This window comes from Winogradskyella sp. ABM4_392 (assembly GCF_056160445.1).
This window is the reverse complement of the sequence record NZ_JBSWXE010000001.1, coordinates 576,713-634,383: the sequence shown is the minus strand read 5'-3', so window position 1 is coordinate 634,383 and position 57,671 is coordinate 576,713. Positions and strand designations below refer to the sequence as shown.

Genomic DNA, 57,671 nt, shown 5'->3' with positions numbered 1-57,671 from the left:
ATGATAATCCAGAAAATATTACACGAGAAAATCCAGAACCAAAGGTTGAAACTACGGATTTTGCAATTATTATTCATGGTGGTGCAGGCACAATTCTTAAAAAGAATATGACACCTGAAAAAGAAGCTGCTTACAAAGCAAAACTCGAAGAAGCCATTAGAGTTGGCTATAACATTTTGAAAGATGGTGGAAGCAGTCTTGATGCCGTTGAAAAAACTATTAACGTGTTAGAAGATTCACCATTGTTTAATGCTGGAAAAGGTGCTGTCTTTACCAATGCCGAAACCAACGAACTCGATGCTTCTATAATGGACGGAGAAACCCTAAACGCTGGTGCATCTGCAGGTACTACCACAGTTAGGAATCCAATTAATTTAGCAAGAGCTGTAATGGAAAAGTCAAAACACGTAATGCTCTCAGGAAAAGGTGCCGAAATCTTTGCCGAAGAACAAGGTCTAAAACTAGTTGACCCATCTTATTTTTATACCGAAAACCGATTAGAATCCTTGAGACGTGTAAAAGAGCGTGAAGCACTAAAAGAAGTAAAAATAGATTCCGAATCTGCCTACTTAGACTTCTACGATGCGGATATTAAAAATTCAAAATTCGGAACTGTTGGTTGTGCAGCACTCGATAAAAACGGAAATCTCGCTGCTGGTACTTCAACAGGTGGAATGACCAACAAACGTTATGGTAGAATTGGCGACGCACCTATTATTGGTTCTGGTACGTATGCCAATAACGCAACCTGTGCCGTATCGAGCACTGGTTGGGGAGAATATTTCATAAGAGCACAAGTTGCTCACGATATTTCAGCGTTGATGGAATACAAAGGCCTAAGCCTAAAAGACGCTGCTAAAATTGTTCTCGATAAAGTAAAAACACTTGGTGGAGATGGTGGGATTGTGGCTGTTGATAAAAACGGTAATATGGTGGCTGATTTTAATACGGCTGGTATGTACAGAGCCACAATGAATGACAAGGGAGAATTAACGATTGGGATATATGAGCAATAGTTTGTAACAAATTACTATCTTCATACACAAATAGTTAACCAACCTCAACTACACCATCAACCTCATCTGCTTTCAATCTAAAGAAAGTAAATGATTAAATTTTTTAGGCGAATACGCCAAAGACTTCTTTCTGAAAACAAATTCAGTAAATATCTAATCTATGCCTTTGGTGAAATAATTCTTGTGGTAATTGGAATTTTGATAGCATTGCAAATTAACACCTGGAACCAAAATAGAATTGATTTAAAAATTGAAAAACAGTTATTATCTGAACTCTTAGAAAATTTAGAAGTTAATGAGTTAAGGCTTAAAAAAAGTATTGAAGAAGAATATCGAACTGGTAAATCCATACAATTTGTAGTTGAAGTTTTAGAAAACAAAAGTGTTTACAATGATAGTATGAACTACCATTTTGGTAGAGCAGATTTCACTTCAGATATTGTAATCGCTAAAACTGCTTTTGAGGCTATTAAATCAAGAGGGTTCCAAATCATTTCCTCAGATGCACTAAGAAAAGAAATAATCGATCTTTTCGATTCAGAATATACCGTTTTATTGGCACAAACTGTTCGTTTAGAAGATCAGTTTTGGCCAAATGCAGCCTTACCACTTTTTCATAAACACTTTAGACTTATAGAAATGAAGGCTAGAACCTTTGACAAAACACTTTATGATGCCAAACCTATAGATTATGATGCGTTATTACAAGATGAGGTTTACATTAATATGATAAAACATAGAGGATCTTTTCGATATGCTGGAGCGGATTTAAAAAAGAAGGCCTTAGAAAAAACCAAAGCACTTAAAGAACAAATAAATAGTAACCTAAAAACCTTGTAGCGCTATTATGATTAAATTCTTCAGACATATTCGTCGTTCTCTCTTAAACGAAAACAAAATGGGTAAATACTTTAAATATGCCATAGGCGAAATTATCCTTGTGGTTATTGGGATTTTAATAGCTCTACAAATAAACAACTGGAATGAACAGTCGAAAGCAAAAAAATCTGCTGAAGTACAATTGAGTCTATTATATCAAAATGTATCCGACGACCTCACTTTATTAAATTCCTTAAACACTAATATTGCTCGTAATTTGGAATCGTGTCAAAAGCTTTCAGATCAATTTCAACAAATAAAACCGTTCGATTCACTGACCACAAGTTATATAATAGACAATTTGTTCGAATGGAATTATTATGGTAACACTTCTGCTTATGAAAAATTAAATCAAAGTGGAGAGTTTTCAATTTTACCCAAATCCCTACAGAGCGATATTACATATTACTACAATCTATTAAATAGGGTAAAAGAGCGAGAAGAAATCTCTAATACATTTATAAAAAAAGATTTAGAGCCACATTACTTTGATAATTACAGTATTTATCACAGAAAAGGCAGTAATCTTCATCCAATTATGAGCGAGTACTATGAGGATGATAAAAGGAATCCAATAGCTCTTAACCTAGAAAAAATATCAAATGATAATAAAATGTCAACATTAATATTTGCAAGGTATTATCAAATAAGAAATCAACAAGAGTTATACAAAGAGGCCATTAAAAAGGCCAAAGACATTCAAAGTTCTATTAATGATTATCTAAAAATAAATAATGATAAAATTCTTTAAACATATTCGTCGCTCACTAATTAACCAAAACAAAATGGGTAAATATTTTAAATACGCCATAGGTGAAATTCTACTTGTAGTTATTGGAATCCTAATTGCACTTCAAATTAATAATTGGAATGAAAGCCAAAAATCAGCAAAGCAAGAAAAAACCTATTACTGCAAGATTGCCGAAGATTTACAAGTAGATATTAAAAATATCGATAGTTCATTGGTCACTATAGATAAGCGTGTAGAAAGCGTAGAACGGTTTTTGAAAAACCTTTTAAGAATCCAAAAAGATAAACAAGTTGTTTTAAAAGACTTTATAACAACAATTAGATACTATAAATTCATTCCAACCAAACCAGCCATTACAGATATCACTTCATCTGGAAAACTAGAAACGCTTAGAAATCAAACTTTAAAAAACAGAATTTTAAGCCATTATACAGAACAAGATAATGCATTACGAATTAATGATATAAATTCTAATGCGCTTATTGAAGAACTTTTTTCCATAGAAAAATATGCAGACTTTGGGATTCAAGAAGTACCAGAATATCAAATTATGTTTGATGAAGAATTGCAAGACTTACTATCCAGCAAACAATGGCAACAAAACCCAAATGACGAATTGTTTATTAAGATAAAGGATATGATGATTTTAAATTTGATTCACAGTGGACGTGAAAAACAGCTCCTTAAAGGAATTAAAGCAAATGCCGAAGAATTGAATACTCTGTTAGTTGAAAACTGCAATTGAGATGATTAAATTCTTTAGACATATTCGTCGCTCACTAATTAACCAAAACAAAATGGGTAAATATTTTAAGTACGCTATCGGTGAAATTATATTAGTCGTTATTGGAATTCTAATTGCACTACAAATTAACAATTGGAATGAAAATAGAAAGTTAAAATCTAAAGCAGATATTTATGTAAATAAAATAATAAATGATCTTAAAGTGGATACTCTAAATATTAATGCACTAATTAATAAAGCCGGTAAACACAAAAAAGTCATTGCCAATTATTTCGAATATTTTGATTCTGTAGGTTCTTCAAATATAAATGTAGAGCAATTAATTGATAGCATTAATGACTTAGAAGTATTTTATCTAAAATATTTCCCTGTAAACAAAACGTTTAAAGACATGGAATCTTCAGGTAATAGTGACTTATTATTAGATTCACATAGAGATTTTCTTATAAACCTTGTATCATTTCAAAGTGAATTAGAAATTATTAATCAATCTTATGTAGACATAGCTATCGAGGAAAATCAGAAAAGTCTTCAACAATTAGGAAATAACACAAATTTTTACAAAAACCTAAACAGGAAAAACTCTAAAGAGCGCCAAATTCAGGGTTTATTGCATAAACATCTTTTTTTAAATGCTTTAGACGACCTCTATCTTTATATAGATTTAAGAGGTAAAAAAATAATTGAAACGTCTATTGAAGCTATAGATTTATTAACAGAAAAAAACGATGATTAAATTTTTCCGTCATATACGTCGCTCACTAATTAACCAAAACAAAATGAGTAAATACTTTAAATACGCCATTGGAGAAATCATACTCGTTATGATTGGTATCCTTTTAGCATTGCAAGTCAACAACTGGAACAACAATCGTGTAGAAGTCAAAGAAGAAAAAGAGGTAATTGCAAAATTGCATACTGATTTTAAGGAAAATAAAATATTACTGAATGATTTTTTAACTGACCTTAACAATCAAACAAATACTCAAAAAATATTAATGAATTTGGTCGGGAGTTCTAAAGAGATCCTTAATACGCATAATTTAGATAGCCTGTTTTATGTATCCTTTGGTGCTAGCGAATTAGCTTTTGCAGATAACACTATTAAAAACCTAATGCAAAGCGGAAAATTAAACCTTTTAAAAAATGAAAAAATAACAACCTTACTTTATAAATGGAATACACTGACCGAAATTAGAAATACAAGACTGAAAAAATTTGACGAGTGGGCAAATGATAAAGTTATCCCTTATCTATTAGACAAAATATCATTTAAGCAAATGGATATGAATAGCAATTATTCTTGGGCTGGACCATCTAAAGTAAAACCAGATTATTATCCATTGTTTCAAGACATCTCTTTCGAAAATTACATGGACAACCATCTTTGGTATGCACAACAACTCATTGAGCGCTGCAAAGAAACCGACATACTCATCGACGACATTATAGAAGCAACAAAAACAGCAGAACTATGATAAAGTTCTTCCGTAAAATCAGATATGACCTCATGAAACAAAATAAGATGTCAAAATACTTTAAATATGCCATTGGCGAGATATTACTTGTGGTCATAGGAATCCTAATTGCGCTACAGATTAATAATTGGAATGAAAAAAGGAAAGCGGATTCCCAAGAAACTGTTTTATTAGAGCAACTACTATCAGATTTCGAAAGTAATTTGGAACAGTTGAACCAAAAAATATCAATGCGAGAAGATTTTAAAAATTCCTCTAAAATACTCTTGAGTTATATAGATAATCCAAAGCTTGCCAGTACAGATAGTGTAAATGATCATATTGGTAAAACCATGCCATATGCTTCATTTGATCCTATAATTATAGATTTAGCTGGTTCTGGTGAATTAAAACTTATATCCAATAACAAAATTAAGCAAGTTGTAACGCGCTGGACATCTGATATTAAAGACGTTATTGAAGACGAAATTATTTGGAAAGATTACCGAAACAATATTTACATTCCGTTTTTAGTAGAACACTATCAGCTCAGAACCATCAGAAATAAAGCCTATGAGACAAATCTACTAGGTACTTATTCTATTGATAGAAAAAATAATGTAACAAATTACGATAATCACGAAATTGGCAACTCTAACTTTGAAACAGATTATAATACATTATTGGGCAACCCAAATTTTGAAGATCACCTCACCAGATGTTATGCGATTAATAGTTGGACAAATGTGCAATCTGAAATTTTAAGATTACGAATTGTTGAAATTATAGATTTAATTAAATCTGAGCTGCAAAATGATTAAATTCTTCCGTCATATTCGACGTTCACTAATCCAAGAAAACAAAATGGGTAAATACTTTAAATACGCCATTGGCGAAATAATCTTGGTGGTAATAGGGATTTTAATTGCATTACAGATTAATAACTGGAATCAGAATCGTCTTAATGAAGACTTAGAATCTTTATACTATAAACGACTTTTAGATGATGTCAGAGAGGAAAAACAAATTCTTGAGGCTACTATTAATTATTCTAAAAAAGTTAGTTTTCATGCAAAAAGGGCAATAGCAGTTTTCGAAAATTCTACAAAGGCTTCCGATAATCCCGTTGAAAATATAATAGACCTGTATCAGGCAAGTCAATTTTCAGATTCATATTCTGCAGAATCAACTTTTAAAGAGTTAATTGCTTCTGGTCAAATTAACCTCCTTCAAAATGACAGTATAAAAACTGCTTTAATTAGGTATTATGATACAGAATGGTCTGAATCTGGAACCTTTACATTTGAAAACAAATATAGAGAGAATTTGAGAGGTAAAATGCCAGATGATATTCAAACACAGGTAAGATTGAATTGTGGAGATATCTATTTAAAAAAAGGGCACAGTTATCTCATAAGCTTACCTGACAAATGCAATATTGATCTCAATTTTAATATTGCAAAATCTGTTATAGATGAGTTACGTATGGACGAGAGTTTAAAAAAAGATCTAAGGTATCTAATTGGAAATGAGGAAGCAAAAATAAATGATTTAAAACCAGTACAAAAGCAACTCAATAATCTCATTTCACTTTTAGAGGAAATTAATAATAATTAACTATGATTAAGTTCTTCCGAAATATACGTCGCTCACTAATTAACCAAAACAAAATGGGAAAATACTTTAAATACGCCATTGGCGAAATAGTTCTTGTAGTTATTGGAATTTTGATAGCGCTACAGATTAACAATTGGAATGAACAACGAAAAGATAGCATTAAAGAACAAGCTATGTTAAAAAGGCTTGAAAAGGAATTTAGATCTAATAGAAAACAACTTCTTGATAAAATAGAACTCAGAAATACTATAATTAAAAGTTCTAGGCAATTATTAGAATATTTTGATACACCAGAAAATGTTAAACGCGACAGTATTTTTGCTTATTTAAGCACTATTCAGCCACCAACCTTTGATCCCATTCAAAACGACTTAGTAAGTTCTGGAAATATCGAAATTTTGAAAGATGAAGTGTTAAAACAACTACTCGTTAATTGGAGTACAGATGTTATTCAACTTCAAGAAGTAGAACAAATATTTCTCAGATTTTGTGAACAAAGACTCTTCCCGTATCTAAATGAAGTAGATATACAACGTGATATGATGTACACCTATTGGAAATATGCACCTAAAAACTTACTAGAATCTAAGAAAGTTGAAAACCTCATACCTGGAAAATCAAAACTCATTACAAAAACTGCAGATGAACTTTTAAGTGACTCGAAACTAGAAGGGAAAATTGTTTGGGCATTAACCCTAAATATGTTTAATAATCAAGAATCCCAAACCCTAATGAAACGGATTAATCGTATTCTTAAAGTATTAGATAACCAAATAGAAAAATAACGAAACCTCAACACTAGCCAATGATAAAATTCTTTAGAAAGATTAGACAAAAAATGCTGACTGAAAACAAGTTTGGAAAATATATGACTTATGCAGTCGGAGAAATTGTGCTTGTAGTAATCGGTATTCTAATAGCATTACAAATAAACAACTGGAATGAAAACCGAAAAAACAGGATAACAGAAGCAGACTATTACTGTAGAATTTTAGATGATTTTGAACGCAATGAAAAATTAATTGATGAAACCTCTGAACAGATAAGCAATAAAATAAAGCTTGCTAAAGAGTTGCTATTAGATTTAAACAATATACCAAATGATAGAAGTGACATACTTGATAAATTTGTATTAGCATTAAGACAGGACGTTTTTGTACCCAGCAATATTGCCTTTGAAGAGATTACATCCTCTGGCCAATTAAAGCTGTTAACAGATTTAGAACTAAAAAACAGACTGATTCAGCACAGTACTTTTTTGAACAACATTTTAAATCTACTTCAAGAAAATCGGAATGTCATTATTAATGGTATGAGTGATTTTGAGTTAAAGACTGAATTTGGATTTCAAGATCTTGATTATCTAAAGCGAGAGCTTGATGAAAAACATATTGCCCTTTTACCAAAAAATGACTGGACAAATGACCCTAATAATCCCATATTTATAAAGTTTCAGGACAATCTTGTTTTGTTCATAGGTATGCTGATTAGACAGAAACACCATTTGTCTAATTTAAAAACCGAAATGCAAGAACCTCTAAAACTATTAAAAGCCAAAAAGTGTCAATAGCAAAAGTAAAACCAACCCATGATAAAATTCTTTAGACATATTCGCAAATCCTTAATCCAAAAAAATCAAATGGGCAAATACTTTAAATATGCCATTGGTGAAATTCTACTTGTAGTCATTGGGATTTTGATTGCGCTACAGGTCAACAACCAAAATCAAATCAGAAATGAAAAACAAGCACTAAAAAATTACTTGGATAAAATCGCAATAAATGTAAAAAGTGATATTAAGGTTGCAGAATTCATGATTGAAAAAAGAACGCAACAATCATTATTGTGTGCTGAAGCTACAGAATTGATTTCTAAAAAAGACTGGAGTGACCAACAGAAAATTACCAATGCTGTATTTGCAATGATCATAGAACAACCTTTAAATTTTAATCGTAGTGGATTTGAATCTTTAAAAAACTCTGGCTATTTACAACACCTTGACGACTCTAAAATAGAAGAATTTATATATAAGTATTACAATTCAGTAGACAATGTACTCTTTGAAGAAACAAGTTTACAAGTATGGGCTAATGACTTGGATTTAGAATTGCATAAAAGCGGTTTCTTTTCAAATTGGTTAGAACTCGAAAAAAGACCAAATCAGAAACTGCGAGAGGCCTTGGGTAACTATACAGATACATTAACCGAACATAAAGGAAATGATATCGTACTATCTATTTTATATAGAGGTTTTTTGTTTACGGCAGAACTGACAGGCTTTTATGAAGAACAAGTAAACTTTGGAAATGAATTATTAAGAGCGATAGAAAACTATAATTATAAATTATAAATCACAACAAACTGTGCTTCAATTTAAATAGCCATTAACCATGATAAAATTCTTCCGCAAGATCCGCCAAAACTTAATTATGGAAAATCAAATGGGTAAATACTTTAAATATGCCATTGGCGAAATCATCCTTGTAGTCATTGGAATTCTAATTGCACTACAAATCAACAACTGGAACGAAAAACAAAAAGATATAGAAAAGGAACAGCAAATCCTTTTGAGTTTAAGGGAAGAATTCAAACAAAATATAAAGGAACTCGAGTTTGACCATGCTTTAAATGAAGGATGTTTAAATGCCATTGTTGCGTTAATGAATTTTGACCATACAAACCCATTTAAAACCAAAACCATTGATAGCTTACTAGGGCAAATGTATAATTACGCCACCTTTGATGCACGATTAGGTGTTATGAACGACATTACATCTTCTGGTAATCTAGAACTCATAAGAGATTCTAAATTAAAATATGCGCTCAACCAATGGACTGGAGAACTTGACGATTACAAAGAAGACATTATTGTTAGAAGAGAATATTGGGTAAACAATGTACCCAGAATAATTTACAAGTTCGTTCCACTGCGAAATGTAGATGCTTCCATGAATAGATCAGATTACAGACGCAACATTAGTATTCAACCTATGGACGTTCCAAAAGAAAATTACGTGGCTTTTCTGTCAAACCTAGAAGTAGATAGTATGTTGTTTGATTACTACATGAATCAATCCTATGTTACCGTAAACGAAAACGCTATCATGCGTTTTTTAAAAGAAACCTTAAGTCTAATAGAAGCCAATATTAAAGATGATTAAATTCTTCCGTCATATACGTCGCTCACTCATAAACCAAAATAAAATGGGTAAATACTTTAAATATGCCATTGGAGAAATTTTACTAGTAGTTATTGGGATTCTCATTGCACTTCAAATAAATAATTGGAATGAGAATCGCAAAAGTGAAAAACAAGAGTTGATACTTATGAAACAACTACAAACCGATATAATTTCTAACAAAAATGAAGTTAAAGAATTAAGCAAACGCCTCCACATTAATAAGATTGGAATAGATAGCCTTATATCTAAACTAACTAATCAGAACAATGATTTAACTGTACCAATTTATCTTGCACAAACGATGCGAAAAGTTGATTTTAACAGTGCACAATCTGGTTACAACATCATGCAAAATGGTAAGGCTTCTCTTATTTCAGATGAACAAGTTTTAAAAACAGTCCTCAACCTCTATGAGAACGACTTAGCCGACATTATGGATAGGCAAACTGATATGAATAATAGTATTGATTACATTCAAAAACATTTTGTCAATAAGTTATTTGTTCAAGCACAAAATAATCTAAATATAAAATTTAAAGAACTCGATGTTATAGCAACAGAGACTTTTGAGCCAATAACTTTTATGCTTTAGCAAAGAATATAGAATTTAAAAATACGCTTTTTCAACTAGGAAAGTTAGTTGAAACCCGATTAGCTTTTCTCAGCAATACAGAAAAAGAGCTTGACAGAACTTTAGATGTTTTAGAATCCAAAATAGAACAATAATTAAACCCTATTCTTTATAATCATTATGCACATATAAGTCTAAACAGTATGACTTGTTATTCTTGAACAAGCAGGAATCTATAATTAAAATAGAAGTATCAGTTCAAAACTTCTCTATAAAGTTTCAATAATTACTACCCTCTCAATATTACATTCCCTAACTTTAAGAACATTTTAACAAATACCCAAAATCTAAACATTAAAAAACTGGCGTAATTATTTAACAAGAATGCACCTACCCTTCTTTTTACTGAAGTTTTATTTAATACCATCATCAACTATGCGCATCAAAAAACACCTCGCCGTCCTAGCTCTAATCCTAATCGTTTTTTCTTGTAAAAAGAAGCCTGTCGAAACCGATAACATTTTCAAATTTCGTGATTATATAAGCTACACAACTTCTGGTCGTGTATCTATCGCTGACCCAATAAAAATTAATTTAGCTGAGGAAGTTAGTGACTGGGAAACAGAGCAAAGTATTGATGCCAAAATCGTAAAAACACATCCTTATGTTCAAGGTTCTTTAAAAGCATTAAACAAGCATACGCTTTTATTTACACCAGACGAAAACCTAGAGCCAGATACCGAATATACGGTAACGGTAAACTTAGCGGACATCTACAAAAACATTCCTAAAGACTTTGAATATTACACCTTTCAGTTTAAAACCATAAGACCAAGTTTCAACCTTATTACCAACAATCTTCAATCATATAGCAAGGAATGGCAATATGTTTTAGGAACGCTACAATCGGCTGATGTTATTTCTCTAGAGGATGTTAAAAAATTGGTGGAAGCCTCTCAAAACAACAAAGACCTCAACATTGTATGGCTAGAAAGCAACGACACATCTCGTTATTTCGAATTTAAAATCGATAGCATTAAGCGCGAAATTGAAGACAGCAAAGTGCTTGTCTCTTGGGATGGTAAAGCCATTAACGCAGATAATAAAGGGGAAAACTACCTCAACATTCCTGGCAAAAACAACTTTACCATTATAGAAACTAATGTGATTCAAAATCCTGAGCAACATCTTACGATTAACTTTTCAGACCCATTACAAAAGCAACAGAATTTTGCTGGATTAGTAACACTTCAAAATGTAAAAAATCCAAAATATATCGTTGATGGTAATGTGCTAAAAGTGTATCCAGACACTAAATTGGTTGGTAACATTAAAGTTGATGTGTTCACAGGAATTAAAAACACAGATGGTTTCAAACTCAAAAATCAATATACCCAAACCTTAACGTTTGAAGAATTAAAACCTCAAGTACGCTTAGTGAGTAGTGGCTCTATTCTTCCGAATTCAAAAGACTTAAAATTCAATTTTGAAGCCGTTAATTTGAGCAAAGTGGATGTGAGAATCATCAAACTTTTTGAAGATAATGTGCTTCAGTTTTTACAAGACAATAACCTCAACAGTGATAACAGTTATGCTATTAGAAATGTTGGTCGTCGCATTGCAAAAGAAACCATAACACTTATTCAAAATCCATCTCAAAACACAGGAAAATGGAAAGCTTACAGCATCGATTTATCTAAATATTTACAAGCAGATGCTGGTGCTATTTATCGCGTAGAAATCGACTTCAAAAAAGACTATTCTTTGTACGATTGTTCGTCAAATGTTGAAACTTCAGATGTTGATGAAGACGATTACTACGATGATTATTACGACGACTATTATGAGGATGATGTTTATGCTTCCGAAGACATTTCTGAAGAAGAGCAAGACTTAAGAGAAGAGCGCTATTGGGACAATCTTACTTATAGCTATAAGAACAGAAATTACAACTATCGCGAAAGAAATAATCCGTGTACAGAATCGTATTTCAATTATGGCAACAAAGGCATTGCTGCCAACCTAATTGGCTCTAACCTTGGTGTTATTGCCAAGCAAGGCAACGACAATACCTACTTTTTTGCGGTGACTAATATTTTGGACACCAATCCAGAACGTGGCACAAAAATCACTTTATACAACTACCAACAACAGCCTTTAGCCGATGGCATAACAAATCAAGATGGTATTGTGGAAATTGAAGCCAAAAAACGTGCAGCCTTTGCGGTTGCTGAAAAAGGCAACAACGTGAGCTATGTAAAATTGTTTGATGGCAACTCGCTGTCGCTAAGTAAATTCGATGTGTCTGGAAGTAGATTGCAACGTGGACTAAAAGGTTACATTTATGGCGAACGTGGTGTTTGGCGACCTGGCGACAGTCTGTTTTTAACCTTTATGCTTAATGACAAAGCGAACAAATTACCAAAGCGTCATCCTGTAAAATTAGAAATCACGGATCCAGTTGGCAAGTTGGTATACCGGAAAGTTTCGGTAGATAACATCAATAATTTCTACGATTTTAAAGTACCTACATCAGCAGATTACAAAACCGGAAATTACAATGCTAAAGTTTCGGTTGGTGGTGCCAATTTTACCAAAAATTTGAAGATTGAAACGGTAAAACCGAACCGTTTAAAAATTAAAATAGATTTTGAAGACAAGGTATTGACCAACAACAAACCACTTCAAGGCGATTTGAATGTGGCCTGGCTTCACGGTGCACCTGCAAAAAACTTAAAAGCTGAAATTAAAGCTAAATTCACAACAAAATATACCAGTTTTGAAGGTTATAAGAATTATGAATTCAACGACCCAACACGTAATTTCAGCACCGAAGAAACTAACGTTTTTGAAGGTAATCTTGATGCTGAAGGCAATGCAAAAGTCAATACAACATTAAACATTGGGAAAAATGCACCTGGAATGTTAAACGCACAATTCCTAGTTCGTGCTTTTGAAAATGGTGGCGATTTTTCTCTCGATGCGTTTACAGTGCCTTACGCACCTTATGAGAGTTTTGTTGGTTTGCGTTCGCCTGAAGGTAATCGTTATGGCTCTTTCTTTACAGATGAAAATCACACCTTTGATATTGCTACGGTTGATGCCAACGGGAAACCTGTTCAACGTAAAAAATTAGAAGTTAAAATCTATAAAATTGAATGGCGTTGGTGGTGGAATTCTTCTTATGACAACCTATCGAGCTACGTGTCTAGCAATTACCACAGACCAATGCAGCAGTATGAAATTGATACAGATGTTTCAGGTAAAGCAAGCTTCAAAATCAATATTCCTGAAAAAGACCGTGGACGTTATTTAATTAGAATTGTGGACCCAGTGAGTGGTCACGCTACTGGTCGTACGGCTTATTTCTATAAAAACTGGTGGTCTAACTCGCCATCTGGCGACAAGGATGCTGCTAAAATGTTAGTCTTTTCAACCGACAAGGACAACTATAATGTTGGCGAAACTGCAAAACTAACCTTTCCATCTGGTAGTGAAGGTAGAGCGTTAATCAGCATAGAAAATGGTACTGAAGTTTTAAAACACCAATGGGTAAAAACGCAACCTGGCGAGACTACAGTTGATATTCCTGTAACGCCAGAAATGGCACCAAACGTGTTTATCAATATTTCGTTGTTACAACCTCACGCTATAACGTCTAACGATTTACCGATACGTTTATATGGTGTTATTCCTATGATGGTAGAAAATCCTGCCACCAAATTAGAACCACAAATTAAGATGCCAGATGTTATAAGACCTGAGCAATCTTACGAGATAAAAGTGTCTGAAAAGAATAACAAACCAATGACTTACACCATTGCGGTTGTTGAGGAAGGTTTACTCGATTTAACCCGATTTAAAACACCAAATGCTTGGGATAGTTTCTACGCTCGCGAAGCATTGGGTGTAAAAACTTGGGATGTTTTTGACGATGTTATTGGCGCGTATTCTGGTAGTATAGACCAAGTGTTTGCTATTGGTGGCGATGGTTCTGCAGCTAAAGGCAAGAACAAAAAAGCCAATCGTTTTAAACCTGTAGTGACGTATTTAGGTCCTTTCCTTTTAGATGCAGGACAAACGCAAACGCATCAACTAAAAATGCCAAATTATATTGGTGCCGTGCGCACAATGGTTGTGGCAGGAAATAATAATAAAGAAGCCTACGGAAGTGCTGAAAAATCAGTTCAAGTTAAAAAGCCATTGATGGTTTTGGCAACCTTACCGCGTAAGTTAAGTCCTGGCGAAAAAGTAACGCTTCCGGTTACCGTTTTTGCAATGGAAAACAAAGTGAAAAACGTCAACCTATCCTTAAAATTAAGTGATGGCATTACGGTAAAAGGGCAACAAACACAGTCACTTCAATTTGATAGACCAGATGAAAAAATGGTATATTTTGAATTGGATGTTTCCAAAGCAAAAGGCATCAACACGATTGAAGTTATCGCTTCAGGAAATGGCGAAAAGTCCAACTACAAAGTAGAGATTGATGTTGAAAATCCTAACCCAATGACCTCTCGTGTTATTGATAAGGAATTGGCTGCCAATGGCAACCAAACCATTGATTTTTCAACCTTTGGTGAACCAGGTACCAACTATGCAACGGTAGAATTTTCAACCTTGCCACCAATGGATTTCTCTAAGCGTATGGAATATCTCATTCGTTATCCTTACGGTTGTGTTGAGCAGACTACATCTAGTGTATTTCCGCAGTTGTACTTAACGGATATTTTCGACCTAACGGACAAAAAGAAAAAAGAAGTGCAGCGAAATATTGAAAATGGTATTCGTCGTTTGGGCACATTCCAAAATCCTGATGGTGGATTAGGGTATTGGCGAGGCGAGCGAACCGCAAGTGATTGGGGAACGAGTTATGCAGGACATTTTATGATTGAAGCTGAAAAGAAAGGCTTTGTTTTACCATTGAGTTTTAAGAGCAATTGGATTGCTTATCAACGCCAAGCAGCTCGCAACTGGCGACCAAGTTACAGACATTACAATAGTGACTTAACGCAAGCCTACAGACTGTACACCTTGGCATTGGCAGGAAGTCCAGATTTAGCAAGTATGAACCGATTACGTGAGTTTGAAGAAATATCTAATGATGCCAAATGGCGATTGGCTGCGGCTTATGCTCTGGCCGGACAAAAAGAAGCGAGCCAAGCGATAGCGAAAACGGCCAATATCGATTTTCAACCTATCAATTCTGATAATTACACCTATGGTTCGTTACACAGAAACAGAGCAATGGCTTTAGAATCTATGCTACTTACCAACGATTCTAAAAAAGTAGAATTGGCAAAAAGCATTGCAAAATCGTTGTCTAGTGATAGATGGATGAGTACGCAAACCACAGCTTACAGCTTATTGGCAATGGGTAAACTTATTGTTGAAAATGGTGGAAAAGATTTAAAACTAAGTTATTCCATAAACGGAAAATCGGAAACCATTGATACTAAAAATGGTATTGCACAACGTAACATTCCTGTGAATGATGGTGCGAATCAAATTACAGTCAATAACAGCAGAGATAATGTAGTCTATGTTAGAATTTTAAACTCTGGTAAACTAAAATTAGGCGAAGAACTGCCTGTGCAACGTGGTTTTTCAATTTCAACAGTCTATAAAGATTTACAAGGCAACAGCATTGATGTGACCAAATTACAACAAGGTCAAGATTTTGTAGCAACAGTTAGTATTTCTAACCTCACGAGTGATTATGTAAATGATGTAGCGCTAACACAGATTTTCCCATCAGGTTGGGATATCGTCAACACGCGTTTTACCGATTTTGGCGACACAACGGTGAGCCAGGCCAGATATACAGACATTAGAGACGACCGTGTCAACTTCTTTTTTGATATGAATAGAAAAGGAAAATACGGCACAAAAACCTTTACAGTAATGCTCAATGCTTCGTATTTAGGCACCTACTATTTACCAGGTGCACAAGCCGAAGCTATGTACGATAATGATGATTATTTAGTACGCAACAAAGGGCAATGGGTTACTGTTGAGAAGTAAAATTCCTGCAAAAGCAGGAATCTCATAAAAGTAACGTCAGTTCGAGTGATTCTGACCAAAAATCAGAATTATATCGAGAACAAATAGAAGTGAAAAAAAGTTTCTTTTTCTCGATACTAATTTCAACCTATAAATAGCTTGAAATTCACTCGAAATGACAAAACTTGAAAAGACAAAGTAAATTTTAAATATATTCTGAATCAACACTTCGACAAGCTCAGTGTGACAGTTCAGAATGACATAAACAAAGCTAAACTACTTGTCGTCCGGAAGACAAGAATCCAAAGAGAACAAACCGCTAAAATGTTCAATTTAAAACTTAGAAAAAATGAAAAATTTAAAAATGATTTTAGCGATTGGATTTGTATTCAACATCCTAGTAGTAACAGCGCAACAAAGCGCTTATGTATCGGCAGAAAGCGGTTTGTCATTGAGAGACCAACCAGATGTTAGCGGCAAAATGCTAACGAAATTAGCCTATGGCGAAGCCATTGGTGTGTTAGAAAAAACCAACAAACAATTAGTTGTACTCGATGCTGGCGAAAAAGTAAGTGGCGAATGGGTTAAGGTGGAAACCAGAAACCATATTGGCTATGTATTTGATGGCTATTTATCATCAGAAAAGATTGCTAAAACCATTCGTTTGAAATTAAAAGATTTAAACGTTGAAATTAAAAACCTGGCGACGAGTGACTACAAGCGTTCGCACGATTTAAATAATAGCGAAACGGCAACCATCAATGTTGACACAGACGCAACACCAGAAGGCAAAAACATTGTATTAGTAGATAGCGATTATAAGCACGTAAGTTTGTTTCAACGCTATGAAAATAGTTTCTCATTTATGAGTGCAGATTCTAAATGTAACACTAACGAGTGGACACAATTTGACACCGAATGGAAGCCATTAAAGCAATTGAATTCTAATACTTATGAGACTTTGACATACACTGAAAAGGATTGGATTACTTTTATTGAAACAGCAACGAAAGATTTAAAAGATGATGTGGTAGATAAATGTGGTGAAGATTGGTTGAATTATGTAAAAACCATTGATAACGTTAAAGATTTTCCTGTGAGTGTATCGACAAATCGTGTGTATATCAAAATGATTTTAACCGATTTTGAAGATAATGTAACAGAAAAAATCATTGAGTTTGAGATGTCAAAAGGTTCTTGAAATATAAATTTGTCAATTTGAGTGCAGTCTGAAAATCTTGAAATTATATGAGGTTTCGACTGCGCTCAACCTGACAAAAAATTAAATACTAATGATGGACAAAATTCCCTACTACGCAGTCATATTCACATCAACTCAAACCGATGACACTGAAGGCTACTCGGAAATGGCTGAGAAAATGGAAACTTTAGCCAGACAACAAGAAGGTTTTATTGGAATTGAAAGTGCTCGTAATACAATTGGCATCACTGTAAGTTATTGGGAAAGTTTAGACGCCATAAAAAACTGGAAAGCCAACACTGAACATTTATTTGCACAACAAAAAGGTCGTGAGCAGTGGTACAATTGGTACAATGTGAAAATTTGTAAAGTTGAACGTGAGTACCAATTCCTGCGAAAGTAGGAATCTCAAGAATAAAATAACAAACTGTCATTACGAGGAATGAGGCACGAATGACGTGGTAATCTCAAACACAAGAAACAGATTGCTTCACTGGGTTCGCAATGACGATTCAATTAACGCCTTACAGCAAAGTGTCCTTTAACTTCTTGTCCGTCCAAAACAATTCTATACCAATAATCAGATGCTGGAAGAGGACTGCCATTATATGTTCCATCCCAAAAGATATTAGAGTTTTTAGCACTGTATAATTGTTTTCCGTATCGATCAAAAATATAGACTTCTGAAGACGTAAAAAACGGTGCTACATTAAAAATAAAGAAGTCGTTATCGCCATCTCCATTTGGTGTTATAAACTTCTGAATGTAAAAGTGTAAGTGATCTTGAAATATCTCAAAATCACAATCAGAAGACTTTACATAGATAGTATATAAACCACTTAATTGATTATTGAATGTATTGCTACTTTGATAGTTTACACCATCAAGAGAATATTGATAATCACCATTGTTCAATAAATTTACAATTATCGATCTACCGTCAGTAGTTATACTTTCTATTTCAGGAATTTCTATTTCTGTTACTGTAAAAGTTATAATGTCAGTTAAGCATCCATCCGTTACCTCAACAATATAACTACCTGCCATATCTACTATTATAGAGCTAGTCGTCTCGCCAGAATCCCATAGATATTGTGGATTAACAATGTCTGAAGTGGCAAAGAGTGCAACTTCTCCTTCCTCACAAAACGATACAAACTCTTCTCTAGACTCTATTGGCTGTGTGCCTTCTATTTCCCAATCGCAAATATCATCATTAAATACAGCCGATTGCCAACAAAGCAAATCTTGAGGTGGCTCAGGCTGTGTTCCTGAAACTTCCCATGAACAAGTCTCATTATTAAAATTTGGTGTTTCCCAGCACTCAATATCTGTTGGCACTTCAGGTTGTGTTCCTGTAATATCCCATTCACAAGTATCATTATTAAATGTGGCTGTTTCCCAACATTCCAGTTCTGGTATTTCCGGTTGCGAACCCGTAATCTCCCACAAACATAATGTGTTGTTAAAGGTTGCTACTTCCCAACATTCTAAATCTATAGGTGGATTTGGTTGCGTACCAGTAACTATCCAATCACAAAGCGTATCATCAAAAGTAATAGTTTCCCAACACTCAATATTTGGTGGTGGCGGAACTTCATTAACAATTATTGTATAAACATCCGAAAAAGTAATACAATCAGCATCATTTAAATTTGCAGCAAACTCAGCAACCTTTGCTCTGAAGTACGTTGTGGTTGTTATGGCGTTTATATTCAATGTCTCATTAGTTTCACCTGTAATATCAGACCAATTAGTACCATCTGTACTCATCTGCCATTGATAAAAATGCTCGCTAAAAACCACATTATCTGGAGTTGCCGTTATAGTATCAGAAAAAGGCACTTGACTTGCACACAATTCTGTTGAATTAGTGTTTACAGAATCCTCAACTATAATAGAATCGCCACAACTCTTAAAGACTATATCATCAAGGGCTAAATCATTACCACAACCACCAGATCCATTATTAAGCATTTTCAGTATCACTGAAGTCTGACCAGGATTAGATTGAAAAACAAGTGCATATTGATTCCATTCTGGTGTTATTGTACTTGAAATATCACCTGTATCACCAGAAGCTAAAAGATTGGTGTCTGAACTATCCCATATTTCAAATCTAACATTAATAGGAATAGTATTTGGACTGCAAAAACCATTTGAAGGAGATAGGTTAATCATCCAAGACGAAAACTCATAAGTTGTATTCTCACACAAGCCGGAAATGGTCGCTCTGTAAAACTCACCTGAGGTGAAATCTGAATTAATAATCAACATTCTCCCATTAGTATCATTTGGAGTATGATCGTCTACATCAAACCAATCAAAATAATTTGAATTACTTGAGACTGTGTATAAACCATCATCTGGTGGCTGTCCATTTGCATAAGTGTAAGTTGTTGTACCAGCTGGTAATGAAGTATCTTGGATACCTACACCAAAATCCTCAACAAAAATTGGATCACCAGAATTTCCTTGGCAAAACCCTAACTGGGCAATTACTTTCCCTGATGTTAGAGAAAAACATAAAAAAAATAGGACTTTAAGATCTAATAGGGATTTTTGCACGTTTAAATATATAGATAAGTTTATGTCTTAATTTTAAATTTTCGATAAAAAGACCAAAAAAACACTTTTGTATAGTTCATGTATAGGTTAATTAGATATTTTAAGCGAAATAAGATAAAATCCTTTGTGATTTTGATTCTTTTCGTAATTTATTATTTCTGTTTACCTAAAAAATTATTCAAAGACCCAACAGCTACAGTAATTACGAGTAACAATAACGAATTGTTGGGTGCTAAAATTGCAGACGATGGTCAATGGCGGTTTCCTGAAACCGATAGTGTACCTGAGAAATTTAAAACTTGTCTTTTACTTTTTGAAGACGAATATTTCTATAAGCATCCTGGTTTTAATCCAATTTCAATATTTAAAGCTTTAAAGGAAAATATAAGTTCTGGTTCGGTAAAACGAGGCGGAAGTACACTCACGCAGCAAGTGATTCGCTTATCTAGGAAAGGACAATCTAGAACCTATCTCGAAAAGCTGAAAGAGCTTATTCTAGCAACACGATTAGAATTCAGACATTCTAAAGACGACATTTTAAAACTATATGCGAGTCACGCACCATTTGGTGGTAACGTGGTTGGCATCGATGCTGCAGCTTGGCGCTACTTTAATAGAGAAGCCTCTAATTTATCTTGGGCAGAAAGCGCGACCCTTGCGGTTTTACCCAATGCACCAAGTCTTATTTATCCAGGAAAAAATCAACAACGACTACTCGATAAACGCAATCGCCTATTAAAAAAGTTGTTAGATAATGGCACTATAGATGAGCTCACTTACGAGTTGTCCATCGCTGAAACTTTACCACAAAAACCGTATCCATTGCCTCAAATCGCACCGCATTTATTACAAAAAGTAGCCAAACATAATAAAGGTAAGCGACTAAAAACAACGGTTGACATTGCATTGCAAACCCAAGCCAACCATATTGTAAAGCAACATTACAATAGCTTAAAACAAAATGAGATTTATAACATTTCGGTATTGGTTTTAGACGTTAAAACCAGAAAAGTCTTGACTTATGTTGGCAATTCGCCAACAGATAATGCACATCAAAAAAGTGTGGATATTATTGACAAACCCAGAAGTACAGGCAGTATTTTAAAACCGTTTTTGTATGCTGCTATGCTCGATGCTGGCGATTTATTACCACATACTTTGGTCGCTGATATACCCACACAATTTGGTAGTTACCAACCCGAAAATTACGACAAGTCTTACGATGGTGCAGTACACGCTAACGAAGCCTTATCACGCTCATTGAATGTACCTGCTGTGCGAATGCTTCAGGATTTTGGTTTGGACCGTTTTTACCATTATTTGAAGCAATTAAAATTGAAGGATTTAAGATACAACGCCAATCATTACGGTTTGTCTTTGGCGCTTGGTGGTGCTGAAAGTAACCTTTGGGATTTGTGTAAAAGCTATGCGGCAATGGCTTCGACCTTAAATCATTTTAATGACAATTCTAGTGAATATTTTACCAACGAATTTGTTGAACCTGTTTATAATTTTGAATCCGAAATCGACTTCGGAAAACTGGTTTCTGAAAAGTCGGTTTTTGATGCTGCCTCTATCTATCTCACGTTTGAAGGTATGAAACAAGTGAACAGACCTGAAAGTGATGAGAGTTGGGAATTTTACGATTCGTCTCAAGAGATTGCCTGGAAGACTGGCACCAGTTTTGGGTTTAGAGATGCTTGGGCTATTGGCACCACCAAAGATTATGTGGTTGGCGTTTGGGTTGGTAATGCTGATGGCGAAGGCCGTCCTGGTTTGGTTGGTGTGCAAACGGCTGCACCAATTTTGTTTGATATTTTTGATATTCTACCAAAAAGCGAATGGTTTTCAAGGCCTTATGACGAAATGATTGAAGTAAGCATTTGCAAGAAAAGTGGTTACAGAGCTTCAACTGTTTGTGATGATGTGGAATCTAGATTTATTCAAAATGCTGGACAAAAAACAGCACCTTGTCCGTTTCATAAATTGGTGCATTTGGATGCTTCTGAGCAGTTTCAAGTGAATTCTTCTTGTGAGGGTGTTTCAAACTTAAAAACAACATCTTGGTTTGTTTTGCCACCACTTCAGGAATATTATTTCAAAACTAAAAACCCGTTTTATAAACCGTTGCCGCCTTTTAGAAATGATTGTGTTGAAACTTCAGCAATTCACATGGAATTTATTTATCCTAATCAGCAAAACACTATTTTCTTACCCAAAGATTTTGATGGTAACACCAACGATTTAATCTTGAAAGTAGCACATTCTAAACCAGAATTGACGCTATATTGGTATGTTGATAACAAATACCTCGGAACAACAAAAGACATGCACGACATCGCCATTTTACCTCAGCAAGGTGAACACATAATAACTGTAGTCGATGAATTAGGCAATGAAATAAAGCATAAGATTACTGTAGCAAATTAAAATGGTTTCTAATTAGCAAATCCTTATTTTTGCATCAAAACATATAAAATGGAAACACTACAATTTATACATTCTGGTTGGGCATATATTGTTTTGCTGGTCTTAGTCATTGCAACGTTTAATGCTTTAATTAAGTTTTTTAGCGGAAAAGAATATAGTCCTGTAGACTTTAGATTTTCGTTATTTGCTTTAATTACAATGCATATTCAGCTATTAATTGGTATCATTTTGTTTTTCTCAAAAGATTACTTTTCTACAATAAAAGAAGTTGGTGGAATGGGAGAAGTGATGAAAAATTCAGCATTAAGAAATTTAATTGTAGAGCATCCTTTAACAATGATTATTGCTGTGGCATTAGTAACTATTGGTTACTCAAAACATAAAAAGAAATTAGTTTCTAAACCTAAGTTTAAGCTTCTGGCTATTTTTTACACACTAGCTTTAGTGTTAGTCCTAGCTAAGATTCCTTGGAACTTATGGTTTAATTAATAAAAAAGGCGCAAATTAAAATTTGCGCCTTTTTTATTTTTATATAATGAATTAACCTTTGTTGGTTTCTTCTTCAGTATCTTCTTTAACTTCCTTAATAAGGTACACATATACAGGGAAGTGATCGCTAAATCCATTTGTAAAACCACCATCTGCAAAACTTCTTAGAGGATAACCTTTGTAACGTCCTCTTTTATTGAACATATAAGAAGGATTATAAATACCTGCTTTCCAAAATCTAAATGAAGAGTAATCATCTTCTAATAATGGCTTTGTCATCATAATTTGATCGAATAAACTCAAAGCGTCTCTATAGGCAGTAGTTCCCCATCCTTTATCAGTAAACATTCTTTCGTATGGATTATAAATACCTTTGAGTGGTACTTTCTTTTTATCCTTCTTTGCTTTAAGTACTTTTTTCACACTTTCGTTAGTTGGGTCATCATTTAAATCACCCATTGTAAATATCTTAGCATAAGGATCTATAGACTGTAAAGAATCTATCATGCGCTTATTTAATTGTGCTGCGGCAACACGTTTTGGTCTACTTCTAGCCTCACCACCACGTCTCGATGGCCAGTGATTTACAATTACATGAATTAAATCGCCATCTAACTTTCCGCTAACCAATAATTGATCTCTAGTTCTAATCCTATCTCTACTTACATCATCATAAATTACAAGTTCATGAGTGCTAGTGTCTATTGGTTTAAATAATTCCTTTTGGTATAACAAAGCAACGTCAATACCTCTACCGTCTGGACTATCGTAGTGGATAATTCCGTAATCCTTAGCCAATAATAAAGGATCGTTTACCACATCCTCTAGCACATCTCTGTTTTCAATTTCGCAAACACCAATAATAGCAGGAGAATTATTTGCTTTGTCTGCTCCAATATTGGCAATTACTCTTGCCATATTTTTTACCTTTTTTCTGTACACCTCAGCACGATTTCCTTTCATTTCCATTATTGGACTTGCCTCATCATTTTTTAATGGATCGTTGATAGTGTCAAATAGATTTTCTAAATTGTAGAACGCTACTGTGTGAATTTTGAAGCGCTTTTCTTCTTGTGCTTGAACATTAAAAACACTGATTATTACAAGCAGAGTTAGAAGAGATTTTAAAATTTTCATAGTTGATATATTATCTAATTGTTATATCCTAAGCAAATTGCTTGCCAAAAGTATGTAATTATTATAAATAACGTACATTTGCACGCCTTAAATAACTATTATTTAATCTACATTACAATCAATTTAAAATTAGGTATGAAAAAAAGTTTTTTATTATTTCTGTTCTCAATCGCTTTTTCTTTAGCAAGTTTTGCACAGCAAACAGTTGTTAAAGGAAGTGTTTTAGACGGAACAACAGGAGAACCAATTCCTGATGTAACTATTACTATTGAAGAAACTGGACAGACCTTGAAAACCGATGCTAAAGGAGAGTTTAGTTTTACTCAGAACGTTCCTTTAGGAGAGCAAGTTCTGAAAATTGAAAAAGTAGGATATGTTACCAAACGTTACCCAATCATTGTTAATGAAGGACAAACCGTTGATATTAGCGGTATGACTCTAGACTTTGATACAAGTGACAAAAAAGACCTCTTTATTATTTCTATCTCAGATGATAATTTAAATAGTGAAGATGACGGTTTAACAGACAACATTTCTGGTCTTTTACAAGCCTCAAGAGACGTGTTTTTAAGCGCTGCAGCATTTGACTTTAGTGCTACATTCTTCAGACCAAGAGGTTTAGACAATGCTAATGGTAAAGTACTTATTAATGGTATTGAGATGAACAAGCAGTTTAACGGAAGACCACAATGGGCAAATTGGGGAGGTTTAAACGATGTTCAACGAAACCAAGAATTCTCAATGGGAATGTCTGCTAACGACTACAACTTTGGAGATTTAGCAGGTACTAACAATATTGTAATGCGTGCCTCAAAATACAGAAGAGGAGGGCGTATCTCTTATGCTTCTGCAAATAGAAGTTATACTGGTAGAGTTATGGCAAGCTATAGTTCTGGTTTATTAGAAGGTGGCTGGTCTTATTCTGTTTTAGGGTCTAGACGTTTTGGTGAAGAAGGTTATATAGACGGAACTTTATACGATGCTAATTCTTTATTTGTTGCTGTAGAAAAGCAATTGAACGAAAATCATAGCTTAAACTTTACAGGTATCTACGCTCAAAACAGACGTGGACGTTCTACTGCAATTACACAAGAGGTATATGATTTAAAAGGAAGACGATATAATCCATTTTGGGGAGACTTAAATGGTGAGCAACGTAATTCTAGAATGCGTGAAACCAATGAGCCTATTTTAATGCTTAATCATTATTGGAAAATATCTGATAAAGTAAGATTAAATAATAATGTGGCTTATCAATTTGGTGAAATTGCCAATTCTAGAATAGATAATGGTGGTACACGTTTAGTTACAATAGACGGTGAAAATGCTTACTTAGGTGGAGCAAGAAACCCAACACCAGAGTATTATCAAAATTTACCTAGCTTCTTTTTACAAGATGCTAACCCAACAGCTTACGACTACCAACAAGCATACTTGGCACAACAAGACTTTATTAATGATGGTCAATTAGACTGGAATAGTATGTATGGAGCTAATGCTTTATTAAGAAATCAAGGTGGGAATTCTTTATATGCTGTACAATCTGATGTTGTAAAAGATCAGCAATTAACATTTAACTCTATATTAGATGCAGACTTAGCTGATAATATTAGATTAAATGCTGCTGTAAGCTATAGAAACCTTAAAAGTGAAAACTTTGCAAGATTAGAAGATTTACTAGGTGGTACAGGCTACTTAGACGTAGACTTCTTTGCAGAAGAAGATGACAACTCTACAATTAGTGATGAAGTTGCAGCAAACTTAGCTCAGAGTGATGTAAGAAACCCTAATCGTATTGTTGGTGAAGGTGATCGTTACAAGTACAACTACGAAATGAATGCTAACGTTATAAGTGGTTTTGCACAAGCGCAATTTAAATATAACAAAGTAGATTTCTATGTTGGTGCTAACTTATCGCAAACAACTTACCAAAGAACAGGTTTATATGAAAATGGCTTCTTCCAAGGAGGTGGTAATGATGGTTCTTTTGGCGACAGTGATAAATTAGATTTTTCTAATTATGGAATTAAAGGTGGTTTTACTTATAAAGTAACTGGTAAACACTTAGTAGATGTAAATGCAAGCTACTTTACAAAGGCACCTTCTATCAGAAACTCGTTTAGCAATGCAAGACAATCTAATGCAACTGTAATAGGGTTAGAGAGTGAAAAAATTCAATCTGTAGATGTTAGTTATATTTTTAGATCTCCTATTGTAAAAGCTAGATTAACTGGTTTTTACTCTGGGTTTAAAGATGGCTCTGATATAGGTTTTTATTTTACAGAGGACTTAGCTGGTTTAGGTGTAGATACAGGAGATGCTTTTGTTCAAGAAATATTAACCAATATTGAAAGAAGACATGTTGGTGTAGAATTTGGTATTGAAGCACAAGTAACACCAACAATAAAGTTAAAAGGAGCTGCATCTGTTGGTCAGTATACTTTTCAAAACAATCCTAATTTGTACTTAACTAGTGTAGATTTCTTAAACAGAAGTGATATAGATCCTCAAATTACGTTTGGAGATGGCACAACCAACTTAGATGGTTACCACGTAGCTGGTGGACCAGAACGTGCTTTCCAAATTGGTTTTGAATATAGAGATCCTAGCTATTGGAATATTGGAGTTACTAGTAACTTCTTCTCTAATGCTTATTTAGATGTAAGTAACTTAGCAAGGTCTGCAAACTTCTCTTCAGATTTTGATGGTAACACATTTAATGATTATGATGAAGCAATTGCAAAAGATCTTTTAAGACAAGAACAATTTGATGACTACATGTTAGTTAATATTATTGGTGGTAAATCTTGGAAAATCAATGATTATTTTGTTGGTTTCTTTGCAACCATTAATAATGTATTTAATGAAGAATATAAAACAGGAGGTTTTGAGCAATCACGTTTAGCTAACTTCCGTCGTATGCAAGAAGACCAGTCTAGAGACAATGGTCCGATATTTGGCCCTAGATATTTCTTCGGAAATGGAACTACATATTACTTAAACGTATATGTAAGATTTTAAAAAAAGCTATGTTAGAACAAAATAAAACACGAAAAATGAAAACTTTAAAAATTAACAAATTAATACTATTACTAATTGGATTAGTAGTATTTAACAGTTGTGTTGAAGATGATGATTTTGACACACCAAACACCTCTATTGTAGAACCTAATATACCAGCAGACCAAATAAAGTTAATGACTGCTTTAGCTGGTGATTTAGCACAAGAGCAAAGTGCTAATGATGGTATTTTTGATCCTCAACCGCTAGACTACTCTAACGAAGATGATATTGTTGACTATGTATTTGATGAAGAAGATGTCTACGTAACAGGTTATGTAGTTTCTTCTGATGAAGCAGGTAACTTCTTTGAAGAAATTATCATACAAGACAAGCCAGAAAATCCTACAATAGGTGTAAAATTTCTTATAGATGTAAATCCATTATTTGTACGCTACGAAGTTGGTAGAAAAGTATACATTAAATTAAATGGACTATCTGTTGGTATTACAAATGGTGTTTTAACACTTGGTACAAATGCTAATGGTGAAGTTGATAAAGTTGCTCCATCATTAGAAAATGATGTTGTTTTAAGATCAAATGAAGTAGCTACTATTACACCTCTATCTGTAAACGTTTCAGATTTTGAAGATGATTTAACAAATTTATGTGTAGAATTAGTAGATGTTCAGTTTGCAAGCAATCAAGTTCTTGGTGATAACCCATTAACTTACGCTTCTGAGCAACAAGATCAATTTGATGGTGAGCGTACTTTAGAAAGCTGTGCAGAATCAGGTTCTTCTGTAACATTTAGCACTAGTACCTTCGCAGATTTTAAAGGTTTATCATTACCAACTGGTCGTGGTTCATTAAAAGGTATTTTAACTAAAAATTTCGAAGGTGAAGCATTTAACATCGTTGTTAATTCTCCTGAAGATGTAAATTTTGATAATGCTACACGTTGCGATCCGCTTTTCCAAGATTCATTTGCAGCTGGTAACTTAGATTTATGGACACCATACAGTGTTACAGGACCACAAGAATGGTATTATAATACTTTTGGAAATCCTAGCGACAGTGCAACTATGTCTGGTTTTTCTGGTGGTGCAGTTGAGAACGAAGATTGGTTAATCTCTCTTCCAATAGACTTATCTGCTGTTTCTACAGCATTCTTTAGCTTTGATAACGTTAAAAGATATAGTGGTAACGATATAGAAGTATATTACACTACAGCTTATAATGGTGGAGATCCAAATACAGATGGAGCATGGACACAATTATTCCCTGCATTAGATTCTGACACAGGTAGCTGGTCTTCTTGGGTAAATTCTGGTGCTATGGATGTTTCTGATGCTGCTGGTGGTGATTTATATATTGCTATTAAATATACATCAACATCTTCTTCTGCAGCTACTTGGGAAATTGATAATGTATCTGTTTCGGTAGAGTAATTTGAAGATTTTATAAATAATAACCTAAAAGACTGCCTAATTGGGCAGTCTTTTTAGTTTTTAAGTATGCTAGACAACTTCTATATTTCTGTCTTTAATTATTACAAAGCACGATTAGGTAAGCGTACTAATCGCGTTGCTTTATTGTACATTAACTTGTTAGAAATTTCAATATATTTAGTATTAGGCGCATTCTTTTTAGCCTTTGCCAGCCAAATGAATATTGCTACGATGTCTAAATCTAAATTTTGGATTGTATTGGTTTTAGTATCGGCTTTTATAATTTTTAAAAACTGGATGCGATACAATGGTAAAAAAAGAAATATCATTAAGGCTAAGTTAAAAGCCAAATATTCCATTTATTTACTTTGGCTTTTACCTTTAGGTTGTATCGGTCTGGCTTTTATTCTCCTTCAGGTAATATAAAAAAGCCATCTTATTAGATGGCTTTATATTTTCGAAAATTGAAAGTGAAACTTTTTACTCAGCTTTCTTTTCTGCTTTACAACATTCTTTTTTGCAGTCCTCTTTGCAGACTTTCTTTTCTGCTTCAGTTTTATCGGTACAACAAGCTTTGTTACAATCTTCCTTGCACTTTTTAGATTCGCCTTCAAAACTATCAACAACTTTCATGTCTTTCACCTTATACACATCACCTACTTTAGCAACAGCTTCTTCTAATGATTTTGGTGTTACTTTAGCTTCATCATATTCTACCATAGCTAAACGCTTATCAAAATCTACCTTGGCAGACTTTACACCATCCATTTTAGCCATTTTCTTTTCAATTGTTTTGGCACAACCCATCGCACAAGTCATTCCATCAATCCCAAATTCTACTTTAGCGTAAGTAGCATTTGGATCTAAGGTTTTAGATACCTCTTTACTACTCACCTCAACATCTACAGTCTTAACTTCTGGCTCTGCCTTATCTTTACAAGATGTAAAAGCTAAAAGTAAAGCAGAAGCGACAATTACATTCTTTAATATCTTCATAAGTATTAATCTTAAATTTTGGCTAAATCTAATAAATATTGCTGTTTCTTGCGAAAGAATTAACGATTTTTGTGATGTTTTAGAAAACACTTGTATGAAAAACCCTAACATTAAGTGGATTTATCTTCTTATTCTTTCCATTATCTGGGGAAGCTCGTTCATCCTTATAAAAAAGTCTCTTTTAGGGCTTACACCTTATCAACTTGGCGCTATAAGAACCATTTTTACTGGGATTATTTTATTATCTGTTGGGTTTTATCACTTAAAGAATATTCCTAAATCTAAATGGAAGTGGTTGCTATTGTCTGGTTTGCTTGGATCTTTCTTTCCTGCATTCTTTTTTGCTATAGCTGAAACCGAAATTGATAGTGCTGTTGCTTCAATTCTAAACTCGTTAGTGCCTTTAAACACAATAATTCTTGGCTTTGCAGTTTTTAAAATTGCATCAACTAAACGACAAGTAGTAGGTGTGATTATCGGTTTTATTGGAACTGCCATTTTAATTTTAAAAGGTTCAGAATTAAATCCAAATCAAAACTACCTTTATGCTGGTTTTGTTATTGCCTCTACATTAATGTACGCAGCAAACGTTAACATTATAAAGCGTTATTTACAAGATGTAAAACCTTTAGCTATAGCTGCTGGTAATTATATTTTTATTATTGTTCCCGCTTTAGTTGTATTAATTTTTTCTGACTTTTTCTCTACTAAACGTCTAAACCATCCAGATTTGCTTAAGTCTCTAGGCTTTGTTGCTATTCTCTCTTTTTTTGGTACTGCGATAGCTAAAGTAGTTTTTAATAAACTTGTACAAATTTCTACACCAGTTTTTGCTTCTTCAGTTACTTATATTATGCCTATAATAGCATTGATTTGGGGAATTTTGGATGGGGAATCTTTTAGTATTGTTCAAGGATTAGCAGCAACTCTTATTTTAGTAGGAGTTTATTTGTCTCATAAGCGTAAAACATAAAAAAACCGAAGCTTTCACTTCGGTTTTAATTTGCTATACCTTGATGATTTTAGTTAAAATCTTCAGCGGTTACTCCTTCATTGATTTTTACTTCTGTAGTTTCAAAAGTAAATACTTGTGGGCCAGCAGTAACTTTCATCGTATATGGCATTTTGATGCCACCTACTTCTTTATAATTAGAATAATCTACAATTGTAGTTATAGATTGCCCTTGCGCTTCGGTTGTAGTTTCTGTTCTTAATAAGTAACCCGTTTCAGCATCGTAATATCTAAAAGATGTTTTGTCGTCTTTTGTTACTTTTATTTTATAGGCATCCTTACCTTCTATAGTTGTTAGGCTTTCTAATTCAATAGTTGAAGATTCCATATACAGCTCATCAAAAAGACCTTTAGTAGATTTTCTAGAAGATAATTCTTTGTCTTCCATCGGAATTTTTCTCCCTTGTTGCTCCATGTAACCGTTAGTACCATCAAAGTTTTGCTTCATCAAAGTTCCCATACCTTCAGCAACTACTTCCATTTTGTACTTGTTTGGCGCCATTTGTTTAGTGGTAGCCGTTGGCTTAAAAGGTGCGCCAGGAATAGTCATTTCAGCAATCTCTAATGTTGTGTTTACCTCTCTTAAAGCAGCCTCTCCACCTATAGCACTTACGTAGTTTTTAATCACAGATTCTGCTGTTAATCCTTCTGGCAAAGGCTTAGAGAATACTGGCTTTTCTGTAGCATTAGCATAGGTATCGTAATACTTAATAGGAATTCCTGTTTTTTCAAGGTTTTCTAGCACTTCGCTACCTTTACCAACAACCACAATACGCGCATTTTCTGGTCTAAAGTGCTTATTAGCTACACGCATAACATCCTCTTTAGTTACTGCATTTATTTTTGCTAAATATGTAGAATAAAAGTCTTCTGGTAAATCATTAAGCTTAATGTTTAAAGCATAATTAGCTATTGTTCTTGGGCTTTCTAAATCTAAAATAAAGTCACCAACATATTTTGCTTTAGCATTTTCTAAGTCTTTAGTATCTACAGGCTCAGTTTTAATTCTATTGATTTCCTTTAGTGTTTCAACAACAGCACTATCTGTAACCATGTTTCTTACTGCTGCACCAGCTGTAAAGCGAGATGCTCCATATCTACTTGGACTAATTCTTGTACGAGCACCGTATGTATAGCCATGCTCTTCACGAAGATTCATGTTTAAGTAGCTACCGAAACCACCACCTAAGATTTTGTTTGCTATTAACACAGCATGGTAATCCTCATCGTTCATTTTAAAATCTACATTATTTGTTAATGAGATATTAGACTGAACAGCATTTGGCATATCTACAAAATTAATTTGTGTGTATTGTGCATTTGGCATTGGTGTTGGTAATGTAGTCTCAACTCCTGCAGACTTTTCCCATTTTCCAAAATGATCTTTTATCTTACGCTTAACGTCGCTCATTTCAACATCTCCTATAACAACTAAATAAGCATTATTAGGGTTGAAATATTTCTCATAGAACGCCAAAACATCACCAAACTCAATGTTGTTAACCGTTTCTTCAGTAACAAACTCACCATAAGGATGCTTTACACCGTAAGATAATGCTGAGCCTACTCTACCAGCAACAGCATCTACGCTTTTCTTCTCTGACTTAAGGTTTTCGATTAGTTTTTCCTTTTCTTTCTCAAACTCTTCCTTAGTTAATAGAGGATTGATTGCCGCATCTGCCATCAACTCAATTATTCTATCGGAATATTTTGAAAGTGAACTAGCGAAAGCGCTTTGAGACCCAAAATTTAATCTAGCTCCTAAGAAATCTATTTCATCATTAAATTCATCTTTAGGAATGTTAGTAGTTCCGTTTCCTAACATGGCACCAAGAATACTAGAAACACCAGCTTTTTTACCTTCAGAAATAGGTTTGTTATCTATTCTTAAGGTAATAGAGACTCTAGGAAGTTTATGGTTTTCTACAACTAAAACTTCGATGCCATTTTTTAACTTAAACTCACCTGGTTTTTCAAGTGTAATTTTAGGCGCAGGTCCTGGTTCTGGTTGCTTAGATCTATCTATTTGTGCATTTACTACACTTACTGTCATTAAAAACAATGCAATAAATGCTGATATTTTAGTTTTCATTTTACTATTCATTTTGTTTTTATTGATCATCTTTCTTTGGTAAGTATTCTAAAATTAAACGCTGATTAGGGTTTAAGTACTTCTTAGCAACATCTCTCATTTCTTCTCTTGTAATAGAGCGATAGATGTCTATTTCATTATTAATCAAATTTACATCCTTATATAACATGTAATATCTGGCTAAAGAATTCGCAATACCTTCAATACTAGAGTTAGAATTTACAAACTGGTTTTCAAATTGGTTTTGCAGTTTTTGGTAGTCGCGCTCAGAAATTAATTCTGCCTGCATTTTAGCAATCTCTTCATCCATTTCTGTTATCAAAGTATCTAGAGACACATCTCCTAATGGCAAACCAAAAAGTGCGTAAATACCATAATCTTCTTGACTAATATTAACAGCCTGAACCGCTAAAGCTTGCTTTTGCTCGTCAACCATTTTCTTGTACAATACAGAACTTTTTCCGCCACTTAAGTAACTAGATATCATATCTAAAACGTAAGCATCTCTATTTTTAAAAGATGGTGTTCTGTATGCGGCTATCACCGCAGGTATCTGAATGTTAGGGTCATAAGCCTTATCTCTCATAGACTCGGTGATTGGCTCTTCTCTTGGAAGATCTCTAACAATATCTTTACCTCTTGGAATTGGCCCAAAATAATCTTGAATCATTTTTTTAACCTGAGGTTTATCAATATCTCCCGCAACTACTAACACAGCGTTGTTTGGTACATAGAATTTTTTATTAAATGCTTGAAATTCTTCTAAAGTAGCCGCATCTAAATGCTCCATTTCACCAATGGTTGTTCCTTTGTAAGGGTGTACCTTAAACATGCGTTTCTTAATTTCGGCCAAGATGTTACCGTAAGGCTGGTTATCAACACGAAGGCGCTTTTCTTCTTTAACAACTTCATTTTGTGTGTCTACACCTATTTGATTAATTACAGGATGTAATAATCTTTCAGATTCCATCCATAATCCTAACTCTACACTGTTAGAAGGAAATACTTCATAATAATATGTTCTATCATCTGTAGTATTTGCATTATTGCTTCCTCCATTAGATGTTACGATATTAAACCATTCACCACGTGGAATGTTTTCGGTTCCTTCAAATAATAAATGCTCAAAAAAGTGAGCAAAACCAGTACGTTCTGGGTTTTCATCTTTTGCTCCTACATGATACATTACAGATACTGTAACAACAGGTGCCGAATTATCTTGATGCAAAATAACATGCATACCATTGTCTAAATCGTACTCCTCAAATTCTACTTGCTGTGCATTGGCAAAAGACCCAACAAACAACAAGAGTGCTAGAGTAAATAAGCTTTTTCTCATTATTAATAAGTGTTTAAATTTTAAATTGTTTTAGTGTTTGTCTTAACAAAACGTGTATTGTTACACAAAGCCACACAAAAATAAGGAATCCTTATGCTTTTTTAACATAATAAAATGCAAAAACTCTGTACTTAAACTTTCTTATTTTAAATAGAAAAAGGGATTTGAACCCAAAAGCTCGTGAAAACCCTTAAAACGTTTGTAGATTAGGAATTTAGGAGTATATTTGCATCCGCTTTCTGAGAAAAGCAAATTTAATTAATAAACAAATTAATAAAAACGTTACGCTATGTACGCAATTGTAGAGATAGCAGGGCATCAATTTAAAGTTGAGAAAGACCAAAAAGTTTTTGTTAACCGTTTATCTACTGAAGAAGGTAAGAAAGTCGCTTTTGACAACGTTCTTTTAATAGGTGATGGTAACAATGTTACTTTAGGCGCCCCAGCTATAGACGGAGCACAAGTAAGTGCAAAAGTCTTAAAGCACCTTAAAGGTGACAAGGTAATAGTTTTCAAAAAGAAAAGACGTAAAGGTTACCGTGTTAAGAATGGACACAGACAAGCCTTAACTGAAATCGTAATCGAAGGTATTACTGCTTCTGGAGCTAAGAAAGCTGCTCCTAAGAAGGAAACTAAAAAAGCTGAACCTAAGGCTGCTGCACCTAAAGCAGAAGCAAAAAAGGCAGCACCTAAAGCTAAACCAGCTGCTAAGGCAACAGGTAAAGCTGATGATTTAAAGAAAATTGAAGGTATTGGACCAAAAATCGCTTCTACTTTAGCTGAAGCTGGTTTAGCAACTTTTGCTGATTTGGCAAAGTCTACACCTGAAGCAATTTCTGAAATTATCGCAGGAGTTCGTGGTAACCATGTTACTGATACTTGGCCAGCACAAGCTAAATTAGCTGCTGAAGGCAAGTGGGACGAGCTTAAAAAATGGCAAGACGAATTAGATGGTGGTAAAGCTTAATTGCAAAACCACTTAAGTTTAACAATATAAAACCTTAAGACAATGGCTCATAAAAAAGGAGTTGGTAGTTCTAAAAACGGTAGAGAATCAGAATCGAAACGATTAGGTGTTAAGATTTTTGGTGGTCAAGCTGCTATCGCTGGGAACATTATCGTAAGACAAAGAGGTAACACTCACCACCCAGGTGAAAATGTATACCAAGGAAAAGACCACACTTTACATGCTAAAGTTGATGGTATCGTACAATTTACTAAGAAAAAAGACAACAAGTCTTATGTTTCTATAGCGCCTTTTGAGGCTTAAGAAACCTATTCTTAATGAAATAAATTAAAGCGGTTAGATTTTCTAACCGCTTTTTTATTGGTAACATTTTCATCATAAAAATTACAGGTTTAAATAACATTGGTTGCTTTTATTTATGAGTTTAAATAAAGTAACCTTGAGTTTTCATAGAAGCCTTTTATTCATATACCTTTTAATTTCCGGAATTGCTAATTCACAGTCTTCAAAAAATAACGAACAACTAGACCAACAATTATATAAATTAAAAGATAGACTAGAATCTGCAAAAGCAGAATCTAACACTCAGAAAATAGCAAAAACCTATATTGAGCTTGGAAACTTCTTCAAGGCTATTGAGCTTTATGCTGAAGCCCTAAAAAACTATCAGGCATATTTAGATATTCAAAAAACTAAAGATTCCTGTTCTGTATACGTTTATAATGCATTAGCTTCAATAGATCTCGACCTTAAAAAATATATTGAAGCTAAAAAATACTCACTCATCAGCCTTGATCTCTCTGAAACTATTAACTATGAAAAAGGCAAAGCCGAAGCTAATGCGCTATTAGGTAGTATTGCCGAAAAGCAAAGTGATTATAACAGTGCTTTGAAATACCAAAATATAAGTCTTGCTATATTTAAAAAGCTAAATGACAGTACTGGTCTTGCAACGGTAAATGAAAACATAGGAAGTATTTATGAAGACCTTGAACAATATGACCTTGCGTACAGTTATTTCAAAAAAGCGCAGGAATTTGCAAAACATAGTAACTCAGATTTGCAGATAAATATTATCAATAATCTTGGTGATGCCAATCGTAAGACCAAAAATTATGAAAGGGCAATCCTCTATACAGAACAAGCTCTAGAACTTGCCCAAACCTCTAACAACCAATCGCAATTAGTTAGCGCTCTTAAAGATCTATCAAGAACCTATGCTGACATGGGCAACTTTTCCAAAGCTTATAAATACCTCAACAACCAAAACATTGCTAACGAAGAAGAGCTTATTCAAAACAACAATGAAATAGTAAGCGCACTACAAATTCTACATGATGTAAAAGAAAAAGAGAATGAGGTGCAATTACTAAATAAGCAAAACGAAATAAACAAAGTACAGCAAAGCATTATCCTTATTATAGCAAGTACTCTAACTCTGGGTCTATTTGCATTTTTTTTATATTGGAAGAAAAGAAAAAAACACGAAAGACACATCTTAGAATATAAACAGCAATTACTTCAGGCAGATTTAGACAAAAAAGCAGCAAAAGAAATCGCTTTAAATAGAGAAATAGACATTAAGGTATCTGCCCTTACAAATTACAGCCTTCATATTGCCCATAAAAACAAAATGCTTTCAGACATTTCTAAAACCCTTTCTAAATTAAAGAATCGCAATAGCGAACTCGTTTCTAAAAAATTAAAGGACATTGTTAAAGATATCGAGGCCGATTTAGAAAACAATAATGAGTGGGCAGAGCTCATGAGCTACTTTGGGCAGATTCATCCTAACTTCTTTTCTACCCTAAAACAAATTGTAAACGATAAGTTATCCTCATCAGAAATGCGCTTGTGCATGTTACTGAGATTAAATCTCTCTTCAAAGGAGATTGCAAGCGTTCTTCACATTACTCCAGATAGTGTTCGAATAGCGAGATATCGTCTAAGAAAAAAATTGCCTTTAGAATCAAAAGACGACCTCCAAGACTATTTACTAAATCTTCAACTAGATTAACCAAATTCTTTTCTCAATGTTAATTTAGTGTAAATGTTGCTTTCATTTATACCCATTTTACAAGGTTCTGTTACGTTTTGTTAACGCTCATTTTATCTACAAATGAAGTCTTCAAACTAGTTTTGAGGGAAACAAAAATCAACCTTAAATGAAACATTATTTTACCCTTTTATTTTTAACCCTCTCTTTTTTCGGATTCGCACAATCTGGAAATTTACAAGGTATCATTACCGATAAAGATGGTCTTACCATTCCTGGTGCTACAGTTTCTATCACATCGCTTAACAAAGGCACTGTAACCGATTTTAACGGAAAATACGTGTTAGTAGATATTCCTGAAGGAAAACATACTATTACTGTAAAATATCTTGGTTATTCAGATGTGACTGAAGATATAGATATTGTTGCAAGCCAAACTGTAACTCTAAACTTTACACTAAACTCTGAAGATACTGCTCTAGAAGAAGTTACTATTAATGGCTTTGGTCTTAGTGGACAAGCAAGAGCCTTAAACACCCAAAAGAACAAGCAAAACATTACTAACGTAGTGTCTACAGATCAAATTGGCAAATTTCCAGATGCTAATATTGGTGATGCTGTAAAACGTATTCCTGGTATTACTATGCAAGTAGATCAAGGTGAAGCGCGTAACATTATTGTTCGTGGTCTTTCTCCTCAATTAAACTCTGTAACCTTAAATGGCAGTAGAATTCCTTCTGCTGAAGGCGATAACCGTAACGTTCAGATGGATTTAATTCCATCGGATATGATTCAGACTATCGAAGTAAACAAAGCCGTAACGCCAGATATGGATGCTGACGCTCTTGGTGGTTCTGTAAACTTAATTACACGTACTTCGCCTCAAGGTTTCCGTTTGTCTGCAACTGTTGGTTCTGGCCTTAACTTTATTACTGACAAAAGAATTTTAAACGGATCCTTCTTAGTTGGAGACCGAAGTAAAAATGATAAATTCGGTTGGATGGTTTCTGCATCTATTAACGATAATGACTTTGGAAGTGATAACGTTGAAGCTGAATGGACAGACGAGTTTGAATTTAACAACGGAGACGAAGATAATCTTGAAGAAGTGGATGTTAATCCTTATGCTAACGTTTTTGAAATCAGAGAATACCTAGTACAACGTGTACGTCGTAGCTTTTCAGCTAATTTAGATTACAAATTCGATGATAACAACTCTGTGTATTTTAAATCTATCTATAACTGGAGAGATGATAGAGAAAACCGTTTTAGATTAGAGCACGAAATCCTTGATGGTGAAGACATTGAAGCTGGTGATTTCTCAGTCGATGGCAATGGTAACCTCACAATGTTTCCTGTAGAAGCAAAACGCCAATCTAAAGGAGGTATAGATAACGACCGTAATCAAAACAGACGTTTAGAAGATCAACGTATGCAAAACTATAGCCTTGGAGGTGAGCATTTATTAGGCAACCTACAATTAGACTGGATGGCATCTTTTGCAAAAGCTTCAGAAGAGCGTTTAAACGAACGTTATTTAGAGTATGAAAGCGAATACGCTATCAACTTTAACAACAATGAAGATAAGCCATTATTCTCGCCTGCTAATGCAGCAGATGCAAATTTTGCAGATTTCGAACTTGGTGAAATTTCAGAAGAAAACCAATACACAGAAGAAGAGGATATTAATATTTTTGTTAATGCACAATTGCCATTATCCGTAATTGATGGTAAAGATGGCTTCTTAAAATTTGGTGCTAAAACCAGATTAAAAAACAAAAATAGAGACAACGACTATACCGAATATAGTGACGAAAGTGGTGCTTTAGAATTTTTAGGTATGATACCTACAAGAAGCTATTCTGACACAGACTTCTTAGCTGGTAGCCAATACCAAATCGGTACGTTTGCTAGTCCAGAATTTTTAGGTGGGTTAAATCTTAACGACACTGACCTTTTTGAAGGTGAAGATTTACCAGAAGAATATGCTACTGCTAACTTCGATGTTAACGAAAACGTATATGCTGGTTACGCTATGCTTAACCAAAACATCACAGACAAACTAAGTGTTTTAGCTGGTGTAAGATTAGAGCATACTTCTATTGAAAGTACAGGTAACGAGCTTGTTTTTAACGAAGATGGAGATGTTGATGGTATTGCTGAAGTTAAAGACGAAAACTCATACACCAACATATTACCTGGTGTTCATTTTAAATATGATGTAACGGATAATACCGTTTTACGTTTTGCTTGGACCAACACTTTAGCAAGACCAAACTATGTAGATTTAGTACCATACAGAGAAATCAATAATGAAGACGAAGAAATCTATTTAGGAAACTCAGAATTAGATCCTACAACATCTATGAACTTCGACTTTATGGCAGAGCACTACTTTAAGTCTGTTGGTATTGTTTCTGGTGGTTTATTCTACAAGAGCATTTCAGACTTCACTTATGTGTTTCAATCTGAAGATGAAAACGGTTACGAAGTGTACCAACCTTTAAATGGTGACGACGCTTCAGTATTTGGTGCAGAAGTATCTTTTCAACGTCGTTTAGATTTCTTACCTGGTTTTGCTAAGAATTTTAGTATTTATCTTAACTACACCTATTTAACCTCTAGTGCAGATGGTATCCGTAACGAAGATGGTGAAGAGCGTACAGATTTAGATTTACCACAAACATCACCAAATATGTTTAACGGTTCATTGGGTTATGCTGGTAAAAAATTCAGCTTACGTTTATCGGCTAACTTCTCTGATGATTATATCGACGAAATTGGAGGCAATGCTTTTGAAGACCGTTATTACGATGACCAATTCTTCTTAGATTTCAATGCAAACGTGGCTTTAAATAACAACTTAAGCCTTTACTTAAACCTTAATAACATTACCAACCAACCGTTACGTTATTACCAAGGTGTAAGTAGCAGAACAATGCAAATGGAGTACTACGATATGCGATTAACATTCGGATTAAAATATGATTTATTCAAAAAGTAAAATGATGAAAAAAACCTTAATACTAGGTATTATTTCTGCTGTAGTTTTCTCTTGCGGAAACGGATTACCAGAAATTGCACCAACACTAAAATCCGAAAAATTACCACACGATAGTGACGACCCTGCAATATGGATTAATCACAAAAACCCTGAACAAAGTATTGTTTTTGGCACTGATAAAGATGAAATTGATGGTGGTGTTTATGCTTTAGATTTAGACGGAAAAATCATAAAAGAGAAAAGTTTAACTGGAGTAAGTTATCCTAATAATGTGGATGTAGAATACGGTTTTAAACTGAACGACTCTACAAAAACCGATATTATAGTATTTTCTGAACGTGAGAAAAACCAAATTAGAGTGTACTCTGTACCAGATATGAAACCATTGGACAATGGTGGTTTTAAAGTGTTTGAAGATGAAACTGATGTAGAAATGAAACGACCTATGGGAGTTTCTATTTATAAGAATCCATCAACCGAAGACGTTTCTGTATTTGTGAGTAGAAAAGCTGGACCAACGGAAGGGTATTTATACCAATACGCCTTGGTTAGCGATTCTTTAGGAGTACATTCCAACCTATTGCGCAAAATGGGAACTTTTAGTGGACAAAAGGAAATTGAAGCTATTGCTGTAGATGACGAATTAGGCTTTGTATATTTCTCTGACGAAGGCGTTGGTATTAGAAAATACCACGCAGACCCTAAAAAAGGAAACAAGGAAATTGCACTATTTGGCTCAGAGCATTTTAAGGATGATATTGAAGGTATTGCGATTGCAACCTACTCAAATGGCGAAGGTTTCCTTATCGTCTCTAACCAGCAAAATCATAGTTTTAACATCTTTAAACGAAGCGATAATAGCTTTGTAAAGGAAATAAACCTAGGTACAATTGAAACTGACGGTTGCGATGTTGTAACGACACCTTTAGGCAAAAAATACCCAAACGGATTGTTTGTATCTATGAATGACGAGCAAGACTTTTTCTACCACGCCTTAGATTCATTAAAGTTGAAGTAATTTTTTTCAAGTTAATTTTTATAATTGGTTAAGAACCCTTTCTGTTTTTGGAAAGGGTTTTTTATTTAAAAAACACCCCTAAAGTCCCCTCAAGGGGACAGCACTCATAAGTTTAATTGTAACTATTGTCCCCTTGAGGGGACTTCAGGGGTGTAATTATAGTTTTGCCAACACTATTCCCATTTAATTTCCGTTATTGTATTGAAAACCAACCAATCTTTATGAAACGCATAGTACTATTTTTAAGTCTTGTATTTCTTATACAAAGTTGTAAATCTTCATACAGCAAAACTGAATTACTTAAAGAAAACAAAGCCTTAAAAGAACGTATTAAAAAACTTGAAAATGCTGATACTGTAAATCAAGAAGCCGCTCTTGAACTTAAAAAGATGAATGTGGTTTATAGAGGTATTTCTAATCCTATTTATATATCAAAACCTAATGCTGTGTCTTTTGAAGCAACCGCTTTTGGCTTGAGAAAATTAGATAGTTTGGGAAATTATAATTTAAATCCTGGAGCTGGTAAAACAGTAGATATTACAGTTAAATCTAAGCTTAAAAATGGAGATTCCTTAACCGAAACAAAAACATTAAGAATTAAAGATATTTCTGCACCTATTGGCACCATAAATGGCATTGGTTGTGGTAGTAAATGTGAAATTAAAATGACAAAAGAGGAGTTTTATAATGCAACTATTGGTTTAAAACCCAATGATTTTATATATGATTGGAATTTTATAGTTACAAAATTTAAAATAGCCTTTGAGAAAGGAAACATTCTACAAGTTGAAGGTTTTAAACCAGATACATTAATGCAAGAAACAATAAGACAACTAAAACCCAACGACCTAGTTACTATATTTGACATAAGGTATATCGTTTCTGGTGTCAACCTTTATTGTATGAAAAGTCCATCTCCTATATCAATAAGGATCATAGAATGAACTTAAACAATTTCCATCTTCTTCAATAGGAAGCTCGCATTCATATTTTGGCAAATGCCTTTCTTAAGTTTGTAATCAAAAAAGAGTTCGTCGTTTTTAATTTCGGCATCAAAGTAGTAGTTTTTTACAGCTTCTAATTCGGTTTCAATTTCAGTAAGACTTAAATCGTGCGTTGCTATAATTCCTGTTGCTTTTTGGCCGACTAATTTTTCTACAAATTTCCTTGATCCAATGGCTTTATCTGTTGAATTGGTACCCTTTAAGATTTCATCTAAAATCACAAAATAGTTTTTGTCTTCAGCAATAGTGTCTACAATAAATTTTAGTCGTGTGAGCTCACTAAAAAAGTACGAACTATCATCTGTCAACGAATCTGTAGTGCGCATACTTGTAATGAGTTTAATCGGCTTGTATTTGCTTGTTTTAGCACAAATAGGCAAACCAACATTTGCCATAACAATGTGCAACGCAACGGTTCTTAAAAACGTACTCTTGCCTGCCATATTTGCGCCTGTTACAATAAAGAATTGCTCTTGTAATAATTCTAAATCGCTATCAATTCGCTTTTCAGCATTTAATAAAGGATGTCCTAAATTTTCGGCTTTAATTGTAATATTTTCTGAAGTAATTTCAGGGTAACTAAAGTCTTGATGATTGTAGGCATAATTACCCAAAGTGTTGTACGCATCATAAAATGTTACCACTTCAAACCAATCTTCAACCTTATGTGCATACTTACTAATCCATTGCTCTACGCGATACGTTTGCCTTATATCCCAAAGCAAATATCCATTTCCAAAAATGGCTGAGATAAAGTTATTTCGGTTATCTAAGGCGTCTAAAGCTTTAGAGAATTTTGTAAATATCTGTGAGGCTTTTTCACCTTCAGACTGTATTTTTTGTTGCTGTTGTTGCAATAACTCAGACTGAAATTCTTTCTGTTCAATTTCTTTCAGTAATAAAGCATATTGCCTAAAAGTGTCTTTAGCTTTTTCGGTGTTTTGGGCAACATTATTGATTGATTTTAAAAATCTTCCAGTAATCGCTAAGCCTAAAAGCAACCAATATCCAGCATATTTTATTGGAATAATTTCAGTAAAACCTATGACCAAAAGCGCTACTGAAGCTACACTAAAACCAATTGTTAACCAATATATTGTTGCGTTTAAAAATGGTTTATAATCCTTTAGCCATTCAATAATAGATTTTGCAGAATGTTCAACTTTTACACCTTGTGCTACACCAGAATAATACTGTCTCCATTCAGGCTCTTCAGCAAGTTCTTTTATAGCGTTTTGCCTGTCTTCAATATTAGTAATATCGTTTGCCAACAAACAATTAACAAGCGATTGTGTGCCTTCATTTATAGTTGTTCTGTTGATATATTGAAAGAAAGAACCTCTTCCAAACAAATCGATATCTAAACTATAGGCATGAGCAGGATTTTGAAATACTTTTCCATCTGCTCTATCATGAAAATCACCTGAGGCTATTTTGATTTCATCCTCATTAATAGTGGCTAATCGTTTGTGCAGTTCGCGTTTGCTTTTAAGATCTGTATATCTTGATAATAAAAACAAAAACATTGCAATACCAACAACTGCTATAATTGTAGCTACCTGCCAATTTTGGTAAGTTAGATAGACACCAAATCCTGTAAAACTAAAAACTGTTAATCTTAATAAACTAAACAAACTCATTTTTTTATAAATGCGTTTGGTTTCAGAATTATGTTTTGATAATTGGGATTTATAAAATGAAATTATAGTCTTCATTATTTAATTAAAAAATAAAATCCCAAGATAATGGTTTACCTTGGGATTATTGTATTATTTGTAAATCTCTACTTTGTAGAAACTATTTAGCCTTTTAAGCTAGCTGTAAGATATTCACGATTCATACGTGCAATATTTTCTAAAGATATGCCTTTTGGACACTCAACCTCACAAGCACCTGTGTTAGTACAGTTACCAAAGCCTTCTTCATCCATTTGTTTTACCATGTTTAGTACACGATCTGTAGCTTCAACTTGACCTTGTGGTAACAAAGCAAATTGAGATACTTTAGCACCTACAAATAACATTGCTGAAGAGTTTTTACAACTTGCCACACAAGCACCACAACCTATACACATGGCCGCTTCAAACGATTTGTCTGCATCGTGTTTATTAATAGGAATTGCATTTGCATCAATCGTATTACCAGATGTATTTACAGAGATAAAACCACCTGCATGCTGTATTCTATCAAAAGAAGATCTATCTACTACCAAATCTTTAATTACTGGAAACGCTTTTGCCCTAAATGGCTCTATAGTAATAGTATCACCGTCTTTAAACATACGCATGTGCAACTGACATGTTGTAATACCTCTATCAGGACCATGAGCTTCACCATTAATGTACAAAGAACACATTCCGCATATACCTTCTCTACAATCATGATCAAAAGCCACAGGCTCTTCTCCCTTGTTTATCAGTTGTTCGTTTAAAACATCTAACATTTCAAGGAAAGACATATCAGGAGAGACATCACTAATAGGATAGTCTACCATTTTTCCTCTATCGTTAGCGTTCTTTTGACGCCAAATTTTTAACGTTAAATTCATAGCTTTCCTTTTATTTATAACTTCTTTCTTTAACTTCTATGTTTTCGTAAACTAAATCTTCTTTATGCAATACTGCATCTTTTGGTTCTCCTTTATATTCCCAAGCAGAAACATATTGGAATTCTTTTCTACGCATTGCTTCTCCTTCAGCGGTTTGATACTCTTCTCTAAAGTGTCCACCAGCAGATTCTTCTCTCAATAAGGCATCCTTAGCAAATAACTCTCCTAGCTCTAAGAAGTCGGCAACTCTCAATGCTTTTGCTAATTCTTCATTAAATTCATCATTAGAGCCTGGCACTCTAACATTTGCCCAGAACTCTTTTCTTAGCTCTGCAATTTCAGTTATAGCTTCTTTTAGACCTTGCTCATTTCTTGCCATACCGCACTTATTCCACATAATTTTACCAAGTCTTTTATGGAAATGATCTACAGAATGCTTACCGTTATTATTAATTAAATGCGTAATATTATCTTTTACACTTTTCTCTGCTTCTTCAAACTCTTTAGAGTCTGTAGAAATAGGTCCTGTTCTAATATCGTCCGCTAAATAATCGCCAATGGTGTATGGTAGCACAAAATAACCATCAGCTAAACCTTGCATTAATGCCGAAGCACCAAGACGGTTAGCACCATGATCTGAGAAGTTAGCTTCACCAATACAATACAGTCCAGGTACAGTAGTCATTAAGTTATAATCTACCCAAACACCTCCCATCGTGTAGTGTACTGCAGGATAAATCATCATTGGTGTTTCGTATGGGTTTTGATCTACGATTTTTTCGTACATCTGAAATAAGTTTCCGTACTTAGTTCTTACTACTTCCTGACCTAGTTTTTTAACCAGAGCATCATCGTTTTCGTCTAAACCTTTAACGTGCGCCTGCTCTTTACCGTAGCGCATAAATGCAGAAGCAAAATCTAAATAAACCGCTTCACCAGTTGCATTTACACCATAACCAGCATCGCAACGTTCCTTAGCTGCACGTGATGCCACATCACGAGGTACTAAGTTACCAAAGGCTGGGTAACGACGCTCTAAGTAATAATCTCTATCTTCTTCAGCTAAATCTGTTGGTTTTAATTTACCAGCACGAATAGCTTCAACATCTTTTTTATGTTTTGGTACCCAAATACGTCCATCATTTCTTAAAGACTCAGACATTAACGTTAGTTTAGACTGATGATCTCCTGAAACCGGAATACATGTTGGGTGAATTTGCGTATAACATGGATTAGCGAAAAATGCTCCACGTTTGTGTGCTTTCCAAGCTGCTGTAACATTACTTCCCATGGCATTAGTAGATAAGAAGAATACATTTCCGTAACCTCCTGTACCTAGTACAACAGCGTGTGCTGAGTGACGCTCTATTTCACCTGTAACTAAGTTACGTGCAATAATTCCTCTGGCTTTTCCATCTACAATTACCACGTCTAACATTTCGTGACGGTTGTACATTTTTACCTTACCACGACCAATCTGGCGATTAAGCGCTGAGTAAGCACCAAGTAATAATTGCTGACCTGTTTGACCTGCCGCATAAAATGTACGTGATACTAATACACCACCAAAAGAACGGTTGTCTAATAATCCACCATACTCACGAGCAAAAGGCACACCTTGTGCCACACATTGGTCTATAATATTTGCAGAAACTTCTGCTAAACGATATACGTTAGCCTCACGAGAACGGTAATCACCACCTTTCACAGTATCGTAAAATAATCGGTAGGTAGAATCACCATCACCTTGATAATTCTTGGCAGCATTGATACCACCTTGTGCCGCAATAGAGTGCGCACGTCTTGGAGAATCTTGAAAGCAAAATGCTTTAACATTATAACCTAACTCGGCTAATGTAGCTGCTGCTGATCCACCTGCTAAACCTGTACCTACTACAATAACATCTATAAGACGTTTGTTTGCTGGATTTACAAGGTTAATATCATTCTTATGTTTTGTCCATTTGTCCGCTAAAGGACCTTTTGGTATTTTAGAATCTAATATTGACATAGCATTAATTTTTTAGTGTGTAAAGTGATGATAAACTGCGATAAAAATGAATAAAGCAGGAATCCCTATAGAATACACTTTACTAAATCCTTTAAGACCTTTTGTATATTTATTGTTGGCGCCAACTGATTGAAATGCAGAATTAAATCCATGCAATAAGTGAAGTGCTAATAGTACAAAAGCTACTACGTAAATCCCAACTCTAACTGGACTTACAAATTTTTCTCTTAACTCTTCATAATAACGGAAACCAGAGTCAGCAACATTCGGATCTATAAGACCACTCATATCACCATCAATATATTTCACTGTCATTTCGTGTACCCAGAAATCATAAAAATGAATACCTAAAAAGGCTAAAATTACCAGCCCACTTAAAAGCATGTTTCTAGACATCCAGCTTGAATTAGCTGATGCTGCATTTTTTGCATACTTTACATTTCCTCTTGATGCTCTGTTTTGGGCTTCAAGTACGAATCCCATCACAAAATGGAAAATAACACCAATAATTAAAATTGGCTGCATAAGTCCTTGAATTAATGGATTTGTTCCCATAAAATGAGATAACTCATTAAATAGTTCCTCACTAAAAACAGAGGTAAAATTGATGGAAACGTGCATTACTAGGAAAATCATAAGGAAGAATGCCGAAAGCGCCATGGCAAACTTTCTTCCTATCGAAGAATTAAAAATTCCGCTCATTGTAGATCTAATCTTTTTGTTAGTCCTACAAAAATAAAGCACAAATAGCGTTTTGCCAACAAGTGCAAAACATTATTAATTATTTAGAATGGTTTTAATTAGACGTACTCGGAATCAATCCTCTCAATCCCATATCTACAACTTGTTCACCTGCAGATGGTTCGTATTTACCATCTTCATTCACTTCTGTCCATTCAAACGAATTATTAATTGAAAACGACAATGTCACCTCTACATCTTGTGTTTCATTTCCTGTTAAGGTAAATGGTGTAACAAATTCACCCGTAACTACACAAGAGCCTTGTGGCACTGGAGACGAATCAAATAATGGATTAGGCACTGTAGTTGCTCCTTCTGGTGCCTGACCTTGAGTTGTAAATCCTAAGGCTTCAAAGGCCCAAAAGCCTTGCAAGACATCATCGTTTACGGTTATGGTACTTCCATTTAAATCAAAATCTGTGATGTAATTGTTGTATCCAACAAAACTTGCCAAGCGTCCTGTAATCTCTCCTGCATTTTCAGTTAATACCTGAATATTACCTTCTTGATATGATAATGACACTCTTACCCATTCATAAGAACCTGCTTGTACTTCGCTCAACGGAACACTTAAAAACACCTCATCATCTCCTGCAAATATGGCCTGTTGAAAATCAATTGCCATAGCACCTCCTGCATCTGTTTCTGCACCTACATAGATGACTTCTCCTTCGCCTAAAAGTGTTGTTGATGTTGGCGCCAACTCAATGTAGTTGGCACTCATGCGCTCAATAGTTGGTGATTGTGCTGCATTGCCATCTGGAACAGCAACTGGTTCACCTAAGTTACCTAAACGCTCTTGATTAGGGTCAAATTTGAGTTTAATGATTAGTTGTGGAGAAGTGCTTAGATTATCATCTAGATCTTCTCCACAAGCCATAAATAAGCTAAAAACAGTAAACAGTAGGGCAATTTTTTTCATATTTAGAACAATTAGTGTTTAATTTTAAACTTAGGCTTCGACAGTGCTCAGTATAATATAAACCTAAAATTATTTTACTTCTAAAGTCGATTTGGCATCATCAATTTCTATAGTATAAACGCCTTTTGGCAAATAATATTTTCCGTTACCAGATTTACCAATCTTTAATTCTTTATTCTCTTTTTCTAAAGCTTTCTTTCCTTTTTCAGATAAGGTCATATCATATTCTGTGTAATTAAATCCTTTATCAACATCTAATTTAAAACTGTTTAGCTCAGCCCCTTTTTCAGATAAAATCTTCATCGTTTTTTCACCAGATGTATTACTATAAAACTGTATTGTTTTACTTGGCTCATAGGCGTCTGACCATTGACTCCAAGAACTTCCCCAACGACCAGAATGCCTTACAGAACCAACCTCAAAAATAGTGATTGGTTTTGCTTTTAAGTCGGTATTCATTTGTTGTAAAGCTTCAATATTGGTTTTGTAAATGCTACGACCATGCGTGCCTAACAATAAGTCATTAGCTTCTGGTTGCACCACAATATCATGAAATGCTACATTTGGTAAGCCTTTTGAAAATACTTCCCAAGATGTACCTCTATCAAAAGACACGTAAGCTCCGTTATCGGTTCCTAAGTACAAGATATTTTCGTTTTTAGGGTCTTCTTTTATCACATTTACTGGAGATGCTGGTATATTTCCGCTGATGTCTTTCCAAGTATTTCCATAATCATCACTCATGTACACATAAACTTTAAAATCGTCCCAACGGTAACCATTCAAAGTCACATAAACACGTTCTTTTTTATGTTGCGACGCAACCACACGACTTACCCATAAATCTTTTGGGAATGATGCTGATATAGGTTTCCAAGAAGCACCAGAATCTTTAGTTAATGCAACTATACCGTCATCACTTCCTGTGTAAATTAACCCAAACTGAAATGGACTTTCTGAAATGGTTGTCAAAGTACCATAAGCCACATTTCCTTTTTTACCTCCATTGGTTAAATCGTCACTAATCGCTTCCCAATCATTTCCTTGATTCATGGAACGCATTAATTTGTTGCCTCCCAAATACAAGATATCCTGATTATGAGGTGACAATAAAATTGGTGTTTGCCAATTGAAACGGTACGGATTTTCACCTAAAGTATGCTTTGGCTGAATGTAAGCTGCATCCTCAGTTTCAAGATTTAATCTGTAATAATTTCCGAATTGGTAACCTGTATAAACAATATTAGAATTTCTACTGTCAATTTGAATTTGCATGCCATCACCACCCATTATAAATTTCCATGGATACTGTCCTTCTTGCTGCCAAGCCTTATCTTCGCGCGCATTGTGTGCTCCGACCCAAACACCATTATCTTGTAAACCTCCATACACATTGTACGATTTTTCGTTATCTACATTGATGGCATAAAATTGTCCTACTGAAGGAGAATTATTCTTTATCCAGTTTTCGCCATCATCGTAAGAAATATTGATACCTCCATCATTACCATCGATTAAATGATTTGGATTTTTAGGATTAATCCAAAGCGCATGATGATCGGCATGCACATTTTCTGCACTGATAGACGTCCATGTTTTTCCGCTATCTTTAGATTTTACAATCGGCACACCATAAATGTAAATATCATTTTCATTAACTGGTGACACGTGGATATGACCAAAATAATAGCCATAACTGTAGTAAATACCATCTAGATAATCCTCGTGTGTTTTCTTCCAAGTTTTTCCTCCATCGGTACTTTTGTAAACCTCAGCACCAACCACAGGAGTATCAAACAACATAGAGTTAGCATCTTCAAGATATTTTGCTAAATCAATAGGTTTTACATTGCCTGAACGCACCATTTGCTTCACATTTTCTGGTCTGTATTTTTCCTGAAAACCATTCGTTCTTAAAAACACATTCAATTTTTTGTTGTCTAAAGCCAAGAAATCAGCATTAGACATGGTCTTGAAATCGTCTTTGGTTAAGCCTTCTTTATCATCCTTCTTTTTATCATCTGGTCGTCTAAACTGACTATCATGTACAGCATATACCACATCATCATTAAAGACTGCTATACCGATACGACCAACTCCTTCACCTGTAGGGAAGCCACTTTTTTCTGTAGATACTTTGGTCCAAGTTTCACCTGCATCTGTACTTTTATAAATGGCTGAATTGTTTCCGTTTCCTGAGAAATTCCACGCTTTACGATCTTTAGTCCACGACGTTGCAAACATGACGTTGTAGTTTTTTGGACTGTGTTGCAAATCGATAATACCACTTTCCTCATCTACAAAAAGGGTTTGTTTCCAAGTTTTACCACCATCAGTAGTTTTATAAACACCGCGTTCTTTGTTTGGTGAGTACAAATGTCCTGTAGCACCAACGGTAACCACATCTGGATTATCTGGATGAATTAAAATCGGCGCAAAATGATGTGCATCCATCAAACCAAGGTTTTCCCAAGTCTTTCCGTTGTCTGTAGATTTTAACAAACCAATACCAGCATATGAAGAACGCGACGCATTATTTTCGCCTGTACCAACATATATCGTTCTCGTTGGCCAGTGCACAGCAATATCACCAACATTCTGTGTGTCTGAACTGTCTAAAATTGGACTGAATGTAGTTCCGTTATTGGTTGTGTGCCAAACACCACCAGACGCATAACCAACATAAAATTCCGATGGCATTTCTGGATTCACATCCACATCTACCACACGACCACTCATTACGGTTGGTCCAATATTTTTGAAAGGTACTTGTTTTACCAATGACGTTTTTGCCATTTCGCGCTTTTGCGCTAAAGCATTTTTTACGGTTTCAGCAGAGGTTGCAGGTTGTTGCGCAAAGGCTATTAAAGCACTTGCAGCAAATGCAAACGACAGGAATTTACTTTTAAACATGTTGGTTAGTTTTAGTTTTTATTGTCAGTTTGAGCGCAGTCGAGAACTAATTTTAAAATTTAACTCAATTGCATTTCGACTGCGCTCAATGTGACAGTAATTAAAGTTGGCTGAATTTAACCATTAATCCATATATCCTCAAAATTTGATTATAAAGTTTAACAGATAATCACAACTTACTTGGGCTTGCGTTTTACTTTGTTTATTTTTGAAAAAACGAAACTTTATCGTCAAGTTGAGGTGTTCGAAAGCATTAAAGTATGCTCTTAAAAATTTCGTCAATTAGCTTCGCTCAGTTCGGCTTAGCCTCGTGTCAAGTGAATTTTTGCCTTTTACAAAAATTTGTATCGAGAATAGAAATTTTTATGTCGCACTTGTTCTCGATACAATTTTCTTGGATTTCTCTGAAATCGTAATCCAAGAAAACCACTCGAACTGACGTTAAAAGACTTATCAAATTTTAAATTGTTTTTCAAAATGAAATACCATCCTATAGACCGTAACTTATTCATAAAAAACCGTAAAAACTTTGCTTCTCAGATGAAGCCAAACAGTTTAGCTGTTTTTAATTCTAACGATATTTATCCTGTAAGTGCAGATAGCACCTTGCCTTTTGCCCAGCATCGCGATATTTTTTACCTCAGTGGTGTAGATCAGGAAGAAAGTATTTTGGTTATTTTCCCAGATTGCCCAAAAGCAAAGCATCGTGAAATCTTATTCTTAAAAGAAACTAACGATCATATTGCGGTTTGGGAAGGCGAAAAACTCACTAAAGAAAAAGCCTTTGAAACCTCTGGTGTAAAAACCGTGTATTGGTTACAGGATATGGAAAAAATTATGTTTGAACTGATGACGCAATGCGACACGGTTTACATTAACACTAACGAACATTACAGAGCCAATGTTGAAACCGAAACACGTGAAGATCGTTTCACTAAATGGTTAAAAAATCTGTATCCTGCGCATTCTGTGGCGAAAAGCAATCCAATTTTACAACGTTTACGCTCAGTTAAAGATCCTATAGAAATCGATTTGATGCAAAAGGCTTGCAATATTACTGAGAAAGCCTTCCGTAGAGTTTTAGATTTTGTAAAACCAGGTGTTTGGGAATTTGAAATTGAAGCTGAAATGATGCACGAATTTCTAAGAAATCGTTCTAAAGGTTTTGCTTACACTCCAATTATTGCCTCAGGAAACAATGCCAATGTATTACACTATATTGAAAACAACCAACAGTGTAAAGATGGAGATTTAATTCTGTTTGATACGGCTGCCGAATACGCCAACTACTCTAGTGATTTAAGTCGAACCATTCCAGTAAACGGAAAGTACACTGAACGCCAAAAAGCGGTTTACAATGCTGTGTTGCGTGTAAAAAATGAAGCGACCAAAATGTTGGTTCCTGGCACACTTTGGGAACAATATCATGTGGAAGTTGGTAAATTAATGACGTCTGAATTATTGGGTCTTGGTTTATTAGATAAAGCAGATGTACAAAACGAAAACCCAGATTGGCCAGCGTACAAAAAGTACTTTATGCATGGTACAAGTCACCATATTGGTTTAGATACGCACGATTACGGTTTACTACACGAGCCAATGCAAACCAACATGGTATTTACCGTAGAGCCTGGTATTTATATTCCAAATGAAGGTTTTGGTATCCGTTTAGAGGATGATGTGGTGATACAAGAACAAGGGGAACCTTTTAACTTAATGGCGAATATTCCAATTGAAGCCGACGAGATTGAGGAATTGATGAACGCATAATAACCAAAACTGATTATATATGAAACGTATTTGCATAGGTTTACTTTGTTTAAGCTTGCTTTTTAGCACCACAGGATGTGCCACTATTTTAGGTGGACCAATTTCATCGAGTCAAAAAACAAAACCTGTACCAGGACAACAACAACGCGATGTTAGAGTAGGATGGCTTATTGCAGACATTCTACTTTTTGCACCTGGTCTTATCGTTGATTTTGCTACTGGAGCTATTTATAAGAGGTAGATTAATATTTTTTATATTGAAACTGAATAAATTGAGGAGTTGATGAATTAATAAATAATAAATGAAAAAAAATCTTAATGAATATTTAAATGATTTTGACAAGAAATACAAAGACGTTGTAACAATTGACAAAAAATTTCATGAAGAAGAAATAGGAGTAAAATCTTTTGCGAGTAAAGCAAAAACAAAAGACACAAAAGGTAATTTTAGTGAAGAATATATTCGCTCACGTTTTGTTTACGCTCTTGTAAATAGTGGTCTTTTTCCGAAAGAATTTTTATGCATTGAATTTAATATTCCTAAAGGAAATAATGGAAAAGCATTAAAACCAGATGTCGTTGCTTTTAAAACTAAAGCATGGTTAGATATATATGAAGACGCTAAAGCAAAAAAGGATTTTAAAAAATTAAGACAAAACTATCTCGTTATTTTTGAGACCAAAAAGAATAACAAATCTTTAGAAAGTGCAATTGAAAACCAATTAAGACCAGCACTTGCGGAGAATGAATCTGAAGAAAGAGTTTTTGGAGTTTATTTTGACGATAAACCAGATATTTTAGTTTTTAAAAAAATCGGTAATTCGCCAATACGAAGATTTGATGAATCAATCGAGTTATCAGGTTCAGGAATCATTAATCTAAATTTTGATAAAAGAGATTTTTTAATTGATTTTCCATCTTACGAAGATTTTAGAATAAATAACGAAAGTATTTCTGATGTAACTAAACTTACGACAGATGCACTTGATGCAATTGATGAGTCTGCATTCGAAGATTTCCTTGCTGAACTAAAGAGAGTTGCAGATAGTGTAAAACCAAAGCATTCAGAAAGAGATTTAATTGTAGAGTTTTTGACTTTAAAAGTATTTGATGAGAAAAGAAGTAAAAGAGAAAAATCTAATCTAAAATTCTACATTGAGAAAAAAGAGAAAAAGAAAGACGGTTTAGCAGAAAAATCATTTAGAGAAAGAATTGATGCATTATATAAGGATGCAAAGAAGGAGTACAAAAACGTAATGTCAACACCTTATTTTAGCTATGATAAATCGTTTAGACCATCAGATTCAAATGAAGAAAGATTTCTAATTCTTTTGGTTGAAGCATTGCAAAAAAGAGCGATCTTAAAAGCTAAAAATGAAAGTTTTAATCAAATAATATTCAACAATTTTGGTGATGATAAACAAAAAGCAGACAAGGGTCAATTCTTTACACCTATTCCAGTTGTAAAAGCCATAATTCAAATGTTGAATCCAATCAAAGGCGAAGAATTATGCGACCCTTGTTGCGGAATATGTGATTTTCCAGCAATGGCATTTAGACATGCACATAGAAATGACGAGGAATATCCACCAAACGCAAGTCATTACTTTGGTTTCGATATTGAAAATAATAACTTGAAACTTGCTGAATTAAATTTAGTTTTAAATGGAGATGGTGGTGCTGTTTTAAAAAACCTAAATTCAATTTCTCAAAAGTTAACCCAAAATGGTGAAATTTTAAAAGTTGGTGAATTTGTTGAAAAGAATTACAACTCAAAAGATTGGTCTCATAAAGACGATTCAGATAAAGATTTAAAGAAATTTAAAATAATAGCAACAAATCCACCATTTGGTAAAGGAAGAGATTTAAAAACAGGAAAAGACGGCAAATGGGAAGAAGCAAAAGAAACTGTAAATCTTTATGAGACCTATAAAGCTAAACCAAAACCAAATGCTCAAGGAAAAATAACATTACCTAAATCAATAGATAAAGGTGTGATATTTTTAGAGAATGCTTATAAATTACTTGAAGAAGGTGGTCGCTTTGGGATTGTTCTTTCAAATTCGATAGCCTCAATTGCTGAATGGGAAAATATTCGAAAATGGCTAATTGAACGTGTTAGAATTGTTGGTCTTTTTGACTTGCCAGCAAATACTTTTGGTGAAACCGGAGTTGCCACTACTGTAATTATAGCTTATAAACCAAAATCAAGTGAAAAACATTTATTAGATGCTGACTATGAGATTTTTATTAAGGAAGTTGAGAATATAGGTTATGAAGTAAAAACCGTAAAAAGAACAATTACATTTAAACCTCAATTTGTTATCAACGAAGAAACATTTGAACATACAAGTAAATTAGAAGAAGATTTTTCTGTAATGCATGATGAATTTAGAGAATTTCTAAAACGCCAAGAATTAGAAATTAAGAATGCTTTTAACTTTAATGCACAGTAAATGGATAATATTGTAACAAAACCTAAAAGCATAAAAAAAAGTGAAATTTTCAATAAAGAATTTCTATTAACTCCTAGTAGATATAAATATGTTGAGATAAAAAACAAGAACATTCTTCCCATAAACAAGATTTTTTTTGAGAGTAAAAAGAATGTAAATCTTGAAAACAATAAAGGATATTACAAATATGTTGAAATAGGTAGTATTAACAATAGTATCGGTTCTGTATCTCCAAGTTTAAAAAAATCAGTTGAGATATCTTCAAATATAGTTTCTGATTTAGAGTTAGGTGATATACTAATTTCTACAGTGAGAACTTATCTTGGTGGTATTGGAATTATTAACAAGGATTTAGAGAATCTTGTAGCTTCTAAAGCTTTAATTGTTTTGAGAGATTTAAAAATACCAAAAGATAAATTCTATTTATTTGGTATTTTAAGGTCTCCATTTTTTATTGAGCAAGTTTCAATCATTCTAAATGCGTCTATGTACCCTAGAATGGAAAGAGACTATTTTAAAAAGTTGTATATTCCTTTTCCAACTACAAATAATAATCTAAAACCAGAATTAATTGAAAAATATGTATCTGTAATAACCCAAAATATAATAAACAAGGAAGAACAAATTGAACAACGCCAGAGCTTAATTGATAATATAATTTATTCAGAGTTATTAGGCAATCAAAAATCTACATTCCAATATAATCTTCCTAAAAAAAGTGATTTACTAAATCACAAACGTATTGATACTGGTTTATATACAGAAAAATACAAAAAAGAAAACCACTTAATTGAGAATTATAAAAAAGGATATTTCCAAATACCAGTTGATAAGTTTAAAAGTGGTTCTACACCAAGAATTAGAATTTTTAATGGCACGAAATTCAAGTATCAATGGGTTACACCAACTAACATAACGGATGAAGGTTTTTTTGTTCCAGTAGATACTATATCAACACCAAAAGTAAATAACTTAAATAAAGATTGTATTCTTTTTATTAATAGAACTTCAAAAGGAAAAAAAGGCGAATATGTTGGTATAACTTGCTTTTATGATTTTGGATACTATGGACTTGGACAACATAATCAAGGTCTATACAGAATTGACCATTTAAAAAAAGATGAACTACTTTTTATTTCTGCATTTATGAATTCGAAAATTATGAGAAAATTATGTGGTAACATTTCCATTGGTTCAAAAATGAAAGAAATGAAATCATATGATTTTGCAACATTAAAATATCCAAATTTTGAGAAAGAGTTAAAACAAAAAATAAAGAGCTTATACTATTTCGATAAACCTAAAACTGAATATGAAATAAATGATTATTTAGTAAAAGAAAAAAATCGGAATAAAGAAATTGGAATATTTCAATTGAACACAGAAATAATTGAACTAAAAAACAAGTTAAAAGAAATAATTGATAAGATAATAAATGAAAAGCCAATTGAAATAGATTTTTAATTTACAAAAATCCTAAAATAACTATCTCAAACTTTCTTATCAATAAATTTCAGAAAAAAAGCACACTAAATCTTATCAATCTAAATTCCCACTACTATTCCCTCAAAAACATAACGCTGTAACTTCTGCAAAGTTTCTAACTTATCGCTGGTATTGACTAAGAGTGAAATATTGTTGTTGCTACCACCATAAGCAATCATACGTACATTAACATCTTGTAACACCTGGAAGAGTTCTGGCGTATCAGGATGGTAAATAATATTGTTACCAACCAGACAAACAATACTCATGTAGTCGTCTATGGCTACAGTTGCAAATTTTTCGAGTTCTTCGGTAATAGCCTCTAAATGTGTGGTATTGTCTATGGTTAAGGACACTGCTATTTCTGAGGTTGTTACCATGTCTATAGACGTTTCGTAACGCTCAAAGACTTCAAATACTTTCTTTAAAAAGCCATGTGCTAACAGCATACGTACCGACTTAATTTTTATGGCTGTAATACCATCTTTTGCTGCAATGGCTTTAATGCCTTCACCATGAATTTTGTTAGTTATTAACGTGCCATGTGCTTGTGGTGCCATGGTGTTTTTGAGTCGTAATGGAATATCGAGTTGACGCACTGGCATTACGGTTTGCGGATGCAAAATCTTAGCTCCAAAATAAGCCAACTCTGCAGCTTCATCATACGACAAATGCGATAAGGCTTGTGTATCGTTGACGTAACGTGGATCGTTATTGTGGAACCCGTCAATGTCTGTCCAGATTTGTACCTCATCGGCTTCAATGGCTGCACCAATAATGGTGGCTGTGTAATCGCTTCCACCACGTTGCAGGTTGGTAATTTGCCCTTCGGCATCTAAACAAATAAAACCTTGTGTGATATAAATATCAGCTGGCTCAACAGTATTGATAAGTCGGTTT

Annotated in this window: 44 protein-coding genes (2 of these 44 running past the window's edge); 32 read left to right on the top strand and 12 right to left on the bottom strand. The window is 34.0% G+C overall.

Annotated features, from left to right (window positions below):
* From ACXAFS_RS02650 to ACXAFS_RS02575, 16 genes are all read left to right on the top strand, one after another.
* Positions 1 to 1,016, top strand: the 3' portion of a protein-coding gene (locus ACXAFS_RS02650; protein WP_475305114.1) for an isoaspartyl peptidase/L-asparaginase family protein. It extends 73 nt beyond the left edge of the window; only the last 1,016 of its 1,089 coding nucleotides appear in the window; its start codon lies off the left edge, out of view; its stop codon occupies positions 1,014 to 1,016.
* Positions 1,017 to 1,106: 90 nt separating this feature from the next.
* Positions 1,107 to 1,856: a hypothetical protein gene (locus tag ACXAFS_RS02645; RefSeq protein ID WP_475305113.1), complete on the top strand. Its 750-nt coding sequence runs from the start codon at positions 1,107 to 1,109 to the stop codon at positions 1,854 to 1,856.
* A 7-nt stretch (positions 1,857 to 1,863) separates the two neighbouring features.
* Positions 1,864 to 2,646, top strand: coding sequence for a DUF6090 family protein (locus ACXAFS_RS02640; protein ID WP_475305111.1), 783 nt, complete (start codon positions 1,864 to 1,866; stop codon positions 2,644 to 2,646).
* Positions 2,630 to 3,391, top strand: coding sequence for a DUF6090 family protein (locus ACXAFS_RS02635; RefSeq protein ID WP_475305110.1), 762 nt, complete (start codon positions 2,630 to 2,632; stop codon positions 3,389 to 3,391). Before ACXAFS_RS02640 ends, ACXAFS_RS02635 begins: the two co-directional genes overlap by 17 nt.
* A 1-nt stretch (position 3,392) precedes the next feature.
* Complete coding sequence (locus ACXAFS_RS02630; protein WP_475305109.1) at positions 3,393 to 4,127, top strand: DUF6090 family protein; 735 nt, start codon at positions 3,393 to 3,395, stop codon at positions 4,125 to 4,127.
* Positions 4,128 to 4,170: 43 nt separating this feature from the next.
* A complete protein-coding gene (locus tag ACXAFS_RS02625; protein WP_475305108.1) occupies positions 4,171 to 4,869 on the top strand; it encodes a hypothetical protein in 699 nt (232 codons plus the stop codon).
* Between the two features lie 47 nt (positions 4,870 to 4,916).
* Complete coding sequence (locus ACXAFS_RS02620; protein ID WP_475305106.1) at positions 4,917 to 5,669, top strand: DUF6090 family protein; 753 nt, start codon at positions 4,917 to 4,919, stop codon at positions 5,667 to 5,669.
* A complete protein-coding gene (locus tag ACXAFS_RS02615) occupies positions 5,662 to 6,465 on the top strand; it encodes a DUF6090 family protein (RefSeq protein WP_475305105.1) in 804 nt (267 codons plus the stop codon). The genes ACXAFS_RS02620 and ACXAFS_RS02615 overlap by 8 nt, the downstream gene beginning before the upstream one ends.
* 2 nt (positions 6,466 to 6,467) lie before the next feature.
* Positions 6,468 to 7,250 carry a DUF6090 family protein gene (locus tag ACXAFS_RS02610; protein WP_475305104.1) on the top strand — a complete coding sequence of 261 codons (783 nt, stop codon included), beginning with the start codon at positions 6,468 to 6,470 and terminating at the stop codon, positions 7,248 to 7,250.
* A gap of 20 nt (positions 7,251 to 7,270) precedes the next feature.
* Entirely contained in the window at positions 7,271 to 8,035 is a 765-nt protein-coding gene (locus ACXAFS_RS02605; protein ID WP_475305102.1) for a DUF6090 family protein, read from the top strand.
* A gap of 69 nt (positions 8,036 to 8,104) precedes the next feature.
* Positions 8,105 to 8,815, top strand: coding sequence for a hypothetical protein (locus ACXAFS_RS02600; RefSeq protein WP_475305101.1), 711 nt, complete (start codon positions 8,105 to 8,107; stop codon positions 8,813 to 8,815).
* Positions 8,816 to 8,894: 79 nt separating this feature from the next.
* The gene (locus ACXAFS_RS02595) at positions 8,895 to 9,626 is read left to right on the top strand and encodes a DUF6090 family protein (RefSeq protein WP_475305100.1); all 732 of its coding nucleotides are present in this window, start codon (positions 8,895 to 8,897) and stop codon (positions 9,624 to 9,626) included.
* Entirely contained in the window at positions 9,619 to 10,239 is a 621-nt protein-coding gene (locus ACXAFS_RS02590; RefSeq protein ID WP_475305098.1) for a DUF6090 family protein, read from the top strand. The genes ACXAFS_RS02595 and ACXAFS_RS02590 overlap by 8 nt, the downstream gene beginning before the upstream one ends.
* Before the next feature lie 414 nt (positions 10,240 to 10,653).
* The gene (locus ACXAFS_RS02585) at positions 10,654 to 16,242 is read left to right on the top strand and encodes an alpha-2-macroglobulin family protein (protein ID WP_475305097.1); all 5,589 of its coding nucleotides are present in this window, start codon (positions 10,654 to 10,656) and stop codon (positions 16,240 to 16,242) included.
* Between the two features lie 328 nt (positions 16,243 to 16,570).
* On the top strand, positions 16,571 to 17,422 hold the full coding sequence (locus tag ACXAFS_RS02580; protein WP_475305096.1) for an SH3 domain-containing protein: 852 nt from the start codon (positions 16,571 to 16,573) through the stop codon (positions 17,420 to 17,422).
* 91 nt (positions 17,423 to 17,513) lie between these two features.
* A complete protein-coding gene (locus ACXAFS_RS02575; RefSeq protein WP_475305094.1) occupies positions 17,514 to 17,825 on the top strand; it encodes an antibiotic biosynthesis monooxygenase family protein in 312 nt (103 codons plus the stop codon).
* A gap of 113 nt (positions 17,826 to 17,938) precedes the next feature.
* Here ACXAFS_RS02575 and ACXAFS_RS02570 read toward each other — a convergent pair whose 3' ends face one another.
* Complete coding sequence (locus ACXAFS_RS02570; protein WP_475305093.1) at positions 17,939 to 19,990, bottom strand: T9SS type B sorting domain-containing protein; 2,052 nt, start codon at positions 19,988 to 19,990, stop codon at positions 17,939 to 17,941.
* A 78-nt stretch (positions 19,991 to 20,068) separates the two neighbouring features.
* On the opposite strand from ACXAFS_RS02570, the gene pbpC reads away from it, so the two are divergent.
* Both pbpC and ACXAFS_RS02560 read left to right on the top strand, forming a co-directional pair.
* The gene (pbpC, locus tag ACXAFS_RS02565; protein ID WP_475305092.1) at positions 20,069 to 22,420 is read left to right on the top strand and encodes a penicillin-binding protein 1C; all 2,352 of its coding nucleotides are present in this window, start codon (positions 20,069 to 20,071) and stop codon (positions 22,418 to 22,420) included.
* A gap of 48 nt (positions 22,421 to 22,468) precedes the next feature.
* Positions 22,469 to 22,909, top strand: a complete 441-nt coding sequence (locus ACXAFS_RS02560; RefSeq protein ID WP_475305091.1) for a hypothetical protein — start codon at positions 22,469 to 22,471, stop codon at positions 22,907 to 22,909.
* Between the two features lie 51 nt (positions 22,910 to 22,960).
* Here the strand turns inward: ACXAFS_RS02560 and ACXAFS_RS02555 are convergent, their stop codons facing one another.
* Positions 22,961 to 24,046, bottom strand: a complete 1,086-nt coding sequence (locus tag ACXAFS_RS02555; protein WP_475305089.1) for an endonuclease/exonuclease/phosphatase family protein — start codon at positions 24,044 to 24,046, stop codon at positions 22,961 to 22,963.
* Positions 24,047 to 24,181: 135 nt separating this feature from the next.
* On the opposite strand from ACXAFS_RS02555, the gene ACXAFS_RS02550 reads away from it, so the two are divergent.
* From ACXAFS_RS02550 to ACXAFS_RS02540, 3 genes are all read left to right on the top strand, one after another.
* Entirely contained in the window at positions 24,182 to 27,067 is a 2,886-nt protein-coding gene (locus ACXAFS_RS02550) for a carboxypeptidase regulatory-like domain-containing protein (protein WP_475305088.1), read from the top strand.
* Between the two features lie 35 nt (positions 27,068 to 27,102).
* Positions 27,103 to 28,497 (top strand): DUF5689 domain-containing protein, encoded by a 1,395-nt coding sequence (locus ACXAFS_RS02545; RefSeq protein ID WP_475305087.1) that lies wholly within the window; start codon positions 27,103 to 27,105, stop codon positions 28,495 to 28,497.
* A 66-nt stretch (positions 28,498 to 28,563) separates the two neighbouring features.
* The gene (locus ACXAFS_RS02540; RefSeq protein WP_475305086.1) at positions 28,564 to 28,923 is read left to right on the top strand and encodes a hypothetical protein; all 360 of its coding nucleotides are present in this window, start codon (positions 28,564 to 28,566) and stop codon (positions 28,921 to 28,923) included.
* A 54-nt stretch (positions 28,924 to 28,977) separates the two neighbouring features.
* Here the strand turns inward: ACXAFS_RS02540 and ACXAFS_RS02535 are convergent, their stop codons facing one another.
* Positions 28,978 to 29,493, bottom strand: coding sequence for a cation transporter (locus ACXAFS_RS02535; RefSeq protein WP_475305085.1), 516 nt, complete (start codon positions 29,491 to 29,493; stop codon positions 28,978 to 28,980).
* Between the two features lie 94 nt (positions 29,494 to 29,587).
* Here ACXAFS_RS02535 and ACXAFS_RS02530 point away from each other — a divergent pair, with 94 nt between their 5' ends.
* Positions 29,588 to 30,466, top strand: a complete 879-nt coding sequence (locus ACXAFS_RS02530; RefSeq protein ID WP_475305084.1) for a DMT family transporter — start codon at positions 29,588 to 29,590, stop codon at positions 30,464 to 30,466.
* Positions 30,467 to 30,515: 49 nt separating this feature from the next.
* Here ACXAFS_RS02530 and ACXAFS_RS02525 read toward each other — a convergent pair whose 3' ends face one another.
* Together ACXAFS_RS02525 and ACXAFS_RS02520 are read right to left on the bottom strand one after the other, a co-directional pair.
* Positions 30,516 to 32,597, bottom strand: a complete 2,082-nt coding sequence (locus ACXAFS_RS02525) for a M16 family metallopeptidase (RefSeq protein ID WP_475305082.1) — start codon at positions 32,595 to 32,597, stop codon at positions 30,516 to 30,518.
* Positions 32,598 to 32,616: 19 nt separating this feature from the next.
* Positions 32,617 to 33,936 (bottom strand): M16 family metallopeptidase, encoded by a 1,320-nt coding sequence (locus tag ACXAFS_RS02520; RefSeq protein WP_475305081.1) that lies wholly within the window; start codon positions 33,934 to 33,936, stop codon positions 32,617 to 32,619.
* Positions 33,937 to 34,225: 289 nt separating this feature from the next.
* On the opposite strand from ACXAFS_RS02520, the gene rplU reads away from it, so the two are divergent.
* The 6 genes from rplU to ACXAFS_RS02490 all read left to right on the top strand — a co-directional run bounded on the left by rplU (position 34,226) and on the right by ACXAFS_RS02490 (position 41,865).
* Positions 34,226 to 34,903 (top strand): 50S ribosomal protein L21, encoded by a 678-nt coding sequence (gene rplU / locus ACXAFS_RS02515; protein ID WP_475305080.1) that lies wholly within the window; start codon positions 34,226 to 34,228, stop codon positions 34,901 to 34,903.
* Positions 34,904 to 34,945: 42 nt separating this feature from the next.
* A complete protein-coding gene (gene rpmA, locus ACXAFS_RS02510; RefSeq protein ID WP_296349734.1) occupies positions 34,946 to 35,206 on the top strand; it encodes a 50S ribosomal protein L27 in 261 nt (86 codons plus the stop codon).
* A 115-nt stretch (positions 35,207 to 35,321) separates the two neighbouring features.
* Positions 35,322 to 36,920, top strand: coding sequence for a tetratricopeptide repeat protein (locus tag ACXAFS_RS02505; RefSeq protein ID WP_475305079.1), 1,599 nt, complete (start codon positions 35,322 to 35,324; stop codon positions 36,918 to 36,920).
* Positions 36,921 to 37,068: 148 nt separating this feature from the next.
* Complete coding sequence (locus ACXAFS_RS02500; protein ID WP_475305078.1) at positions 37,069 to 39,903, top strand: TonB-dependent receptor; 2,835 nt, start codon at positions 37,069 to 37,071, stop codon at positions 39,901 to 39,903.
* Positions 39,904 to 39,907: 4 nt separating this feature from the next.
* Entirely contained in the window at positions 39,908 to 40,921 is a 1,014-nt protein-coding gene (locus ACXAFS_RS02495) for a phytase (RefSeq protein WP_475305077.1), read from the top strand.
* Between the two features lie 221 nt (positions 40,922 to 41,142).
* Complete coding sequence (locus ACXAFS_RS02490; RefSeq protein ID WP_475305075.1) at positions 41,143 to 41,865, top strand: hypothetical protein; 723 nt, start codon at positions 41,143 to 41,145, stop codon at positions 41,863 to 41,865.
* Between the two features lie 2 nt (positions 41,866 to 41,867).
* Here ACXAFS_RS02490 and ACXAFS_RS02485 read toward each other — a convergent pair whose 3' ends face one another.
* From ACXAFS_RS02485 to ACXAFS_RS02460, 6 genes are all read right to left on the bottom strand, one after another.
* Positions 41,868 to 43,640, bottom strand: coding sequence for a MutS-related protein (locus tag ACXAFS_RS02485; protein ID WP_475305074.1), 1,773 nt, complete (start codon positions 43,638 to 43,640; stop codon positions 41,868 to 41,870).
* 86 nt (positions 43,641 to 43,726) lie between these two features.
* Entirely contained in the window at positions 43,727 to 44,473 is a 747-nt protein-coding gene (locus tag ACXAFS_RS02480; protein WP_475305073.1) for a succinate dehydrogenase/fumarate reductase iron-sulfur subunit, read from the bottom strand.
* A 10-nt stretch (positions 44,474 to 44,483) separates the two neighbouring features.
* Complete coding sequence (locus tag ACXAFS_RS02475; protein ID WP_475305072.1) at positions 44,484 to 46,484, bottom strand: fumarate reductase/succinate dehydrogenase flavoprotein subunit; 2,001 nt, start codon at positions 46,482 to 46,484, stop codon at positions 44,484 to 44,486.
* Between the two features lie 12 nt (positions 46,485 to 46,496).
* On the bottom strand, positions 46,497 to 47,186 hold the full coding sequence (locus ACXAFS_RS02470) for a succinate dehydrogenase cytochrome b subunit (RefSeq protein ID WP_475305070.1): 690 nt from the start codon (positions 47,184 to 47,186) through the stop codon (positions 46,497 to 46,499).
* A gap of 94 nt (positions 47,187 to 47,280) precedes the next feature.
* Positions 47,281 to 48,147, bottom strand: a complete 867-nt coding sequence (locus tag ACXAFS_RS02465; RefSeq protein WP_475305069.1) for a hypothetical protein — start codon at positions 48,145 to 48,147, stop codon at positions 47,281 to 47,283.
* 69 nt (positions 48,148 to 48,216) lie between these two features.
* The gene (locus ACXAFS_RS02460) at positions 48,217 to 51,060 is read right to left on the bottom strand and encodes a VPS10 domain-containing protein (RefSeq protein ID WP_475305068.1); all 2,844 of its coding nucleotides are present in this window, start codon (positions 51,058 to 51,060) and stop codon (positions 48,217 to 48,219) included.
* Positions 51,061 to 51,537: 477 nt separating this feature from the next.
* Here ACXAFS_RS02460 and ACXAFS_RS02455 point away from each other — a divergent pair, with 477 nt between their 5' ends.
* The 4 genes from ACXAFS_RS02455 to ACXAFS_RS02440 all read left to right on the top strand — a co-directional run bounded on the left by ACXAFS_RS02455 (position 51,538) and on the right by ACXAFS_RS02440 (position 56,750).
* On the top strand, positions 51,538 to 52,830 hold the full coding sequence (locus tag ACXAFS_RS02455) for an aminopeptidase P N-terminal domain-containing protein (RefSeq protein ID WP_475305066.1): 1,293 nt from the start codon (positions 51,538 to 51,540) through the stop codon (positions 52,828 to 52,830).
* Between the two features lie 19 nt (positions 52,831 to 52,849).
* Positions 52,850 to 53,071, top strand: coding sequence for a hypothetical protein (locus ACXAFS_RS02450; protein ID WP_076618972.1), 222 nt, complete (start codon positions 52,850 to 52,852; stop codon positions 53,069 to 53,071).
* 61 nt (positions 53,072 to 53,132) lie between these two features.
* Positions 53,133 to 55,286 carry an HsdM family class I SAM-dependent methyltransferase gene (locus ACXAFS_RS02445; protein ID WP_475305065.1) on the top strand — a complete coding sequence of 718 codons (2,154 nt, stop codon included), beginning with the start codon at positions 53,133 to 53,135 and terminating at the stop codon, positions 55,284 to 55,286.
* Positions 55,287 to 56,750, top strand: coding sequence for a restriction endonuclease subunit S domain-containing protein (locus ACXAFS_RS02440; RefSeq protein ID WP_475305064.1), 1,464 nt, complete (start codon positions 55,287 to 55,289; stop codon positions 56,748 to 56,750).
* Between the two features lie 80 nt (positions 56,751 to 56,830).
* Here the strand turns inward: ACXAFS_RS02440 and ACXAFS_RS02435 are convergent, their stop codons facing one another.
* Positions 56,831 to 57,671: the 3' portion of an aspartate kinase gene (locus ACXAFS_RS02435; protein WP_475305062.1), read on the bottom strand. Its footprint extends 488 nt past the window's final position; only the last 841 of its 1,329 coding nucleotides appear in the window; its start codon lies off the right edge, out of view — the gene reads right to left on this strand; it ends in the stop codon at positions 56,831 to 56,833.

What these genes read in the sequence shown, in the direction of transcription:
- ACXAFS_RS02645 (WP_475305113.1), top strand. Translation starts at nt 1,107, where the DNA reads ATGATTAAATTTTTTAGGCGAATACGCCAAAGACTTCTTTCTGAAAAC.
- ACXAFS_RS02640 (WP_475305111.1), top strand. Translation starts at nt 1,864, where the DNA reads ATGATTAAATTCTTCAGACATATTCGTCGTTCTCTCTTAAACGAAAAC.
- ACXAFS_RS02635 (WP_475305110.1), top strand. Translation starts at nt 2,630, where the DNA reads ATGATAAAATTCTTTAAACATATTCGTCGCTCACTAATTAACCAAAAC.
- ACXAFS_RS02630 (WP_475305109.1), top strand. Translation starts at nt 3,393, where the DNA reads ATGATTAAATTCTTTAGACATATTCGTCGCTCACTAATTAACCAAAAC.
- ACXAFS_RS02625 (WP_475305108.1), top strand. Translation starts at nt 4,171, where the DNA reads ATGAGTAAATACTTTAAATACGCCATTGGAGAAATCATACTCGTTATG.
- ACXAFS_RS02620 (WP_475305106.1), top strand. Translation starts at nt 4,917, where the DNA reads ATGTCAAAATACTTTAAATATGCCATTGGCGAGATATTACTTGTGGTC.
- ACXAFS_RS02615 (WP_475305105.1), top strand. Translation starts at nt 5,662, where the DNA reads ATGATTAAATTCTTCCGTCATATTCGACGTTCACTAATCCAAGAAAAC.
- ACXAFS_RS02610 (WP_475305104.1), top strand. Translation starts at nt 6,468, where the DNA reads ATGATTAAGTTCTTCCGAAATATACGTCGCTCACTAATTAACCAAAAC.
- ACXAFS_RS02605 (WP_475305102.1), top strand. Translation starts at nt 7,271, where the DNA reads ATGATAAAATTCTTTAGAAAGATTAGACAAAAAATGCTGACTGAAAAC.
- ACXAFS_RS02600 (WP_475305101.1), top strand. Translation starts at nt 8,105, where the DNA reads ATGGGCAAATACTTTAAATATGCCATTGGTGAAATTCTACTTGTAGTC.
- ACXAFS_RS02595 (WP_475305100.1), top strand. Translation starts at nt 8,895, where the DNA reads ATGGAAAATCAAATGGGTAAATACTTTAAATATGCCATTGGCGAAATC.
- ACXAFS_RS02590 (WP_475305098.1), top strand. Translation starts at nt 9,619, where the DNA reads ATGATTAAATTCTTCCGTCATATACGTCGCTCACTCATAAACCAAAAT.
- ACXAFS_RS02585 (WP_475305097.1), top strand. Translation starts at nt 10,654, where the DNA reads ATGCGCATCAAAAAACACCTCGCCGTCCTAGCTCTAATCCTAATCGTT.
- ACXAFS_RS02580 (WP_475305096.1), top strand. Translation starts at nt 16,571, where the DNA reads ATGAAAAATTTAAAAATGATTTTAGCGATTGGATTTGTATTCAACATC.
- ACXAFS_RS02575 (WP_475305094.1), top strand. Translation starts at nt 17,514, where the DNA reads ATGATGGACAAAATTCCCTACTACGCAGTCATATTCACATCAACTCAA.
- pbpC (WP_475305092.1), top strand. Translation starts at nt 20,069, where the DNA reads ATGTATAGGTTAATTAGATATTTTAAGCGAAATAAGATAAAATCCTTT.
- ACXAFS_RS02560 (WP_475305091.1), top strand. Translation starts at nt 22,469, where the DNA reads ATGGAAACACTACAATTTATACATTCTGGTTGGGCATATATTGTTTTG.
- ACXAFS_RS02555 (WP_475305089.1), bottom strand. Translation starts at nt 24,046, where the DNA reads ATGAAAATTTTAAAATCTCTTCTAACTCTGCTTGTAATAATCAGTGTT.
- ACXAFS_RS02550 (WP_475305088.1), top strand. Translation starts at nt 24,182, where the DNA reads ATGAAAAAAAGTTTTTTATTATTTCTGTTCTCAATCGCTTTTTCTTTA.
- ACXAFS_RS02545 (WP_475305087.1), top strand. Translation starts at nt 27,103, where the DNA reads ATGAAAACTTTAAAAATTAACAAATTAATACTATTACTAATTGGATTA.
- ACXAFS_RS02540 (WP_475305086.1), top strand. Translation starts at nt 28,564, where the DNA reads ATGCTAGACAACTTCTATATTTCTGTCTTTAATTATTACAAAGCACGA.
- ACXAFS_RS02535 (WP_475305085.1), bottom strand. Translation starts at nt 29,493, where the DNA reads ATGAAGATATTAAAGAATGTAATTGTCGCTTCTGCTTTACTTTTAGCT.
- ACXAFS_RS02530 (WP_475305084.1), top strand. Translation starts at nt 29,588, where the DNA reads ATGAAAAACCCTAACATTAAGTGGATTTATCTTCTTATTCTTTCCATT.
- ACXAFS_RS02525 (WP_475305082.1), bottom strand. Translation starts at nt 32,597, where the DNA reads ATGAAAACTAAAATATCAGCATTTATTGCATTGTTTTTAATGACAGTA.
- ACXAFS_RS02520 (WP_475305081.1), bottom strand. Translation starts at nt 33,936, where the DNA reads ATGAGAAAAAGCTTATTTACTCTAGCACTCTTGTTGTTTGTTGGGTCT.
- rplU (WP_475305080.1), top strand. Translation starts at nt 34,226, where the DNA reads ATGTACGCAATTGTAGAGATAGCAGGGCATCAATTTAAAGTTGAGAAA.
- rpmA (WP_296349734.1), top strand. Translation starts at nt 34,946, where the DNA reads ATGGCTCATAAAAAAGGAGTTGGTAGTTCTAAAAACGGTAGAGAATCA.
- ACXAFS_RS02505 (WP_475305079.1), top strand. Translation starts at nt 35,322, where the DNA reads ATGAGTTTAAATAAAGTAACCTTGAGTTTTCATAGAAGCCTTTTATTC.
- ACXAFS_RS02500 (WP_475305078.1), top strand. Translation starts at nt 37,069, where the DNA reads ATGAAACATTATTTTACCCTTTTATTTTTAACCCTCTCTTTTTTCGGA.
- ACXAFS_RS02495 (WP_475305077.1), top strand. Translation starts at nt 39,908, where the DNA reads ATGAAAAAAACCTTAATACTAGGTATTATTTCTGCTGTAGTTTTCTCT.
- ACXAFS_RS02490 (WP_475305075.1), top strand. Translation starts at nt 41,143, where the DNA reads ATGAAACGCATAGTACTATTTTTAAGTCTTGTATTTCTTATACAAAGT.
- ACXAFS_RS02485 (WP_475305074.1), bottom strand. Translation starts at nt 43,640, where the DNA reads ATGAAGACTATAATTTCATTTTATAAATCCCAATTATCAAAACATAAT.
- ACXAFS_RS02480 (WP_475305073.1), bottom strand. Translation starts at nt 44,473, where the DNA reads ATGAATTTAACGTTAAAAATTTGGCGTCAAAAGAACGCTAACGATAGA.
- ACXAFS_RS02475 (WP_475305072.1), bottom strand. Translation starts at nt 46,484, where the DNA reads ATGTCAATATTAGATTCTAAAATACCAAAAGGTCCTTTAGCGGACAAA.
- ACXAFS_RS02470 (WP_475305070.1), bottom strand. Translation starts at nt 47,186, where the DNA reads ATGAGCGGAATTTTTAATTCTTCGATAGGAAGAAAGTTTGCCATGGCG.
- ACXAFS_RS02465 (WP_475305069.1), bottom strand. Translation starts at nt 48,147, where the DNA reads ATGAAAAAAATTGCCCTACTGTTTACTGTTTTTAGCTTATTTATGGCT.
- ACXAFS_RS02460 (WP_475305068.1), bottom strand. Translation starts at nt 51,060, where the DNA reads ATGTTTAAAAGTAAATTCCTGTCGTTTGCATTTGCTGCAAGTGCTTTA.
- ACXAFS_RS02455 (WP_475305066.1), top strand. Translation starts at nt 51,538, where the DNA reads ATGAAATACCATCCTATAGACCGTAACTTATTCATAAAAAACCGTAAA.
- ACXAFS_RS02450 (WP_076618972.1), top strand. Translation starts at nt 52,850, where the DNA reads ATGAAACGTATTTGCATAGGTTTACTTTGTTTAAGCTTGCTTTTTAGC.
- ACXAFS_RS02445 (WP_475305065.1), top strand. Translation starts at nt 53,133, where the DNA reads ATGAAAAAAAATCTTAATGAATATTTAAATGATTTTGACAAGAAATAC.
- ACXAFS_RS02440 (WP_475305064.1), top strand. Translation starts at nt 55,287, where the DNA reads ATGGATAATATTGTAACAAAACCTAAAAGCATAAAAAAAAGTGAAATT.